The 53,530-nt window shown below is 65.3% G+C and carries 65 protein-coding genes (2 of these 65 only partly in view); 39 read left to right on the plus strand and 26 right to left on the minus strand.

The features are described from left to right. A protein-coding gene (locus EN804_RS18415; protein ID WP_189524536.1) for a Wzz/FepE/Etk N-terminal domain-containing protein crosses the window boundary here: on the minus strand, window positions 1–456 show its beginning. 1,629 nt of this gene lie to the left of the window's left edge; 456 of the gene's 2,085 nt are visible here — the first part of the coding sequence; it begins with the start codon at window positions 454–456; the stop codon falls past the left edge of the window. A gap of 333 nt (window positions 457–789) precedes the next feature. Between EN804_RS18415 and EN804_RS18420 the strand changes: the two genes are divergently transcribed. The 8 genes from EN804_RS18420 to EN804_RS18450 all read left to right on the plus strand — a co-directional run bounded on the left by EN804_RS18420 (window position 790) and on the right by EN804_RS18450 (window position 7,951). Next, entirely contained in the window at window positions 790–2,292 is a 1,503-nt protein-coding gene (locus EN804_RS18420; RefSeq protein ID WP_135920624.1) for a formyl transferase, read from the plus strand. A 99-nt stretch (window positions 2,293–2,391) separates the two neighbouring features. After that, window positions 2,392–3,600 carry an NAD(P)/FAD-dependent oxidoreductase gene (locus EN804_RS18425; protein ID WP_189521990.1) on the plus strand — a complete coding sequence of 403 codons (1,209 nt, stop codon included), beginning with the start codon at window positions 2,392–2,394 and terminating at the stop codon, window positions 3,598–3,600. A 218-nt stretch (window positions 3,601–3,818) separates the two neighbouring features. After that, on the plus strand, window positions 3,819–4,022 hold the full coding sequence (locus EN804_RS18430; protein WP_127278965.1) for a hypothetical protein: 204 nt from the start codon (window positions 3,819–3,821) through the stop codon (window positions 4,020–4,022). Window positions 4,023–4,088: 66 nt separating this feature from the next. Next, complete coding sequence (locus EN804_RS18435; protein ID WP_127870228.1) at window positions 4,089–4,283, plus strand: hypothetical protein; 195 nt, start codon at window positions 4,089–4,091, stop codon at window positions 4,281–4,283. 390 nt (window positions 4,284–4,673) lie between these two features. Then, entirely contained in the window at window positions 4,674–5,705 is a 1,032-nt protein-coding gene (locus EN804_RS18440) for a hydroxyacid dehydrogenase (protein WP_135920626.1), read from the plus strand. 318 nt (window positions 5,706–6,023) lie between these two features. After that, a complete protein-coding gene (locus tag EN804_RS37265; RefSeq protein ID WP_189343711.1) occupies window positions 6,024–6,113 on the plus strand; it encodes a putative RiPP precursor in 90 nt (29 codons plus the stop codon). Window positions 6,114–6,493: 380 nt separating this feature from the next. Further along, window positions 6,494–7,237: a helix-turn-helix transcriptional regulator gene (locus EN804_RS18445; RefSeq protein WP_135920628.1), complete on the plus strand. Its 744-nt coding sequence runs from the start codon at window positions 6,494–6,496 to the stop codon at window positions 7,235–7,237. A gap of 48 nt (window positions 7,238–7,285) precedes the next feature. Further along, on the plus strand, window positions 7,286–7,951 hold the full coding sequence (locus EN804_RS18450; RefSeq protein ID WP_135920630.1) for a GntR family transcriptional regulator: 666 nt from the start codon (window positions 7,286–7,288) through the stop codon (window positions 7,949–7,951). Window positions 7,952–7,997: 46 nt separating this feature from the next. Here the strand turns inward: EN804_RS18450 and EN804_RS18455 are convergent, their stop codons facing one another. Then, entirely contained in the window at window positions 7,998–8,999 is a 1,002-nt protein-coding gene (locus EN804_RS18455; RefSeq protein WP_135920632.1) for an NADP-dependent oxidoreductase, read from the minus strand. 152 nt (window positions 9,000–9,151) lie between these two features. Here EN804_RS18455 and EN804_RS18460 point away from each other — a divergent pair, with 152 nt between their 5' ends. The 4 genes from EN804_RS18460 to EN804_RS18475 all read left to right on the plus strand — a co-directional run bounded on the left by EN804_RS18460 (window position 9,152) and on the right by EN804_RS18475 (window position 12,931). After that, entirely contained in the window at window positions 9,152–9,739 is a 588-nt protein-coding gene (locus EN804_RS18460; protein WP_135920634.1) for a TetR/AcrR family transcriptional regulator, read from the plus strand. Window positions 9,740–9,800: 61 nt separating this feature from the next. Continuing rightward, window positions 9,801–10,166, plus strand: coding sequence for a hypothetical protein (locus EN804_RS18465; RefSeq protein WP_135920636.1), 366 nt, complete (start codon window positions 9,801–9,803; stop codon window positions 10,164–10,166). 84 nt (window positions 10,167–10,250) lie between these two features. After that, the gene (locus EN804_RS18470; RefSeq protein ID WP_127281324.1) at window positions 10,251–10,553 is read left to right on the plus strand and encodes a hypothetical protein; all 303 of its coding nucleotides are present in this window, start codon (window positions 10,251–10,253) and stop codon (window positions 10,551–10,553) included. 350 nt (window positions 10,554–10,903) lie between these two features. Continuing rightward, complete coding sequence (locus EN804_RS18475) at window positions 10,904–12,931, plus strand: acyltransferase family protein (protein WP_127870221.1); 2,028 nt, start codon at window positions 10,904–10,906, stop codon at window positions 12,929–12,931. 90 nt (window positions 12,932–13,021) lie between these two features. On the opposite strand, the gene EN804_RS18480 is transcribed toward EN804_RS18475, so the two are convergent. Next, a complete protein-coding gene (locus EN804_RS18480; protein ID WP_127870220.1) occupies window positions 13,022–13,882 on the minus strand; it encodes an NmrA family NAD(P)-binding protein in 861 nt (286 codons plus the stop codon). Window positions 13,883–14,095: 213 nt separating this feature from the next. On the opposite strand from EN804_RS18480, the gene EN804_RS18485 reads away from it, so the two are divergent. After that, entirely contained in the window at window positions 14,096–14,416 is a 321-nt protein-coding gene (locus EN804_RS18485; protein ID WP_127280328.1) for a hypothetical protein, read from the plus strand. 82 nt (window positions 14,417–14,498) lie between these two features. Here the strand turns inward: EN804_RS18485 and EN804_RS18490 are convergent, their stop codons facing one another. From EN804_RS18490 to EN804_RS18500, 3 genes are all read right to left on the minus strand, one after another. Further along, complete coding sequence (locus EN804_RS18490) at window positions 14,499–15,092, minus strand: DUF6456 domain-containing protein (RefSeq protein WP_135865909.1); 594 nt, start codon at window positions 15,090–15,092, stop codon at window positions 14,499–14,501. Between the two features lie 240 nt (window positions 15,093–15,332). Beyond that, on the minus strand, window positions 15,333–15,638 hold the full coding sequence (locus EN804_RS18495; protein ID WP_127280331.1) for a hypothetical protein: 306 nt from the start codon (window positions 15,636–15,638) through the stop codon (window positions 15,333–15,335). Continuing rightward, window positions 15,559–16,221 (minus strand): DUF1376 domain-containing protein, encoded by a 663-nt coding sequence (locus EN804_RS18500; RefSeq protein ID WP_135865907.1) that lies wholly within the window; start codon window positions 16,219–16,221, stop codon window positions 15,559–15,561. The genes EN804_RS18495 and EN804_RS18500 overlap by 80 nt, the downstream gene beginning before the upstream one ends. 92 nt (window positions 16,222–16,313) lie before the next feature. On the opposite strand from EN804_RS18500, the gene EN804_RS18505 reads away from it, so the two are divergent. Together EN804_RS18505 and EN804_RS18510 are read left to right on the plus strand one after the other, a co-directional pair. Continuing rightward, window positions 16,314–16,595 carry a DUF982 domain-containing protein gene (locus EN804_RS18505; RefSeq protein ID WP_135865905.1) on the plus strand — a complete coding sequence of 94 codons (282 nt, stop codon included), beginning with the start codon at window positions 16,314–16,316 and terminating at the stop codon, window positions 16,593–16,595. Window positions 16,596–16,631: 36 nt separating this feature from the next. Then, window positions 16,632–16,994 carry a DUF982 domain-containing protein gene (locus EN804_RS18510; RefSeq protein ID WP_127280334.1) on the plus strand — a complete coding sequence of 121 codons (363 nt, stop codon included), beginning with the start codon at window positions 16,632–16,634 and terminating at the stop codon, window positions 16,992–16,994. A 153-nt stretch (window positions 16,995–17,147) separates the two neighbouring features. On the opposite strand, the gene EN804_RS18515 is transcribed toward EN804_RS18510, so the two are convergent. Beyond that, on the minus strand, window positions 17,148–17,774 hold the full coding sequence (locus tag EN804_RS18515; protein WP_135865900.1) for a GcrA family cell cycle regulator: 627 nt from the start codon (window positions 17,772–17,774) through the stop codon (window positions 17,148–17,150). Window positions 17,775–18,361: 587 nt separating this feature from the next. Between EN804_RS18515 and EN804_RS18525 the strand changes: the two genes are divergently transcribed. Then, a complete protein-coding gene (locus EN804_RS18525) occupies window positions 18,362–19,057 on the plus strand; it encodes a helix-turn-helix transcriptional regulator (RefSeq protein ID WP_167531332.1) in 696 nt (231 codons plus the stop codon). A gap of 370 nt (window positions 19,058–19,427) precedes the next feature. Here EN804_RS18525 and EN804_RS18530 read toward each other — a convergent pair whose 3' ends face one another. Beyond that, window positions 19,428–19,727 carry a hypothetical protein gene (locus EN804_RS18530; protein WP_135867423.1) on the minus strand — a complete coding sequence of 100 codons (300 nt, stop codon included), beginning with the start codon at window positions 19,725–19,727 and terminating at the stop codon, window positions 19,428–19,430. A gap of 181 nt (window positions 19,728–19,908) precedes the next feature. Between EN804_RS18530 and EN804_RS18535 the strand changes: the two genes are divergently transcribed. The 4 genes from EN804_RS18535 (at window position 19,909) to EN804_RS18550 (ending at window position 22,166) form a co-directional block, all read left to right on the plus strand. Beyond that, a complete protein-coding gene (locus EN804_RS18535; protein ID WP_135920640.1) occupies window positions 19,909–20,271 on the plus strand; it encodes a hypothetical protein in 363 nt (120 codons plus the stop codon). A gap of 100 nt (window positions 20,272–20,371) precedes the next feature. Then, window positions 20,372–20,983 (plus strand): hypothetical protein, encoded by a 612-nt coding sequence (locus EN804_RS18540; RefSeq protein ID WP_135920642.1) that lies wholly within the window; start codon window positions 20,372–20,374, stop codon window positions 20,981–20,983. After that, a complete protein-coding gene (locus EN804_RS18545; protein ID WP_135867410.1) occupies window positions 20,980–21,600 on the plus strand; it encodes a hypothetical protein in 621 nt (206 codons plus the stop codon). Before EN804_RS18540 ends, EN804_RS18545 begins: the two co-directional genes overlap by 4 nt. After that, window positions 21,597–22,166, plus strand: coding sequence for a hypothetical protein (locus tag EN804_RS18550; protein WP_135920644.1), 570 nt, complete (start codon window positions 21,597–21,599; stop codon window positions 22,164–22,166). Before EN804_RS18545 ends, EN804_RS18550 begins: the two co-directional genes overlap by 4 nt. Before the next feature lie 40 nt (window positions 22,167–22,206). On the opposite strand, the gene EN804_RS18555 is transcribed toward EN804_RS18550, so the two are convergent. The 5 genes from EN804_RS18555 to EN804_RS18575 form a co-directional block, all read right to left on the minus strand. Beyond that, complete coding sequence (locus EN804_RS18555) at window positions 22,207–23,571, minus strand: hypothetical protein (RefSeq protein ID WP_135920646.1); 1,365 nt, start codon at window positions 23,569–23,571, stop codon at window positions 22,207–22,209. A 115-nt stretch (window positions 23,572–23,686) separates the two neighbouring features. Continuing rightward, window positions 23,687–24,703: an ABC transporter permease gene (locus tag EN804_RS18560; RefSeq protein ID WP_127278997.1), complete on the minus strand. Its 1,017-nt coding sequence runs from the start codon at window positions 24,701–24,703 to the stop codon at window positions 23,687–23,689. Continuing rightward, window positions 24,700–26,283: a sugar ABC transporter ATP-binding protein gene (locus EN804_RS18565; RefSeq protein WP_135867407.1), complete on the minus strand. Its 1,584-nt coding sequence runs from the start codon at window positions 26,281–26,283 to the stop codon at window positions 24,700–24,702. The genes EN804_RS18560 and EN804_RS18565 overlap by 4 nt, the downstream gene beginning before the upstream one ends. 219 nt (window positions 26,284–26,502) lie before the next feature. Then, entirely contained in the window at window positions 26,503–27,450 is a 948-nt protein-coding gene (locus EN804_RS18570) for a substrate-binding domain-containing protein (protein WP_127870206.1), read from the minus strand. 266 nt (window positions 27,451–27,716) lie between these two features. Then, window positions 27,717–28,277, minus strand: coding sequence for a dienelactone hydrolase family protein (locus tag EN804_RS18575; protein WP_135920648.1), 561 nt, complete (start codon window positions 28,275–28,277; stop codon window positions 27,717–27,719). 137 nt (window positions 28,278–28,414) lie between these two features. Between EN804_RS18575 and EN804_RS18580 the strand changes: the two genes are divergently transcribed. Continuing rightward, window positions 28,415–29,113 (plus strand): RibD family protein, encoded by a 699-nt coding sequence (locus EN804_RS18580; RefSeq protein WP_135920650.1) that lies wholly within the window; start codon window positions 28,415–28,417, stop codon window positions 29,111–29,113. Window positions 29,114–29,379: 266 nt separating this feature from the next. On the opposite strand, the gene EN804_RS18590 is transcribed toward EN804_RS18580, so the two are convergent. Beyond that, window positions 29,380–30,264 (minus strand): SDR family oxidoreductase, encoded by an 885-nt coding sequence (locus tag EN804_RS18590; protein WP_135920651.1) that lies wholly within the window; start codon window positions 30,262–30,264, stop codon window positions 29,380–29,382. An 86-nt stretch (window positions 30,265–30,350) separates the two neighbouring features. Here EN804_RS18590 and EN804_RS18595 point away from each other — a divergent pair, with 86 nt between their 5' ends. Beyond that, window positions 30,351–31,214, plus strand: coding sequence for a helix-turn-helix transcriptional regulator (locus EN804_RS18595; protein ID WP_210237370.1), 864 nt, complete (start codon window positions 30,351–30,353; stop codon window positions 31,212–31,214). Between the two features lie 98 nt (window positions 31,215–31,312). Here EN804_RS18595 and EN804_RS18605 read toward each other — a convergent pair whose 3' ends face one another. Beyond that, window positions 31,313–31,765, minus strand: coding sequence for an SRPBCC domain-containing protein (locus EN804_RS18605; RefSeq protein WP_135920653.1), 453 nt, complete (start codon window positions 31,763–31,765; stop codon window positions 31,313–31,315). A 121-nt stretch (window positions 31,766–31,886) separates the two neighbouring features. Continuing rightward, a complete protein-coding gene (locus EN804_RS18610; RefSeq protein WP_135920654.1) occupies window positions 31,887–32,429 on the minus strand; it encodes a phosphatase PAP2 family protein in 543 nt (180 codons plus the stop codon). 46 nt (window positions 32,430–32,475) lie between these two features. Between EN804_RS18610 and EN804_RS18615 the strand changes: the two genes are divergently transcribed. Further along, complete coding sequence (locus tag EN804_RS18615) at window positions 32,476–32,955, plus strand: DUF2127 domain-containing protein (protein ID WP_127278847.1); 480 nt, start codon at window positions 32,476–32,478, stop codon at window positions 32,953–32,955. Between the two features lie 105 nt (window positions 32,956–33,060). Here the strand turns inward: EN804_RS18615 and EN804_RS18620 are convergent, their stop codons facing one another. Then, entirely contained in the window at window positions 33,061–33,831 is a 771-nt protein-coding gene (locus EN804_RS18620; protein ID WP_127278848.1) for an IclR family transcriptional regulator, read from the minus strand. A 48-nt stretch (window positions 33,832–33,879) separates the two neighbouring features. Beyond that, window positions 33,880–35,079 (minus strand): adenosylhomocysteinase, encoded by a 1,200-nt coding sequence (locus EN804_RS18625; RefSeq protein ID WP_135920655.1) that lies wholly within the window; start codon window positions 35,077–35,079, stop codon window positions 33,880–33,882. Window positions 35,080–35,246: 167 nt separating this feature from the next. On the opposite strand from EN804_RS18625, the gene EN804_RS18630 reads away from it, so the two are divergent. Both EN804_RS18630 and EN804_RS18635 read left to right on the plus strand, forming a co-directional pair. Next, window positions 35,247–36,626, plus strand: a complete 1,380-nt coding sequence (locus EN804_RS18630; protein WP_135920656.1) for a sodium:solute symporter family protein — start codon at window positions 35,247–35,249, stop codon at window positions 36,624–36,626. Between the two features lie 81 nt (window positions 36,627–36,707). Next, the gene (locus EN804_RS18635; RefSeq protein WP_135920658.1) at window positions 36,708–37,151 is read left to right on the plus strand and encodes a cytidine deaminase; all 444 of its coding nucleotides are present in this window, start codon (window positions 36,708–36,710) and stop codon (window positions 37,149–37,151) included. 61 nt (window positions 37,152–37,212) lie between these two features. On the opposite strand, the gene EN804_RS18640 is transcribed toward EN804_RS18635, so the two are convergent. Beyond that, window positions 37,213–37,509 carry a DUF1236 domain-containing protein gene (locus tag EN804_RS18640; protein WP_135882563.1) on the minus strand — a complete coding sequence of 99 codons (297 nt, stop codon included), beginning with the start codon at window positions 37,507–37,509 and terminating at the stop codon, window positions 37,213–37,215. A gap of 561 nt (window positions 37,510–38,070) precedes the next feature. Here EN804_RS18640 and EN804_RS18645 point away from each other — a divergent pair. Then, window positions 38,071–38,298, plus strand: a complete 228-nt coding sequence (locus EN804_RS18645) for a polymerase (protein ID WP_127278833.1) — start codon at window positions 38,071–38,073, stop codon at window positions 38,296–38,298. A 113-nt stretch (window positions 38,299–38,411) separates the two neighbouring features. Further along, on the plus strand, window positions 38,412–38,633 hold the full coding sequence (locus EN804_RS18650) for a hypothetical protein (RefSeq protein ID WP_127278834.1): 222 nt from the start codon (window positions 38,412–38,414) through the stop codon (window positions 38,631–38,633). 98 nt (window positions 38,634–38,731) lie between these two features. Here the strand turns inward: EN804_RS18650 and EN804_RS18655 are convergent, their stop codons facing one another. Together EN804_RS18655 and EN804_RS18660 are read right to left on the minus strand one after the other, a co-directional pair. Then, on the minus strand, window positions 38,732–40,648 hold the full coding sequence (locus EN804_RS18655; protein ID WP_135920660.1) for a diguanylate cyclase: 1,917 nt from the start codon (window positions 40,646–40,648) through the stop codon (window positions 38,732–38,734). A gap of 159 nt (window positions 40,649–40,807) precedes the next feature. Beyond that, the gene (locus EN804_RS18660; RefSeq protein ID WP_135920661.1) at window positions 40,808–41,713 is read right to left on the minus strand and encodes a LysR family transcriptional regulator; all 906 of its coding nucleotides are present in this window, start codon (window positions 41,711–41,713) and stop codon (window positions 40,808–40,810) included. Window positions 41,714–41,806: 93 nt separating this feature from the next. On the opposite strand from EN804_RS18660, the gene EN804_RS18665 reads away from it, so the two are divergent. From EN804_RS18665 to EN804_RS18690, 6 genes are all read left to right on the plus strand, one after another. Beyond that, window positions 41,807–42,688, plus strand: coding sequence for an aldo/keto reductase family oxidoreductase (locus EN804_RS18665; RefSeq protein WP_135920663.1), 882 nt, complete (start codon window positions 41,807–41,809; stop codon window positions 42,686–42,688). A 133-nt stretch (window positions 42,689–42,821) separates the two neighbouring features. Next, window positions 42,822–43,157 (plus strand): metalloregulator ArsR/SmtB family transcription factor, encoded by a 336-nt coding sequence (locus EN804_RS18670; protein ID WP_135920665.1) that lies wholly within the window; start codon window positions 42,822–42,824, stop codon window positions 43,155–43,157. After that, the gene (locus EN804_RS18675) at window positions 43,154–43,654 is read left to right on the plus strand and encodes an SRPBCC domain-containing protein (protein ID WP_135920667.1); all 501 of its coding nucleotides are present in this window, start codon (window positions 43,154–43,156) and stop codon (window positions 43,652–43,654) included. Before EN804_RS18670 ends, EN804_RS18675 begins: the two co-directional genes overlap by 4 nt. After that, window positions 43,644–44,468: an alpha/beta hydrolase gene (locus EN804_RS18680; RefSeq protein WP_135920669.1), complete on the plus strand. Its 825-nt coding sequence runs from the start codon at window positions 43,644–43,646 to the stop codon at window positions 44,466–44,468. The genes EN804_RS18675 and EN804_RS18680 overlap by 11 nt, the downstream gene beginning before the upstream one ends. Window positions 44,469–44,508: 40 nt before the next feature. Further along, entirely contained in the window at window positions 44,509–44,895 is a 387-nt protein-coding gene (locus tag EN804_RS18685) for a VOC family protein (RefSeq protein WP_135867390.1), read from the plus strand. Between the two features lie 101 nt (window positions 44,896–44,996). Continuing rightward, window positions 44,997–45,767 (plus strand): pseudouridine synthase, encoded by a 771-nt coding sequence (locus EN804_RS18690; protein ID WP_135920671.1) that lies wholly within the window; start codon window positions 44,997–44,999, stop codon window positions 45,765–45,767. Window positions 45,768–45,851: 84 nt separating this feature from the next. Here the strand turns inward: EN804_RS18690 and EN804_RS18695 are convergent, their stop codons facing one another. After that, complete coding sequence (locus EN804_RS18695; protein WP_127870192.1) at window positions 45,852–46,121, minus strand: cyclase; 270 nt, start codon at window positions 46,119–46,121, stop codon at window positions 45,852–45,854. A 206-nt stretch (window positions 46,122–46,327) separates the two neighbouring features. Between EN804_RS18695 and EN804_RS18700 the strand changes: the two genes are divergently transcribed. From EN804_RS18700 to EN804_RS18710, 3 genes are all read left to right on the plus strand, one after another. Continuing rightward, window positions 46,328–47,074 carry an SDR family oxidoreductase gene (locus EN804_RS18700; RefSeq protein WP_135882555.1) on the plus strand — a complete coding sequence of 249 codons (747 nt, stop codon included), beginning with the start codon at window positions 46,328–46,330 and terminating at the stop codon, window positions 47,072–47,074. Window positions 47,075–47,114: 40 nt separating this feature from the next. After that, the gene (locus EN804_RS18705; RefSeq protein WP_135920674.1) at window positions 47,115–48,158 is read left to right on the plus strand and encodes an RNA polymerase subunit sigma-70; all 1,044 of its coding nucleotides are present in this window, start codon (window positions 47,115–47,117) and stop codon (window positions 48,156–48,158) included. A 99-nt stretch (window positions 48,159–48,257) separates the two neighbouring features. Beyond that, window positions 48,258–48,659 (plus strand): VOC family protein, encoded by a 402-nt coding sequence (locus EN804_RS18710; protein ID WP_127280128.1) that lies wholly within the window; start codon window positions 48,258–48,260, stop codon window positions 48,657–48,659. Window positions 48,660–48,968: 309 nt separating this feature from the next. Here the strand turns inward: EN804_RS18710 and EN804_RS18715 are convergent, their stop codons facing one another. Next, the gene (locus EN804_RS18715) at window positions 48,969–49,550 is read right to left on the minus strand and encodes a histidine phosphatase family protein (protein ID WP_135920676.1); all 582 of its coding nucleotides are present in this window, start codon (window positions 49,548–49,550) and stop codon (window positions 48,969–48,971) included. Between the two features lie 488 nt (window positions 49,551–50,038). Here EN804_RS18715 and EN804_RS18720 point away from each other — a divergent pair, with 488 nt between their 5' ends. Further along, window positions 50,039–50,488 (plus strand): universal stress protein, encoded by a 450-nt coding sequence (locus EN804_RS18720; RefSeq protein ID WP_135920678.1) that lies wholly within the window; start codon window positions 50,039–50,041, stop codon window positions 50,486–50,488. 37 nt (window positions 50,489–50,525) lie between these two features. Here EN804_RS18720 and EN804_RS18725 read toward each other — a convergent pair whose 3' ends face one another. Beyond that, window positions 50,526–51,431, minus strand: coding sequence for an AraC family transcriptional regulator (locus tag EN804_RS18725; protein ID WP_135920680.1), 906 nt, complete (start codon window positions 51,429–51,431; stop codon window positions 50,526–50,528). 207 nt (window positions 51,432–51,638) lie between these two features. On the opposite strand from EN804_RS18725, the gene EN804_RS18730 reads away from it, so the two are divergent. Beyond that, window positions 51,639–52,214, plus strand: coding sequence for a DUF308 domain-containing protein (locus tag EN804_RS18730; RefSeq protein ID WP_135920682.1), 576 nt, complete (start codon window positions 51,639–51,641; stop codon window positions 52,212–52,214). A gap of 64 nt (window positions 52,215–52,278) precedes the next feature. On the opposite strand, the gene EN804_RS18735 is transcribed toward EN804_RS18730, so the two are convergent. Both EN804_RS18735 and EN804_RS18740 read right to left on the minus strand, forming a co-directional pair. Further along, a complete protein-coding gene (locus EN804_RS18735) occupies window positions 52,279–53,034 on the minus strand; it encodes a sulfite exporter TauE/SafE family protein (protein WP_135920684.1) in 756 nt (251 codons plus the stop codon). 44 nt (window positions 53,035–53,078) lie between these two features. Then, window positions 53,079–53,282 carry a hypothetical protein gene (locus EN804_RS18740; protein WP_135920685.1) on the minus strand — a complete coding sequence of 68 codons (204 nt, stop codon included), beginning with the start codon at window positions 53,280–53,282 and terminating at the stop codon, window positions 53,079–53,081. A gap of 124 nt (window positions 53,283–53,406) precedes the next feature. Between EN804_RS18740 and EN804_RS18745 the strand changes: the two genes are divergently transcribed. Beyond that, window positions 53,407–53,530, plus strand: partial view of a LysR substrate-binding domain-containing protein gene (locus tag EN804_RS18745; RefSeq protein ID WP_135920687.1) — the 5' portion only. The gene runs 749 nt beyond the window's last position; the window shows 124 of its 873 coding nt (coding positions 1–124); its start codon is at window positions 53,407–53,409; its stop codon lies off the right edge, out of view.

A 53,530-nucleotide genomic window follows, 5' to 3' on the forward strand; every position in this document is an offset into this window, starting at 1 on the left:
GCGGCGCAGCGCATCGAGCGTCTTGCCCGTCTTGTCGGTCTCGGCCGACCCCGAACCCAGCACGCCGCCGAGCAAATGGCTCAACAATCCGCCCTGCCCGTTGAATTCGGGATCCTCGGTCAGGTTGGTTGCCGCGATCGCCCTGAGCAGCACGCCGCTCGACTGGACGACGGCAACCTGGCTTTCCACCATGGTGATGCCGCCATCGGGCGGAACCCGGCTCGGATTGACGTCGTTGGTGACCACCTGCAGGTCTTGCGGATCGACGATGATTTCCGCCACCGAGCTGTAGAGCGCCGGCGTGAACAGTCCGTAGAGCAGCGCCCCAAGGGTCAGCAGCGCGGCGGTGGCGAGGATCAGGAAGCGGCGGCGCACCAATATGCGCTTCAGGTCACCCAGCTCGACGCTCGAGGATGGATAGGACGCGGCCGGTGGTGGCTCCGGCGCATATTGCATCACCTCCGGAGCGTGTTGTTGCGGCAACGAGAGCAGGGATGATTGCAAAGGTCGCTCCGACAACACTCCGTGTGCCCCAAAAGATTAAATTGCGGCTTCAGCCTAGCTATTACTCCAACTGTTAAAACACTGTTAATTATGTTGGGAGCTCTTCTGATTTCTGGCACGGAGTTTGCGTAGCAAAGACACGGGCCGTGTTGACAGGGCGCAAGCGAGCGGGAAACGAATGGAAATGGAGCGCCACCTGTCTCCAGTCCGACCGTTGCCCATCTCTCGTGCCCGAAAATCGAACACCGGCCAGTTTACCGACCATCAGAACTCTAGGGGTGCGACATGCAGGTGAGCCTGCGCCTGGACAGCGACTGCCTCCGTGCTTTTCACCTGCTGCTGCTGCAGCGCCTGGCGGCGCTCGCCAATGTCGAGGTCAGCGTCGACGCACGCCCGCGCGGAAGCGGCGTCCCAGGCGGCATAGCCGCGCTGTTCCAGCTCGAAACGGTCATCCATGGCTTGCCCGCCGACGGGTTGGCCAAGCGCCTGCCGCTGTCGGCGCTGGCACCATACCGCACCCAGCCTCGCGCCGCGCCGGACCTCGTGCTCGACCTGTGCGGCGACACGCGGCAGGAGGCAACGCGCGTCTGGCGTGTGACCTATGACGGCGTCGCCGGCGAAGCCGCCCTTTTGGCGTCGATCCTCAATGGCCGGACGCCGCTGGCCCGCATCGAGGAGAACGGCGCCGTCGTCGCCGAAGGGCGGCTCGGAACCGAATATGGCGGCATCGCGCTTGCCACCTTCCAGGACATGCTGGCGCGCACCGCGAGCCTGATCCTGGCGGCGGTGACGGGGGCTGCACGCGGCGCCCTGCCCGTCCTGCCCGAGCCGGCGGACGGCAGGCCCGCGCCGTCGCTGCCCTCGGCCGGCAAGCTCGGCGTCAGGGCGGGCAAGGCGCTGGCGCGGCGTATCGTCCAGAAGATCTACCATCTCTGCTACAACGCCCCGCACTGGAAGGTCGGCTGGCGCGAGACGGGCGGGCGGGATCTGTTCGATCTGCGCGCCCATCCGGCGTCGGGCTGGCAAGAGCTGCCCGACGACGGCAGCCGCTTCTACGCCGATCCGTTCCCGATCCTTTACCGGGGACAGGTGACCCTGTTCGTCGAGGATTATATCCACCGTCTGGGCCGCGCCATCATCTCGGCGGTGCCGTTCGGCCCGTCGGGGCCGATCGGCCGCCCGGAGCCGGTGCTCGACCTGCCCTACCACCTGTCCTACCCCTTCGTCTTCGAGCGTAACGGCGAGGTCTGGATGGTGCCCGAAAGCTGCGCCAACCGCACGGTCGATCTCTACCGCGCCACCGCCTTCCCCGGTGGATGGGTGAAGGAGGCGACGCTGCTGTCCGATATCGTCGCCAGCGACGCCACCCTGGTCGAGCATGGCGGCTCGTGGTGGCTGTTCGCCACCGTCCGGGACGGTGGCGGCGCTTTCTCCGATGAACTGCATCTGTGGTCGGCGCCGGACTTTCGCGGCCCCTGGACCCCGCATCCCAAAAATCCGGTGCTGATCGACATCGCCTCGGCGCGGCCGGCCGGACGCATGGTGGAACGCGATGGCCAGTTGCTGCGCCCGGTGCAGGACTGCCGCAGGAGCTACGGCGGCGCCCTTGGCATCGCACGCCTCACTCACCTTGATTTGAACGGCATGGACCAGCTTGTCGAGACCATCTTAACTCCTGGCGCGCTATGGAGTGGACGCAAGCTGCACACGCTCAACGAGGCGGGCGGCCTGGAATTCATCGATGGCTCGGCGATCGCGCCGCGCTGGAAACAGAAGAGGCGGCCGTAGTTAACCTAAACGTTTGTTGCTACCAGCCACCCGCGCTGGTTGCTTGAGGTTGATCAGGGTCCGGAAGATATATTCCACCACAGATTGTGGAGACAGAAGATGACGAGCATGAAGGGCAGCGAGATGACCACCGTCGAGGCTGTCCCGGCCGAAGTCGACGTGGCGATCGTTGGCGCCGGAATGGCGGGCACGACCCTGGCAATGGTTCTGGGAAAGTCCGGGCGCAAGGTAGCGCTGATCGACCCGCACCGCGTCCATCACGACGAGTTCAGGGCCGAGAAGATCGGCATGGATCAGATGCGGCTCTTCGCGAGGCTCGATCTCGAAGAGACGGTCATGCGCAACGTCACCTCGGTGACCGACGTCCACGTCTTTCGCCTGGGCCAGCTGTTCGCCCGCGAGCAGAAGTGGGAATACACATTTTCCTACGGCTCGATGATCAACGGCCTGCGCGACGCGCTGCCGCGCGAAGTGCCGATCACGGTCGGCAAGGTCGCCGAGGTCTCGACCGGGCCGGACCGGCAGCGCCTGGTGCTGGCCGACGGCAGGGTCATCAATTCCCGCCTGCTGGTGGTGGCCACCGGTTACAGCGAAGCGGTGCGGCGCGCCATCGGCGTCGAGCGCGTCGAGCTGTCGAAGGCGCATTCGCTCTCGATGGGCTTCGACCTCGCCATTCCGCGGGACGAATGCGCCTTCCCGGCCGTCACCTGCTACGGCAAGCGGGCGGCGGACCGCGTTGCCTATCTCACCGTTTTTCCGCTCGGCGACAAGATGCGGGCCAACATGTTCGTCTATCACACCGTGGCCGATCAATGGACGAGGGATTTCCGGTCCGATCCGCAGAAGATGCTTTGTGAGTTGATGCCCGAAATATCGGCGCAATGCGGCAACTTCGCTGTCGCGAGTCCCGTCGAGGTCCGGCAGGTCAATCTGACCACGACGCAGGGCCATCGCCGCGATGGGGTCGTCTTCATTGGCGACGCGTTCTGTACGACATGCCCGACACCCGGCGTCGGCATCGGGCGGGTCATGGTCGACGTCGAGCGCCTCTCCTCGGTCCACATCCCCGCCTGGCTCGAAACACCAGGCATGGCGGCCGACAAGATCGCCACCTTCTATGACGACCCGGTCAAGGTGGCCTCCGACGAGGCCGGCATGCGTGTGAGCGTCTACGCCAAGCAGATCACCACCGAAACCGGACTGGAATGGCGCGCGCGGCGCCTGCGCAACAACACGGCACGCCGGCTGATGATCATTGGCCGCAAGGTGCGCCATTTGGGATTGCGGCGCGAGCCGGGGCTGGCCTGAGGGGCTTCCCACCCTTCATCGCCATCGAAGGCACTTCCCTGATGCTATCCGGGGGACAGCGCCTCTTCCGTCCTCCCTCCCCGCGAGAGGAGGAAGCAGAAGGAAAGCGCCGGAGCGCTTCTCCAGCACAACGACATAGCGCTGAAAAAAGCAGATCCAACGCCGTTCAGTCGGAACCAGCGGCGCGCCGACAGGTTATGCCCGCAGGAGATCCTGTCATGGTCAAGAATATCGACCGCGCGTTGCAGGATGCTATTCTGGCGATGCGCATTCTTCGCAAATCCATCATTGATCATGGGCACATGGAAGCCATGGCCGAATTCGACGGCTTGATGAGCGTGACCATATCCGAGGCCGAGCGCGAACTGACCCGCTGGCAGGCCGGTCATCGCGCCGAGCGGTCAGGCCAGGCAAAATCCTGACGCGATCGCGCGCGGCCGGCATCCGCTGGAACCTTGCCGCACACGGTTGGTTTCAGGGAATGTGACATGCCGGCGGAGAACGAAGTGGCCCGATTGGTCGACAAGCAAAAGCTTGAGAGAGCGGATCGCGAGTCGCGGATTATCCTCGACGCCGAGCGGCAGGCCCGCGACGCAAAGACCGCCCGCCTTCGCAAGCAGCGGCTGTCCGCCGAGCCAAGCGAGGAGCAACAGAAGCCCGCACCGCCAAAGCGGCGCAGGTGACGGCGTGTTCTTGCCGCAAAAGCAAAAGGCGCGATCGACCGATCGCGCCTTTGTTTCGGCAGGCGAATGCCTTCAGGCTCGCCCGGCGGTTTCAGTCATTGCGGCGGCGGCAAATTTGAAGATCCCGCGAGCGCGGTGACGGCCGAAAGCCGTTCGCGCTTTTGCCAGGTTGGCTTCTCGTATTTCTTCATTTGCTATTGCCCCCTTTGTTGAATAGCGCAGAGAAGACCGGCTTCGCCGCGAATGTCAATTGCGTCAGGACGGCTGTCGCGATTTTGAGCGAAACGTTCCTGCACCGAGTAAATCGGTCTGCCGTGCTTTTAAATCCGCTGGTCCGGGATAGATTTAGGACCGAGAAAGCGCCACAAGCCGCTTCGGGAGGATCTTGCCATGTCAGACACCGCCTTGCCGCTGGTCATCAGCGCGCCCGAGCCGCGCACGCTCGAGCTGATCTTCACGCCGCCGCAGCTGGCGCGGCTCAGGGCGCATTACCGCATCGTCGAGACGACGCCGGACGGCGTGGCGCGACTGCCGGCCGGGGTGCTGGCCGAGGCCCGCTACATCGTCGGCCAGCCGCCGATCTCGCCGCAGACGCTTGAAGCGATGCGGGCGCTGCGCTGTGTCTTCAATGTCGAGAGCAATCTCCTCGACAACATGCCCTATGAAACGCTGTTTTCGCGCGGCATCCATGTCGTCACGACGGGCCTGGTTTTCGCCGAGCCGGTGGCGGAGCTGGGCCTGGCCATGGCGCTCAACCTTGCCCGCGGCATCGTCGACGCCGACCTCGCTTTCCGCCAGGGGCAGGAGCTGTGGGGCGGCGACGGCAACCGGACCGCGCGGCTGCTTTCGGGCGCCGATGTCGGCATCATCGGCTTCGGCGACCTCGGCCGCGCGCTCAACCGCCTGCTGTCGGGCTTCCGCACCCGCACCAAGGTGTTCGACCCCTGGCTGCCGCCATCGATCCTGAGGGAAAATGGCGTCGAGCCGGCTGCGCTGGACGAGGTGCTGTCGCAAAGCGACTTCGTCTTCGTCGTTGCCTCGGTGACCTCCGAAAACCAGGGATTTCTCGGCGCCGATGCTTTCGCCAGGATGCGCAAGGGCGCCGCCTTCATCCTGCTCAGCCGTGCCGGCGTCGTCGATTTCCCCGCCTTGATGGCTGCGGTGAAGAGCGGCCACATCCTTGCCGCCAGCGACGTCTTTCCCGAAGAGCCGCTGGCGGGCGACCATCCCGTGCGCACGCTCCCTGGCTTCCTGCGCTCCGCCCACCGCGCCGGCGCCCTCGACATCGCCTTCAAGCGCATGGGCGACATGGTGCTGGAAGACATGGACCTGATCGACCGCGGCCTGCCGCCGCTGCGCTCCAAACGCGCCGAGCGCGAGACGGTGTCGAGGATGCGCTCGAAGCCGTCCGACAGGAACTAGGCCCGGCCCTATCCCCATGCCGGGACCGGCAGCCAGGCACGAGATAATCGCTGGGATTGTCGGCTTTCGCGTCTCTTATGCGTGATTTTGGCATCAGCAAGAGCTAAAACATCGACGATGCATGCTCCCTGGAGGTGAAACGTTTTGACTTCGCCCTTCCTTTTGCGTCAGATTCGACGGGCAAGCCTAGGCAAAGGGAACGAAAATGAAGAAAAGCTATGCCAAGCCGACACTTCTGAAGCGCCAGAAACTGTCCACGGTCACGGCGGTTTCCTGTCTTTCACCGTGCAAGGCCGCTTGAATCGAGGGGATAGGGCCATGAAGAAAACCTACGCCAAGCCGACGCTCTTGAAGCGCGAGAAACTGTCGGCGGTTACTGCGGGTATCTGCACCTCGATTTGTATCTGAATCGAAGGCCTTGAGGGATATGCGAGGCCTCGCGTCCTGGCGCGAGACGACTTCGACGATCCGCAAGGCCCGAGAGCCGTTTCCCCTGAGTTGCCAGGCTGAGTTGCCAGGCTGAGTTGCCGGGCCTCCTGTTGTGATGGAACGATCGCGCCGCCGGCAGGTTTTGCAAATGGCCGGGCGGTAAGAAGCCCGGCCTACTCCAGAAGGCCCGTCACGAGTCGCGTCGGTGGCGGGCCTTTCCATGTCGGCCCGCAAGCAGCGATTTTTGCAGCGACATTGGCCGAAGGTCCCCTTTCGCGCCCGAGCGATGTTGTGCGAGATTGGCGCAATATCAGCAATTGCTTGAATAATGGTCCGGACGTCTTCGGGGGGACGGTGTCGTGCCAATTCGCAGGAATCTTGCCGCGAATCTCAAACGGCTGGTCAGCGGCCACGCGTCGGTGAGTGCCGTCTGCCGCGGATTGAACATGAATCGCTCGCAGTTCGAGCGCTACCTGCAAGGCAAGAGCTTGCCCAACAGGGCCACGGCAAGGCTGATCTGCGATTATTTCCGCGTCGACGAGGATGAATTGTACCGCGCGCCGGAAGCCGCGGCGCAGCGACATGTCCTTCTGGCGCCGATACATGAAACGCTTTACGCCAACATGGTGCGGGGCCCCTGCCCCGCCATCGCCGGCGGCACCTATTTCACCTACTTCGCGGTTCCCGAGCGCCCGGATCTGTTGATGCGGTCGGTCACCTTCGTGCGGCGCGAGGCGGAGTTGGTGACGTTCCGGCGCGTGACCCGGTGGGCCGAGGGCAATCGCCAAGGCGGCGCGCGCGCGCTCGGCTGGCACTATGGCGTGGCGATCTCACGCCTGAACTGGATCTATTTCGCCGCCATCAACCGCCGCCAGACCGGCGAGCCGTCGATCATGGCCGTGCAATGGGCGCCCTTCTCCGAACCGGTCCTGGTCGGCCGGGCCTTCGTCCTGACGGGAGCGGGGCCGGCCTGTTTGCCGGTCATCATGCGCCAGGAAGTTGGCAGGATCAGCCTGCGGCAGGCGATGCGGATGTCCGGCGTCGTCAGCCTCGACGACCCGCGCCTCGACCCGCTTGTGGCCAGCCTCGCGCGCGAAGGCTAGAGTGGTCACGGCCAATGATGATTTGGCCGGGCCAACGAGAGAGTCGCGATGCTCAACACGGTCGACTATGGCGGCAAGGAAGCCGATATCGTCCACGCGCTGGAGGAAGACATCATCTTCGGCCGGCTGGCGCCCGGCACGCGCCTGGTCGAGGACGTGCTGCTCGCCCGTTTCCCGGTCTCGCGCCACACCATCCGCCAAGCCCTCTACCAGCTGGAAAGGCTCGGCGTCGCCACGCGCGAGCGCAACAAGGGCGCCATGGTGCGCCGGCTCGCGCCCGAAGAGGTCCGCCAGATCTACGAGGTACGCGAGATGCTGCAGCGCCACGCCGCGCTGATGATCCGCCTGCCGGCGAGCGACGCGCTGATCGCGGAATTGACCGAGATCCACCACGTCTACAGCGGCCATGTCGACGCGGGCTACCTCAGGGGCATCCACGAGGCCAATGACCGTTTCCATCTCACCATGTTCTCGGCCTGCGGCAATGCCTATCTGGTGTCGTCGATCGAGCACTATATGCGCCTCAGCCTGCCGGTGCGGGCCAATTCGCTGGCCGACCGGGACAAGCTCGACATCTCGCGCCAGCACCATCTGATGATGATCGAGGCGCTGAAACGCAGCGACAATTGGGTCTTGGCGCAGCTCTGCGTCGACCACCTGCAGCCGAGCAAGGCGTTCTATCTCCAGGAGATCGAGACAGGGCCGGCGGGCTAGCCAACCGGGCATCGCCGCGAATTGGGTCGTGCGGCTCCCGACCGTCCTACCGGACCTTCACGACCACCTTGCCCTTGGCACGTCCCGTTTCGACATAGGCCAAGGCCTCGTTGGTCTGTTCGAACGCAAAGGTCCGGTCCATGACCGGGTGTATGATGCCGGCTTCGATGAGCGACGTGATCCGGCTCAGCTGGTCGCCCTGCGCCCACATGAATAGGAAGGAATAGTCGACACCGGCGCGTTTGGCCCTGCGGCGTATGCCGAGGCTGAGCAACCACACCACCAGCTTCAGCACGATGTTCAGGCCTTGCTTGCTGGCGAACCCGGGATCCGGCGGACCGGAGATGGAAATCAGCTTCCCGCCCGGCTTCAGCACGCGCAGCGATTTCTCGAGCGTCTTGGCATCCTGGCTGTTCACGACGACGTCATAGCCCTGCAGGACCTTCTCGAAATCGTCCTTGCGGTAGTCGACGACGACATCGGCGCCGAGACTTTTCACCATGTCCGTGCTCGCGGCGCCCGCCGTTGTCGCAACCGTCGCGCCGAGGTGCTTCGCCAGCTGAATGGCAAACGTGCCGACCCCGCCGGAGCCAGCCTGGATGAAGACCTTCTGGCCTTTCCTCAGCCCTGCCCTTTCGACCAGCACCTGCCAGGCGGTCAGGCCGACCAGCGGAATGGAGGCCGCCTCCTCCATGCTGAGGTTTTTTGGCTTCAGGGCCACGTCGGCCTCATCCAAGGCGATGAGTTCGGCGAATGTCCCGATCCGGCCGTCGCGCGGCCGTGCATAGACTTCGTCGCCGGCTTTGAACTTGCGGACCTTCGATCCGGCCCGCACGACGATGCCGGCCACGTCGTGGCCCAGGATGAAGGGCGGCCGATAAGGCACTATGAGTTTGAACTCCCCGTCCCGGAGCTTGGAATCCAGAAGGTTCACGCCGGCGGCGTGGACCTCGACCAGCACATCATTGTCCCGCAGTTCGGGTTCCGGCATGTCGGCGAGCCGCAGCGCGCCCTTCTTCTGATATTTGTCGACGACAAAGGCTTTCATCGTACTGGCTCTCTCGCGATTGCGGTCTTGCCGGAATGCGTTTTCATTTTGATGCTCCAGAACCCGTCGGGGCTAGCTTTCTTCCGTCGATTGAATTATGTTCGTAATATCAGATTATGGTCATAATGCAATAGAGCATGGAAAGGAAAGACATGCGTTACGAAAAGGGCCGCAAGGACGCATCGCGCGGCCGGATCATGGAGGTTGCCACGCAACGGTTCCGGAGCGACGGCATCGCCGCCTCCGGACTGGCAAGCATCATGAGCGACGCCGGACTGACCAACGGCGCCTTCTATCCGCACTTTCCCTCCAAGGCGGCACTTGTTCGCGAATGCGTGGCGGCGGCGCTGGAGGGCCAGTCAGGCCAGATCGCCGGGGTGTTGGCCTCCGGCGGCCTGGAGACGGCCATAGATGCCTATCTGTCGGCGCAGCACCGCGACAATCCGGGCACGGGCTGCGCTTCCGCCGCCCTGTTGCCGGAAATCGCGCGGGAGCAGCCGGAAACGCGACAGCTCTACACCGAACGCCTGATGACTTTGGTGCGGCAGGTGTCGGCCGCTCTCCCGCCGCATGCAAGCGATCCGGAGGCTGTGGCATTCGGCATCTTCGCGACGCTCATCGGCGCGCTTCAACTGGCCCGCGCGGTGGAGGGCGCGGAGTTGTCGGATCGCATCCTGGCGGCCGGGGCGGATGCGGCCCGTTCGCTGGCGCAGCCGCGCGGAGGCGACGCCGCGCCGTAGAGGATTGGACGGCAGACCCCCCGCTGGGCCAGGGCTGCCGGGCCGGAGCCGGCCGAGGCCAATGCAACCATGGCTGCAAAAACAGGCATGGAACGCTGAAACTTTCCGGCGGCCGTCCTCGTTGCTGCGCGATCGCCTCGCGGGCGATGACAAGACCCTCCACTCAATGCCCCGCCGGCTCGCCGGCGGGGTTTTTTTGCGCCGCCGAACGGCCATGTCCGGGGCCTCCGGAACCATCCACCAATCGCGAAGTTTGTCCAAGCGACGGCAGGCCTGGCCAACTCCAGAGGCACGCCGCGATGGCGGCGGGAGAAATTTGGCCGATTCAAGCAAATTTCCGGAGCTGCGCTGGATTACCTTGGAATTTCGCAAGGCGTTCAAGATGCTCCTGAATATATTTTTACCAGTTTGGGGAATTTTTGCCTGAAAATCCGGAACTTCCAGGCAAAGTTTTTCGTTGAAAGCTTGATCGTTGCTTCGACGGTCACAAAGCAACAGGAAGGACCCAATCATGAACATCAAGATGATCTGTCTTGGCGTAATGGCGCTTTCAATGGCCACCGGTTCGGCTCTCGCAGGATCCAACAAGGGAACGTCCGCTCTCGATGATCCTGCCAAGATGAAGCCGTTCTACACGGATTCCGGCATGAAGACGATGGTTGGCAAGGACGCCTTCGTCACAGCCTGGAAGGCGCTGACGCCCGAAGACCAGATGGCTATGAAGACCGCCTGCGCCGACGAGGTCAAGAACGCCAGCCCGACCAACACGCATCCGGAATTCTGCAGCAGCGTGAAATTGAACGGCGGCAGCTGACAACGTGCCGCGGCCCTGGAGACAGCCCCGCTCGCGGGGCTGTTTTTTGTGAATGCCGCCGCTTTGCCTTGCCGCCCCTGCGCGCCCTCGCCGGGCTCGCCCCACCGAATGATGCTAACGTCGTCGAAGGCGAGCCGTTGCGATCGGTTCCGCCTGCGTTCAGTCTTACGCCGCGAGTTTGTTCCCGTCGATCGACACGGTCGCCCTGCTTCCATGAAGCGGCAAAATCGCCTTTCCTTGTTCTGGCCATGTTGCACTGCGAAAGATTTGTTGCATTGCGATAGCGGCCCGTCCGGCCGAGATTGGCAAGAGCTGGACCTTGGGGGGCTGGGCTGCACCAAGGAGGCCTCGTGGCGGCATCGTTTCGGCCTGATATACAGGGCTTGCGCGCGCTGGCGGTCGGCGGCGTCGTCGCCTATCATTTCGGCCTCACGGCGCTGCCCGGCGGCTTCGCCGGCGTCGACATCTTCTTCGTCATTTCCGGCTGGCTGATTTCAACGCATCTGATGCAGGAGATCACCGAGACCGGCCGGCTCGACCTGTGGCGCTTTTATGCCAGGCGCGCCCGGCGCCTGCTGCCGGCCGCCATCTTCGTCATCCTGGCCACGCTCGCCGCCGGCGCCTTCATCCTGGCGCCGCAGGAACAGGCGCTCTATTCGCGCGGCGCCATGTATGCGGCGGCCTACACCATCAATCTGTGGCTGCTGCGCTGGTCGTTCGACTATTTCGCCGCCGATGCCTTGAGCAACCCCTTCATCCACTTCTGGTCGCTGTCGGTGGAGGAGCAGTTCTACCTTGTCTGGCCGGCACTGCTAGTCTTCGCCGCCTGGCTGCATCCGGGCCGGCGCATGGTGGTGGCCGTGATCGGCATCGTCGGCGTCGCCTCCTTCACCGCCTGCCTATGGCTCACCAGCCTCTCGCCGGCCTGGGCCTTCTACTTCTCGCCGCTGCGCGCCTGGGAATTCGCCGCCGGCGGCCTGGCGACGTTCGCCTCACCCGCTTTGTGGCGGCATCAGTCCTGGCTGCGGGCGGCACAGGGGTGGCTCGGCCTGGCACTGATCGCCGTCGCCTATCTCGCCTTGAGCGAAGACCTGCCCTTCCCCGGCTGGTACGCGCTGCTGCCGGTGGCCGGCACCGTGCTGGTGCTCCTGAGCGGTGCCGGCGAGCAGGGCGACGCTCCGGGCATCACCCGCTGGCAGGCCCTGGCGCCCGCCGCCATGCTCTCGCTGGCGCCCCTGCAATGGGTCGGCACACTCTCCTATTCGCTCTATCTCTGGCACTGGCCCATCATCGTCTATGCCGGCATGCTGGAGCCGGACCTCGGCGTGGCGCAGCGCCTCGGCTGCGCCGTGCTGGCGCTGGCGCTGTCGGCGGCTACCTACCGGCTGATCGAGAACCCGGCGCGGCGCGGCGACTGGCTGGCGGCCGCCGCACGCGCCTTTCGGTTCAACGCCGGCGCGGGCGCAAAACCGCTTCGGCTTTTTCCAGGGCTTGCCCTCGCCCCGGCCCTTGTGCTGACCGCCGCCGGCGTGGCGGCGGCCTACGCCAACGCGCATCTGGCGACGCGCAACATCGACCCCACCCAGCGCGGCATCGAGGAGGCGGCCGAACAGCCTTCCATCGCGCGCGCCGTCGACAAGAACTGCCTGCTCGACTTCCACACGGTGAAACCGAAACCTTGCACCTTCGGCTCGGCCGACGCCGCCCACACCATCGTGCTGTTCGGCGATTCGCATGCCGACCACTGGTCGACGCCGCTGGTCGCGGCGGCAAAACGCAACGACACCAAAGTCGTCACCTACCTCAAATCCTCGTGCCGCGCCTCGCGGCTGTCGACCTTCAACGCCGTGCTCAAGCGCGACTACACCGAATGCGACGCCTGGCGCGAACAGGCGATCTCAGACATCATCCGCCGCAAGCCGCGCCTGGTGGTGATCTCGGAATTCTCGATCGGCAATCTGACGCGCGACATGTCCGCCGCCAGCCGCCAGGCCGAGACCGCGCGCTGGCAGGCTGGCCTGCGCTCCACGCTGCAGGCCTTCAGCAAGGCTGGTGTCGAAACCGCCGTCATCCGCGACACGCCGATCGGCGGCAGCTTCGCGGACGCCTGCGTTGCCCGCGCGCTGTGGTGGCGCGAGGCGCCGTCGCTGTGCGACACGCCGAGGGCGCAGGCCGCCAATGACGGCGTCGCGGCGCAAGAGCGCGCCGTGGTGAAAAGCGTGCCCGGCACGCTCTATGTCGACCTGACCGACCGCTTCTGCGGCCCGACCGAATGCCACGTGTTCATCGGCGGCAAGCTCGCCTTCCGCGACCGCCATCATCTGGCGACGGCGTTTGCCGAGACGCTGGAAGGACCGCTGGAAAAGGCCCTGTTTTGATGGACTTGGCTCCCTTCTCCCCGTTCACGGGGAGGAGGTGCCGGCAGGCGCGGCGTTTGTCCTTTGCTCATTCAACCGGCCCGTGCCAAATCAGCCAGCCCCCACCAAATCAGCCACATATCGCTCCAGCGTCACCTTCCCGCGCTCCGGCCTGGTCGGCGGATCATAGGTGTCGTCGACCGTTACCTCCGTCATGCGCGCATAGGATTGCGCGGCTTCAGGCGAAAACCCCATGTCCTCGAACGCGTCCACCCAACGCTCGCGTGGCGCCGAGACCACGCTGACCTGCCTGCCGAGCGCCTCGCCAAAGGCCGCGGCGACATCCCTGGCCGTGTAACGCGACGGTCCTTCGACATGATGCAGGCCGTTCTTATCCGGCGGCTCCATCAACAAGCGCGCCGCCGCTTCGCCGAGGTCGCGTGGCGCCACCATCGGCAGTTCGAAATCCGCCGGGAGAAGCGTGTTGACCACGCCGTCACGCCTGGCGGTCTCCAGCGAGGCATCCCAGTTGCTCATGTAATAGGCGGCGCGGATAATGCTGGCCGCGATGGGCTGACGATGCAGCTTTTCTTCCAGCCCATGCAGGATGGTCAGGTCGCCGGTGCGTTCGCCGGCCCGTGCGCCATAGGTCGATTCCGCCACGACCTTCTCCAGCCCCGAACCGTCCAGCGCCGCGGCGATCGCAGCCACCGTCCTGCGCTCCTGGGCATCCGTGTCGGTCGAAGGATCGGCAGGCGGATTGAGCAGGAATGCCCTTGTGCCGCGCCTGAACACGCCACGCAGCGCCTCGACATCAAGCACGTCGGCCACTGCCACCTCGGCGCCGTGCGCGGCCAAAGCCGCCGCCTTGGCCTCGTCGCGCGTCACCACCGTGACCGGTTCGCCCAGCCGCAGGAGCGTCGCTGCCGTCGCCGAGCCGACACGCCCGGTACCGCCAAGAATGATATTCATGGTCCAATCTCCCTTCCTGGTTGCATATAGGGGAAATGGATAGTGGCGGCCGAGGTTCAAAATGTGCCTCACCATGCTGACAGGTGCGGCCAAGCTCCGCGAGAGGTGCTTCCGCCGCCACGACATAGGGTGCGAACCCATCGATCCACCGATTTATGGGAACAGGGTCGCGTCCCCGGCGTTTATTAGACACACCTTACAGAGGAGGTTGTCATGAAAAAACTCTTGCTTGCATCGGTGATAGCAGTCGCTTCGGCGGTGGCGGTAATCGCTCCCGCCAATGCCTCCAGCATCACGCTCGGCATCGGGAACGGCTATGATGACGATTACTACGTTCCCAGACATCGCTACTATCGCGACTACTCCGACTATGGCCCGTATTACGGCCGCAACCACTACCGTTACAGCATGTATAACGACGGCTATCGGCCGCGTTACTACGGCATGTACCATCATCGTTGCCAAACCGAGTTGGTGAAGCATTGGCGGCATCACCACCGCGTGATTGAGCGAGTGCGCGTCTGCCGCTATTGACCGTTCAAACTGATCCGGCCGGCATCTGACCGGCCGGATAAACATTGCGAATTTGCCGGTACGCATCGCTGGCCGGGCGGTGCTAGCGCCCCATCATCATTCCATAGTGCACGGCCAGCAGATCCAGCCCCACCTTCAAGAGCTTCGTCACCACATCGCGTCCGTCGCCATCCTGCTCGGCCACGGTCTTCACTGGCTGCTCCAGGCACACGACCTTTTGCACGATTGCCGCGACGTCCCAATGCCCGAGCGCCCGTGTCGCGGCGGCGTGCGCACGGCCGGCGTTGAGCACGCTGTCGGCGATGCCGCCGCCAGCGCGGCCGCCGTCAACCCGCTCCGTCCAGCGCATCGGCTTGATATCGGCCTGCTGGCTGCACCGGAAATGCTCGCGGTAGCGCAGGCCGGCCTCGCGCTGCTGGCGCGACAGCGAGGTGATGCCGAGAAGCGGATCGACATTGCGCACCCGCACGATGCCGCCGGTGGACGTGTGGCCGTCATTCGACACCTCGTAGACGCGACGCGCCTCCGCCGTGCCTGACGTCAGCCGCTTGCGACCGAAGGCATCGTCCCTCAGCGCGAAATCATGACCGACCTCGCGGCGGATGCGCACCTGCTCGGCCTCGCCCTTCGGCAGCTTCGGCGCCTGCGGTTTGGCGGCTTTGGTTTTCTTGGGCATGCGGTGGCTCCTTTTTGGGGGTCGGGGTGTGTTTTCCAAGAGAGGTCGCGATCCTTCGCGCCCCCCTCTGCCCTGCCGGGCATCTCCCTCTTGGGGGGAGATTGGCTGCGTCGTCGGTACCGCTTTTCCTGCTACGCCGGAGATCGGCGAAAGCAGTAGCGACATCCGATCTCCCCCCAAGAGGGGGAGATGGCCGGCAGGCCAGAGGGGGGCGCTGTCCCTCGGACCTGTCGGATATGATCATCCCGTCAACTGTTTTGCCGGCGCTTGCCCACCCCGCCGCGCCAGCAGCTCCCGCATCACCTTGCGCTCGCGCACTTCGATGCAGAGCTGCGCGCTCGAAGGACAGAACTGCGCGTTTCCGCTCCTCACCTCGCCGCGCACGAAGCGCTGGATGGCGGCCTGCAGATCGGCCAGCTCGGCATCCCTGACGGCGCCGAGATAGCCGCGCAGCTGCATCTCGACATCAGTCAGGGCGGATTGCGGGAAGCAGGAGAACAGTGCCGCCAGCGCCTTCGTCGCCTGCTGCAGTTCGGCCGTGGTCATATCCGCGGATCTCCTCGATGATGGCGTTGGCGGCGTCGCTGTGGGTTTTCGGCCTGATCCAGCCCCGCGGTTTTTTGCGCTGGCCCGGGCCGCGCGATCCCGAAGCCGCCTCACGGCCCCCGATCGAAATCCCCGGTCCTTCGCGCGCCCCGCGCGCTGAAAAAGCGGAAGCTTTTTCCATCTGGTTTCTGGACTCTGGAGAATGCCGCGCCAAAACATCGGCATTTGCCCTGGCATGCGCCTTTGCTTTCAAGGCGGTGGCGGCTCCGCCGCGCGCGCCGGCGGCCGCCCTCGCCTCGCTCTTCAGCCGCGCCTTGCGCAGCTCCTTCGTCAGCCTCCCGTGGCCGATCTCCCCACCCTCGCGCTCGAAGAAGGCCAGCAGCTCGGCGCTGATCGCCCGCCATCGTTTCAAAGGCAGGCGCGCCACGCGCGCCAGCCTGGCGTCATCGTCGGGCAAGCTCCCGCCGGCATTCCACATTGCCATGAGAAGCAGCATGTAGGCGCCGATCTGCTCGGTCGAGAGCTGCAACGTGTCGCCGACGAAATCGGAGACGTAGAGCTGCATGAAAGGCCGTTCGCTCATGCCGCGCTCCATGCCGTGCTTCCAGCCGCGCCAATGGAACCAGCCCCCGGTCCGGACGTTGTGACGCGTCCAAACCAAGGAGAGGACTGCCGATGACGGCCTTCATGCCGGTGACCCTGCGTTTCTGCGACAACAAGACCATGCTGGTCGGCTCGGTGGCCGACGCGGCGACCGCGCTTCGTCACCAATGGCCCGACAAGACCGCGCCGGCCTATCTCGAGGCGGCACGGCTTGTCAGGCTCGCTGTCGAGGGCACTTGCTGTCCGCGCCCCGCCTTCGAAGCCTTCCGCGAGGCGGCCAGGCAACAGGGCATATTGGTGGCCAAGCCAAGAAGCCGCGCGCATGAATGGCTCGACGCCGCTGCGAGCCCCTGAGACGGCGATGCAACCGCCTGCCAGCCTTGTGCGTTTATGAGCGTCGGCTTGAAAGCCGCGCCTGGACCGAAGGTGAACGCCGTGGGTACGATGAAAACCGGAGTGCCGCTCAAAGTGTCCCTGGACGGACATGTCGAGGAGATCGAGACCGTCAGCGACGCCGCCGATTTCCTGCAGCGCTGGCCGATCGAGCGGCGGGGCCATGTCTACCGCAGCGCGCTCAACGCCTGCAGCGCGGCCATCGCGGCGCAGATCTCGCAATCCGACGCGATCAAAGTGTTCACCGGCTTTGCCCGCGTTACCGGCATACTGGTTGCCGGAGGCGGCCCAGGGATGGTGCTGGAGCCGCGCACCGTACAGAGCCGCCAGCCCAAACAGGGCCGCCAGGTGCCGAAATAGCGGTGCCGCGCGATAGTTGTTCAAGGCAATTCTCCCAATATTTCGCGGAGCGTCCTTTTGGCGCCCGCTGAAGCTCCAATTACATTATGTCGGCGCCGCCCTCATCCGCCTGCCGGCACCTCCTCCCCGTGACCGGGAGAAGGGATCAACCCTTCAGCCGGCCTCGCAAACACGACGCTGGAAGCGTGCCTGATGGTAGGTGCAGTAGCTTTTCATCGCCCTGGTGCGCATGCCGCAGCACAGCATCTCCTGGCCAGGCCGCCCGCCGGGCGCATCATTTCGAGGATCGTCCTCCAGCGTCAGGTCGAGCGGCGCGCGGCAGCGGTTGAACAGGCAGTCGATGAAGCGCATGGCCACGCCATGCGGCTGCCGGCCGATGGCACCGCGTGGCGGCGCGGGTACCTTGAAACGGTAGGTTTGCCCATCGGCGATCAGCACGCCCGCCTCGCGCTGGAAAAGCCTCGGCCGGACGGGCGAAGGAGCCCGCTTCGGCCGCATGGCGGGTTTGGCCGGCTGCGGGGTGGCACCGGCACGGCTGGTTTCCGCCTTGGCGGCGCGGCTCGCCGCCTTGGCCATCGCCGTGCGCGCCGCCAGGCCCTTGCCATTAGCAAAGCCGATCGCGCCAAGCATGGCGTTGCGGTGGACGATGCCGATAATGGCGTTGCGCGATACGCGCGCGCCGCGCTGTACGCTGAACGCCGCCGCAATCCTCGAGGCCGAAAGCCCGTCCCTCAGCCAGCCGGCAATCGCCTGCAATTCGCTGTCGCTATAGCTTGCCATGTCCGTCTCCATTGCGCGGCCAGCGGCCGCCGCGCACGGCGCCGTCAGGCAAGCGTCGGGGGTTGCCCACAGCCGCCATGGGCGGTGCCGGCCGTGGTCCGGCCTGTCGGCCGTTGGGATTGCTGTGGAAGGGCTGCTTTCAGCCCGGCCGGCCGACGGGCGCGGCAAGGCGCGCAAGGCGCGCCCGCGCAGTGTCCCTGTCGGGTGCGGAAACCGCCCTGCCCGTTGTCGGCTCGTCAGGGATGACGGTGCGGTCCTGCGTGCGAATCAGGGAACAAGCCGCGGGCGGGTCGAATGGGGGGCCGGAGCCGCGGGGAGCGGCGGCTCCGGCCGTTCCGGCCGCCGCTGAAGGGCGGACCGGACGCGAGGCCGATGCGTCAAGGCAATCGGCTTCGCGCTTCGCCCCGGCCGGGGAGAAGGACAGCCGGGACGGAAGGGAAAGGGCGGCGCCCGGCAAGGCCGGGCCGGAGGCGTTGTCGACTCTGAGGGGGTTGAGCTTTTGCATGAGGTGATATAAGCATAACTCAAAAATTGATGCAAGCCAATCTTTCATGGACGAAAGCAGGACTTGTCGGTCACATGAGGCCATGGTGAAAACGCAACTGTCGATCAGGGTCGGAGCCGCGATCCGCCAGGCACGCAAGCAGCGCGGCCTGGTCATGCGCCACATCGCCGAGCACAACGACACCGATGTCGCCGCCGTCGGCAACTGGGAAACCGGGCGCAACCTGCCCAAGACCGAGAACCTGTTGAAGACCGCCGCCTTCCTGCGTGTCGACCCCGTGGCGCTGGGCCAAGGGCAGGTCGTCTTCCTCGACGATGCCGGCCCGGTGGCGGACGCCGAGATCGTCACCGATGCCGGCCCCCTGCCGGCCGGAGCGATGGATATTCCGGTGCTGGGCGCCGCCGTCGGCGGTGATGACGGCGACTTCACCTTCAACGGCGAACCGGCAGGATACGTCCAGCGTCCGCCGGGAGTCCGCAACCTGCCGAAAGTGTTCGCGCTGCACGTGCTCTCGGATTCCATGGTGCCGCGTTATGAACCCGGCGACATGATCTATTGCGGCGGCCGCGACGCGGTGCCGGGCGACCATGTCGTGATCGAGACCTTCCCGGAAGAGAACGAGAAGAACGGCAAGGCCTTCATCAAGAAACTGGTCCGGCGCACGGCGGGCGAGCTGGTGGTCGAGCAGTACAATCCGCCCAAGACGCTGACCTTCAACCGCTACGCCATCAAGCAGGTCTGGCGCGTCATCCCGCTGAAGGAACTGCTGGGGTATTAGGAGCGCCTGCCTTTCCGGATCCAGGCCGCCCTCACCGGCACGCCGGCGTTCTTAACCGTTGATATTTGGCGAAACCATCCGCAACAGCTTACTTTCTCCCCGTCTCTATACGGGGAGAAATGTCCGGCAGGACAATGAGGGGCAGCACCAAGATTTCGGCAAGTGGCGTCTCGAATGCCACCTCAAAGAAAACGACCAAGCTTGCAAACTCCCTCGCACCATCAGAATAGAAGTTCAATTCCGCCAAATCAGCGCCGCCCCTCATCCGCCTGCCGGCACCTTCTCCCCGTATAGTGACGGGGAGAAGGTGCTGGGTTGCCGCATCGCGTCACAATGTTGGCGAAATCGTCCATGACGGCACGTCCTTTGCTCAAGCCCGCCTCGCCTCCACCAGCACCTCACGATCGCCCAGCATCCGTGCCTCGCTGCGCACGCGCTGGCGCTCGTCGATGAACGCTGCCTGGATCGAGACCGCCGTGCCTGGCAGCCCGTCGGCACGGCAGGCCGAGCAGACGATGCGGCCCGACAACGCGGCCAGCGGCGTGTTCCCGTTGACCCCGAAGCGCTTCAACTGATCGGGCCGCCACCACCTGTTGCGGCCGCAATCGGCGCACTCGACCGACAGCGAGGCGACCTGCGCGATCACTGCTTCCCTGCCCGGCAACGCCATCATCCCCTGTCCTTTTGTTTCTGATTTGTTCCTATCTTCCCGTGTTTTGAAGCGGGAGTCGAGTCGCAGTTTCCAAACTCCTCCAAAAGTCTTTCTTCTATGCCTGTTTGAGTTATGCTTATATATGACTTGCATATGTGAGTCGGCGTGGAATGACCCGCGCCTGGATGCGGGAGCAAGAATGGATGCCGCCGATTTCGCCCGCGCCTGCGGTTACACCGACGACAGTCCCGCTTTGCTCGAAGCCTTCGAGGCGATCCGCCGCAACGGCATCGCGCAAGCCCGTCTCGATCATTTCAGGCGCAAGGCCGTCATCGACGAAATGAAGCAGTCGGAGCCTCTGTTCCTGGCCGCGATCGGCCCGGCGCTGTCGGCGCATGAAGCCATCGAGGATGCTGCCCGTTTCATCGCCGGCTGGCGCAACATGCCGCGCTGGCGCCAGGAACGGCGCTTGCCTGATCTCGCCAGGGCGAAAGAGCAGCGTCTCGTCGCGCGCTTCTTCCGTCGCTACGGCCATCATCTCTGGGCGCTCGAAGCAGCCTGAGGCTCGGCACGGCTGGACCAGCCATTTGCGGGTTCCAATCCCTGCCTTTTCTTCCTAGATTGCGGGTGGGTGGCTGTTCGTTCGACGTGCATGGTTTGGAATGTTCAAGACCGCCCGCTCAAAAATTCAGACCTGGATAACGGCCGGCGCGGGAACCATCGCCGCCTTGTTTGTCGCCGGCGTGATGGGGGCGTTTGGCGCCCTGCCCGCCCATGGTCCACCGCAATTGCCGCCAGACGCCGTCATCGACGCCGGACGCTGGCGCCTGCAGCCGGTGCGTGCCTATGTCAGCCATGCCGGGGTCCATGGCGTGCCGCTGAAGCCAGGCCAGAAGGCGCTGGTGCTGGAAGTCGACATGACCAACCGCACCGCGCAATCCGACAAGGGCTATTTCAACGTCTTCACGCCGGACGGCATTGTCCTGCCCGACTCCTCGCCGATGATCGTGTTGACACGCGATTCCACGATGACGCCGGAACTGCATCCGGGGATGACCGAGCGTATGGCCTATGTCTGGCCGCTTGCCGGCGACGCCGCCGTGCCGGCAAATCTCGCCTTCGGCGTCACCGCCGAGATCTTCAAGCCGCGCGACAATCTCCATGGCACGCCCGGCTGGTACAATCCCTACCGGCTCGGCACCGTCACCTTGCCGGTCACCGACCTGCCGGCGACTGGGCAGCCGGCGATCGGGCAGCCGGGGAGCGGCTCATGAGGATACGCGTGCTTGGCAATCTGGCGGTCCTTTGCGCGACCGTGGCGCTGAGCTACGGCATGCAGGTGACGAAGCCGCATTATGCCGACCTCACCGCACCAATTCCCATCGATGGCGCGATGAACGACACGGTGCGCGCGCGCAGCTTCGCTGTCAGGCTCGACAAGGTGATCTTCGCGCGCCAGCTCAAGGCCAGCCAGTTCGGCCAGGAAAAGCTTTTGACGACCAGCGGCCTGTGGGTGGTGGCGACGACAAGCCTCACCGCGACCGGCGCTTCCACGGCGGTGGCCGACGGCACCTGGCAAGGCCCTACCGGGTTGCGCTATCACCAGACGGAGCGGCTGGGCTACCGCCAGGACATGCCGCCGCACGGCGTCGATCCGGGCCTGGACAAACGCGGCCTGTTCGTCTTCGAAGTGCCATCGGACCAGATCCGCGGCGCCAGGCTGCTGATCGCCGCGCGCCAGTTCGGCCCGCTCGACGCGCAGGCCCGTATCAGCCTCGATGCGCTGCCGACCGGCGCTGACGGCCAGCCGTCCGACATCCTGCCGGAATTCGACCTCGATGCCGCGCCGGGCCAGACATCGCAGGGCCAGACACCGCAGGGCAAGACATGAGCGCCGTTTCGACGGAACCGGCCGTCGACCCGCAAGCCGAGCGAAAATGGCGCCGGGGCGGCTTGTTGGCGCTCGCCATCTTGCTGCCGCTGACACTGGCCGAGACCAGTTATGACAGCGTGCGCGAATGGCTGCATGGCGAGGACCTCATCGCCAGGGATGTCGAGTTCGGCCAGTCCGTGCCGTTCGGCGGCAGCGGCTGGAAGCTGGCCGATTTGCGCGGCGGCAAGGCCGGCCGCCTGCCCGACCACGCCTTCGCCGACATCGCCACCTTCACCGTGACCATCGGCGACCCGGACCTGCGTAAACAATGGCTGGGCTGCAAGCTGATGCTGACCGACGCCGCCGGCCGTCGCTGGCTGCCCGATTTCATCTCCGGCGTCAGCCTGCCGGAGGGCGCGATGAACTGCGCCCAGGCGATCTTCTCCGGCGCCAGAAAAGGCGACGTCATCACCGTCGGCGACACTTTCATCGTGCCCGAGGACGCGGTGAAAACCATCCGCCCGGCCGTCGGCCTGGGCAGCGAGCGGCCGTGGTACCTGCGTTTTCAAAGGCCGCCGAAATAGCTACTTTCTCCCGTCACTATACGGGGAGAGGAAAGCACGCCTACGCCGCGGCTTCACTAACTCCATTCCCCGCCCCCTTCGACAGCGAGAACGCCGTCTCCAGCACGGCGGCGAGAAAACAGATCCTGATCGGCTCGATCAGGATGCCCGTCGAGGAATCCTGGAACGGGCTGCCGAACAGCAGCGTCACGCCGTGCGAAAAGATCTGCCAGACGTCGAGCTCGTGCGGGCCGATCAGCCTTGTCGCGCCAAGCCACAGCCAGGCAGCGCCCCAATCGAGCAGGCGGTAGCCGACGATCAGCGTGCACAGCAGCACCAGGCTGGAACTCACCGTCAGCCGCACGCCATTGGCGATCGGCAGGTAGCGAGAACGGTAGCCGGCGATGAAATGCTCGATGAAGTCGCGCAGGAATTTCGGCAGTCCGGCATAGCGCTGGCCGAACCGCTCGACGCGGCTGTTGACCCGCATCAGCGCCGCCTCGTCGCGCACCTCATAGCCGTAGATCAGCGCCGCCATGACCAGCCAGATCAGCGGCAAAAGCATGTAGAAGAACAGACTGACCGCCACCATCGAGGCCGTGATCGAGGTGATCTCGACCGGCACCACTGGTGCGGCGCTCGCCGCCGTCACCACTGGTGCGGCGCTCGCCGCCGTCACCACTGGTGCGGCCGTCGCGACCGGTACCGGGCTCGCCAGCCCATCGATGGACGCCTGCAGCACGGACCAGAAATTGCGGCTCATCAGCCATTGCAGCGCACTGTCCTTCCAGCGGCTGATGACGTAGAGGCCGACGAAGATCCAGTTGGTCTCGCAGATCACCACGACGATCTGCCAGAACGACGTTGCTGTCGTCTTCGTCTGCATGAATTTGGCCAGCCGGCGGATCAGCCAGGAAACGGCGACCGAAATCAGCAGCCAGCGCGAATCGAGCACGTCGAGCACATTGCCGCTCTGGCCGAAACCGGCCTGGTCGAGCGAGGCGCGCGAATACTGCCGCACGATGTCGCCAAGAAATCCCCAGGCGGCGTAGTAGGCGAAGAACGGCAGCAGCGCGATGGTGATCATGCGCACCAGCCGCGAGCCGCGCCGGTCGGCATCGCTCGCCTCGTTGCCAGCGACTTTGCTCTCGGCGGCCTTGTCCGCGCCGCGCTGCGCGGCCAGCACATTAGGCAGGCCCGGCCGCAGCACATGGAACATCGCCACCGTCACCACCAGTTGCGCCAGCGCCACCAGGGTGAGCATGGCAAGCCCGGCGAAATGGTTGGCGAGCGCCACCTTGGCCGCCACTTGCATGAGGAGATCGCCGGCCAGCACCCCGGCCAGCACCAGTGCCACGAGCTGCGGCCAGAACCGCCGCAGCAGCGAAAAACTCAAGCTGATCGGTCTGATGATGTCGGCAACCATGAGCATTCCTCATGACGCCACCCGCCCAAGCCTTTCTAGCAAGGCGCCGATGTTTTGCAACTGGGCCGGGAACTGGCCGCGCATCCGCTGCACGCGGCCATGGTGCCGCGCACCCTTACCGCCTCACCCGCGACTTCAGCCAGCGATCGAACGCCACCGCCAGGATCAGGATCAGGCCGATGACGATGCTTTGCGTGTAGGACGACACGTTGTTGAACTGCAGCCCGTTCTGCAGCACGCCGATCAGGGCAGCCCCCACCACCGTGCCGCCGACCGAGCCGATGCCGCCGAACAGCGAGGTGCCGCCGATGACGACGGCCGAGATCACCGTCAGCTCGTAGCCGATGCCGGCGACCGCTTCGGAAGAATTCAGCCTGGCCGACAGCACGAAGGCGGCGAGCCCGGCGAAGAAGCCGACGATGACATAGACCGAAACCAGGATGCGGTCGACGCGCAGGCCCGACAGCCGTGCCGCCTCGGCATTGCCGCCGACGGCGTAGACGGCACGGCCATAGCGGGTGTAGCGCAGCACGATGTGGCACAATATGGCGGCGATGGCGAAGATCAGCGCCGGCACCGGCACCGGGCCGATCAGCCCTGTGCCGAACCAGCGCATGGAGGCATCGAAGCCGGAGATCGGGCCGCCATTGGAGATGGTCAGCGTCAGCCCGCGAAACACCGTCAGCCCGCCCAGCGTGACGACGAAGGGCGGTACTTTCAGCCTCGTGATGGCGAACCCCTGCACGCCGCCGGCGAGAGCGCCGACCACGACGGCGGCCAGCAGCGCCGCGAACCAGCCATAGCCCTGCGTGCCTGATGTCGACAGCGACAGCGTATTAGCGGTGCCGCCCTTGGCGACCACGGCCGCCACCATGCCGCAGAAGGCGAGCAGCGAGCCGACCGAAAGATCGATGCCGGCGGTGAGGATGACGAAGGTCATGCCGAGCGCGATCAGCCCGGTGATCGAGATCTGGCGCGTGATGTTGAACAGGTTGATCGGGTCGATGAAGCTCGGCTTCAGCACGGTGAAGACGACGACGAGGGCGGCCAGGAACAGCAGCGGCCCGAAGCTCATCAAAAGCCGCGCGATCGTCACGCCGCCGCGCTGGTTCTGTTCCTCGGCGATGCTCATCGTGCCTGTCCCCCCGCGTCCTGTGCCGGCGTATCCTGCCTGTCGAGCGCCATCAATTCCATCAGTCTTTCCTCGTTTGCCTCGACGCCTGGCATCTGCCCGGTGATGCGCCCCTTGCGCATGGTGACGATGCGGTCCGACACCGCCAGCACCTCGGGCAGTTCGGACGAGATCATCATCACCGCGATGCCCCGCGCTGCCAGTTGCACCAGGATCTGGTGCACCTCCGCCTTGGCGCCGACATCGACGCCGCGCGTCGGCTCGTCGACAACAAGCACTTTCGGGTCGCGCGCCAGCCAGCGCGCCAGGATCACCTTCTGCTGGTTGCCGCCCGACAGGCCCTCGATCGCCTGCTCGGCCGAAGCCATGCGGATCGACAGCATTTTGCGGAAACCCGACAGCGCGTCGCGCTCGCGCCGCTCGGCCATGAAGCCGAAGCCGTTGCTGAAGCGCCCAAGCGAGGCGACGGAGAAATTCGGCAGGATGCCGAGCGCGGCGAAGATCGCCTGGTGCTTGCGGTCCTCCGGCACCAGGCCGATGCCGAGCTTGATGGCGTCGGCCGGCGATGCGGGTGCTATTTCCTTGCCGTCGAGCGTGATCGTGCCCGCCGCGATGCGGTCGGCGCCGAAAATGGCGCGGGCGAGCTCCGTGCGGCCCGAGCCGACGAGCCCGGCAACGCCGAGTATCTCGCCGGCCTTGAGGTCGATGTCGACGCCGTCGAGCACGATGGCATGCGGCGCCTCGGGGTCGCGCACGGTGCGCAAGCCCCGGACGGACAGCACCACATCGCCGGCCACCGCGCGTTGGGCGGGCCGCGCGTAAAGTTCGGAAGCGGCGCGGCCGACCATCTTCTCGATGATGGCGGGCAGCTTGATCGGCCCGCCCTGACGCTCGAGATGCCCCGCCAGCCTGCCGTCGCGCAGCACCGTCATGCGGTCGCAGATGGCGGATGCCTCCTCCAGCCGGTGGGTGACGAACATGATCGCGACCTTGTCCTTGCGCAGCCGGTCCATGATCGACAGCAGCCGCTGCACCTCGGTCTCGGTCAGCGCCGAGGTCGGTTCGTCCATGATGATCAGCCGGCTTTTCAGCGACAGTGCGCGGGCGATCTCGACCAGTTGCTGTTCGGCCACCGACAGCGCCGACACCGGCGTCATCGGGTCGATGGAGAGACCGACGCGGGCAATGATGGCGCGGGAATCCTGCTCCATCCTGCGCCAGCTCACCAGGCCAAGCGGCCCGGTCGGCGCGCGGCCGATGAAGATGTTCTCCGCCACGGTCAGCGTCGGGATCAGGCTGAGCTCCTGGTATATGGTGACGATGCCCAGCCGCTTGGCGTCCTGCGGGCTCGCCGGCTGATAGTCGGCGCCGTCGAAGGTGATGCGGCCGCTGGACGGCGGCATGACGCCGGACAGGATTTTCAACAGCGTCGATTTTCCGGCGCCGTTTTCGCCAAGCAGGCCGAGGATTTCGCCGGGATGGATGTCGAGCGAAACCTCGTTCAGCGCGGTGACGCCGGCGAAATGCTTGGTGACGCCTTCGACGGCAAGCAGGACGGGGGATGCGGCTTCAGCTGGCAAGGATGGCTCCCGGATTACGGCAGGCAGCGGGGCACGCCCCCCTCTGTCCTACCGGACATCTCCCCCACGAGGGGGGAGATTGGATGTCGTGAAGGCTTTCGCCAATCTCAAACGTTGCAAGAGAGGCGCGGTCGAAAGAAGCTGCTGATCTCCCCCCTCGTGGGGGAGATGGCCGGCAGGCCAGAGGGGGGCGTGCCCCACCGGCCTGACCAATCCAGCCTACTTCGTCTCGTTCAGCCGCTCCGCCTTATCCAAATTGTCCTTGCCGATGACGATGGGCGTCAAAAGCACCAGCTTCTCCTTCGGCTCGGTCTTGTCCTTGGCGTAGGCGACCGCGATCTGCACGGCGGTGCGCGACTGCTTGCCGGGGAACTGTTCGACCGTGCCGGCGAGCTTGCCGTCGCGCACGGCGACCAGCGCTTCGGGCAGCGCGTCGAAGCCGTAGATCTTGACGTCGCTGAAGTTGCGCGCGGCGCACGCTTCGAGCGCGCCCAGCGCCATGTCGTCATTGGCGCAGATGATGGCGTCCGGCTTGCCGTTGGCGGCAAGGCCGGCTTCCGTCACCGTCAGCGCCTCGGCGCGGGCGAAGTTGGCGGTCTGCTCATAGATGATCTGGTACTTGTCCTTCAGCGGATCGAGCACATTGTGCACGCCCTTGTTGCGGTCGATCGCGGGACCCGCGCCCGGCTGGCCCTGCAGGTGGAACAGCTTGGCGCCATTGGGGAATGCCGCCACCACGGCGCTTGCTTCCGCCTCGCCGCCCTTCACATTGTCGGCGCCGACATGGGCAAGGATGCCCTGGACACCGTCGACGCGGCGATCGATCGTCACCACGGGAACGCCGGCCTTGACCGCTTCCTCGATGGCTGGCGCCAGCGCGTTGACGTCGAGCGGCGAGATGACGATGGCGTTGACCTTCTGCACCAGGGCCGCCTCGATGTCGGCGGTCTGCTTGGTGGCCGAGTTCTGGCCGTCGCTCTCGGTCAGGTTGACGCCTTGCGCCTGCGCTTCGGCCTTGATCTCGTTCAGCATGTGCACGAAGAACGGAAAGCCGAGACTGGGCACCGAGCCGAGAATGGTGAGTTTGTCCTCGGCGAAAGCCGAGCGTGCGGCCAGCATCATGGCGCCCGCGGCCACGGACGTCATCAGGAATTCGCGTCTGTTCATGGGTTCCTCCTCCACAGAAGCGCACTGTCCCTAAAAACCGGGACCGGTTTCAGGAAGGATCATGCGCCGGTTAAAGTGTTGGAGCATCCTCCTTGCGCCAAGAACGCATGCCGCTCCAGCTGACCGCCGCCAAAACTCCTCCGATCGGCGTCAACAAGAGGATGCTAACCCAGGGTCAACCGTTTGTGCAACATCGATATAACAGAGCCGGACAGCGACTTGTCGGAATTGTCTGAATTTTGGATTCTTGGGGCCTGAAGGCTCTTCTATGTCAGGAACGTCAAAGTGCGGCTCCAAAGTTGCGCGGCCGCTGCAGCATTATAGTCGGGCAGTGCCGGGTCGGAAAAATAATGTCCCGAGTTTGGATAGCGGAAGACCTGCACATCCGCTCTCGCTGCCTCCGCGCTTTCCTGCCAGGCGCGGACATCCGGCTCGGGGAAAAGTGGATCGGTGTCCGCGACATGTAGTTGAACCGGCAGGCCCGGGCGCGTGTTCGCTGGCACGGTCGCCAAACCATGCAACAGCAGGACACCAGCGGCCAGCGGACGCGACGCCCAGAATTCCGCCACCACGCCGGCGCCCATCGAGATGCCGGCCAGCACCGCATCGCCTGGCGTCGAGGCCAAAGCCTCCCGCGCCTTTAGGCAGATGGCATCCCAACCGATCCGTGCCTTGATCGCGAAACCTTCATCGAGATCGTCCGTCGCCGCACCCTGATAAAGATCTGGCAGCGTGACGGCATGGCCGCTGGCGCGGAAGCGCTCGGCAAGATCACGTTCGTTCCGGCGCAGGCCAAGAACCGAGTGAAACAGGATCATGTTCGCCATGCTCTGGTCCGGGTCGCTGAAATCCCGTCATGCTACCTGCCGGGGCTTGGAGCCTCAAGGCACGCCACGTCGGCTTCCATTTTTCCGACCCGGCATTACCTTTGGACTGGCCAACGCCGACAAACGGAGACACCCATATGAAGCCGCACATCATCTGCCATATGCTTGCCTCGCTCGACGGCGGCCTTCATCCGAGCCGCTATACCGAAAGCCCCGACGGCAGCCGGGCCGAATGGTCGGGCCTCTATGAACAGATCCACAACGACCTCGAAGGCGACGCCTGGATCGTCGGCCGCGTCACCATGGCCGAGATGAGCAAGGCCGGCGCGCACCCGCCTGCGCATGCTGGCAAGGTCGAGCGGCCGCATCATTTCGCGCGGCGCGACGCGGGCAGCTATGCCTTGGCGCTCGATGCCTCCGGCAAGCTGCATTTTGCCAAGCCCGACATCGGCGGCGATCATGTCGTCGTGCTGCTCGGGCGTGATGTCCAGGACAGCCACCTGGCCGAACTGGCAGCCGACGACGTGTCCTATATCGTTTCGGAAACGGCCGACATCGATCTCGCCGCGATGCTCGACGTGCTCGGGCGCGAACTCGGCATAAGCCGGCTGCTGCTCGAAGGCGGCGCCGGCATCAACGGCTCCTTCTTCGCGGCCGGGCTTGTCGATGAGCTCAGCCTTCTCATTGCCCCCGCGCTCGATGCGCGGGCGGCGAACCAGGGCTTTGTCGAGTTCGGCGAGGCCGGCCTGGCGGGCAAGATGCAACTGTCTCTGACGAGTTGCGAAGCACTGGCGCACGGGCTTGTTCACTTGCGCTATGCTGTCAGCGCTGGCTGATCTCGTGCTTGCGTTTTTGGACTGCATGCCTCCATCGTTTCGTCATCCACGGGCGGAGCAAGGAGCGTAGCGACGCAGCGCAGACCCGAGGATCCATGCCGGGACTCCTGAGCCCCGCCACAGTGAAGAATTCTGCTCCGCTGCGCTCTTCGGCCCAGGTCACGGAATGGATCCCAGGGTCTCCGCGACGGAGCTTCGCTCCTGCTGCGCCCTGGGATGACGAAGTTTAGAAGCCTCGGCCACTTCCGAACGTTGCTACCGGCCCATCAGTATCGCATGGCGTCGAGATCCGCGATCAGCGTCGGGCCGGTCGGATGCCAGCCGAGCCGCGCCTGGGTCAGCGCGCTGGAGGCCGGCAGGTCCATGGGGGCGAACATCGCCATCCAGCCGAAATGCTCCGCCGCCTTTTCCGGCGCGATCGAAACGACCGGCAGGTTCAGGCCCCGGCCAAGCGCCTCGGCGATCGCGCGCACCTCGACGCCTTCCTCGCCGACGGCGTGATAGCGCGCGCCGGGTTGCCGCTTTTCCACCGCCAGCCGGTAGAGGCGCGCGGCATCGAGCACATGGCCCGCCGAAAAGCGATTGCGGCCTTCGCCGACATAGGCCGAAACGCCCTTCTGCCGCGCGATCTCGATGAGCGGCGAGATGAGGCCTTGCTTCCTCGTGTCATGCACCTGCGGCAGGCGCAGTACCGAAAGATTGATGCCGGCCTCCAACAAGGCATTGCCGGCGAGTTCCGAGGCGATGCGGGGGTTGGCGTGACCGGCGTTGAAGACGTCCTCGACCGCCAGTTGGCCATGGCCGTGGCTGCCCATGCCGACGCCCGACGTGATCACCAGCGGCCGGTCGGATCCGGCCAGCGCCTCGCCAAGCGCGGCGATGACATGGCTGTCCTTTTCGCAGTTCTCGACAAACCGCGAAAAATCATGGTCGAACGCGGTGTGGATGACCGCTTCCGCCTTGGCCGCGCCGTCGCGCAAGCCTTTCGGATCCTCGAGGGTTCCGCGGTACACCTCGGCGCCCGCGGCGGCCAACGCCTGCGCTCCCGCATCGGAGCGAGTGACGCCGACCACCTGATGGCCGGCCTGCAGAAGTTCGGTAACGAGCGCCGAACCGATGAAGCCGGTGGCGCCGGTGAGAAAGATACGCATGCAAATCTCCTGGGTTGCCTGCCTAATATCGCTGCTCTATTATTCCATTAAAGTAGTGATCTTATCATGGTATAATGGCTAACAGGATGCCCAACACGTCCAGCGGCTCGCTCGCTGCGTTCCTGAAAGACCGGCGCACCCGGCTCGATCCCTCGTCGTTCGGCTTCTCCGGGCGCAGGCGCACGCCTGGGCTGCGCCGCGAAGAGGTCGCCCAGCGCGCCAACATCAGCCCGACCTGGTACACATGGCTGGAACAGGGCCGCGGCGGCGCCCCCTCGGCCGACGTGCTGAACCGCATCGCCAAGGGCCTGCTGCTGACCGAGGCCGAGCGCGAACATCTTTTCATGCTGGGACTGGGGCGCCCGCCCGAGGTCCGCTACCTCCGCGCCGACGGCGTCAGCCCCAGGCTGCAGCGCCTGATCGACACGCTCGAGGCAAGCCCTGCCCTGATCAAGACGGCGACCTGGGATGTCGTCGCCTGGAATAGCGCCGCGCAAGTCGTAATGACCGACAGCACCTTGCCCCACGGCCAACGCAATATCCTGCGCTTCATGTTCCTGAGCCCCACCATCCGTGCCAAGCAGCACGATTGGGAGAACCTTGCCCGTTTCGTGGTCGGCGCGTTCCGGGCCGATGCGGCACGCGCCGGCGCGGTGTCCGAGGTCGCCCAGTTGGTGGACGAACTGTGCGGCGCCAGCCCCGAATTCGCCACCCTGTGGCGGGAGAACGACGTGCTTGCCCATGGTGACGGGACCAAGCGCCTGAAGCACCCCGAGCTCGGCGACATCGAGCTCGAATATTCGGCCTTCGCGGTCGATGGCCGGCCGGACCTCAGCCTGACCGTCTACAACCCGGTGGACGCCGCCGTCGCCGACCGCATCCGCGACCTCGCCCGGCGCCGCAAGGAGCGGGACGCGACGGACCCGTCGACAAAGCCCACCACGCCTTAGAGCAATTCCAGGAAAAGTGTGAAACGGTTTTCCGTTCGGAATTGCGTAAAAACAAAGAGTTAGGGCCGTTCGGCGATTCCGTGAAATGCGGAACGGCTCTAGGAGCGTTCGCACATCGCCTTCAGGATCCGCAAGGTCGGCCCCCAGTAAAGATTGGCATGCGGACGGATCGACGGTTCGGCGAAGCCGCTAAGCGCCAAGGTCAGCAGCGTTCCACCATCGGCCGGCGCGAGCGCGAAGCCGACGACCGTGTGATTCTCGGGCATATCAGCCAGGCGCGATGCCGACAGCGTGCTCCAATAGCTGTAGGCGAAGCTCTTGTCCGGCTCGAACGCCCGGACGGTGCCGTGGCTCTCGAACGGCAGGCCATGCAGCAGGCCCCGTATCACGATCGCGCCGCCGGCTTGAGCATCGAGGCTGACATCCAGTTCTTCGTCGGACATCCATTGCGCGATCAGTGCCGGCGTCGTGAGCACCCGCCAGACCTTGGCCGGGTCGGCATCGATGGCGATGGCCTTGAAGATCGGCGTGGTGTCGAGGGAACCGGTCACGAATGCAGCGACATTGCGCCAGCGACGCGACCGGAACCACGCCGGGCAACATTATGGACCGGTCTTGCCGAACTTGCCCCGGCAGAATTGCACGCAAGGCCTGTTCGACGACCGATTTCCATCACAGGATACTTGTCGCCAGCCGGTCGAGGCGCGAATCCTCACGGTAGAGGACGCGGACGAGCACCGCAGCGGCAATGCCGGTCAAGGCACCGCCAAGCACATCCGTGACGTAATGGGTGCCCACAAACAGCCTCGACCAGCAGATCAGCACCGCCACGGCTCCGAAAATCATCGCGCGTCCGGGAAGCGCCTGCAGGGCGAATGCGGCAACGATGGCGAAAGCCGCCGTCGCGTGATCCGAGGGGAACGACCAGTCGGCGCTGGCGGGAATGATGAGATGGGTCACACCGGCGTCGTAGGGACGCACGCGATGCACGAAAAGCAGGCTGATCTGGTTGGCGCCAAGTCCGATCAGGAAAGACAACCCCGCCGCGATCGCGGCATGGCGGACGTGGGTCCGGTCCGTCCTGCTCCACCATTGCAGGACCACGCAGGCGATCAGGAGCGGGACACCGAATTTCGTCACCGAGATCATGATCAGATCCAGCGCCGGGCTTATTCCCGCCGCCGAATTGATCCAATGTGTAGCCGTCACGTCCATCAATTCACCTTATCGTCGAGCCGCCACACCAAATGGCAGGAGAGCCATGAACGAGCAGCGTGTCCACCAGATTTTCGAAGTCAGCCTGCTGCTAAAGGGCGCACATGCGCTCATCGAATGCGTCGGCGGCTTGCTCCTCGCCTTTGTCAGCACCAGCACCATCGTGTCGCTGGTGAACAGGCTGACGCAGGAAGAACTGGTCGAGGACCCGCATGATTTCATCGCCGGCCATCTGATGGACGCGGCGAACCATTTCTCCGTCGGCACGCAGCATTTCTACGCATTTTACCTTCTCAGCCATGGCCTCATCAAGATTGCCCTGGTGGCGGGGCTGCTGAGGGGGAAGCTGTGGGCCTATCCGGCCTCGCTGGTCGCCTTGCTGCTGTTCATCGTCTACCAGCTCTACCGCTTCAGCTATACCCGCTCCGCGGGGCTGATCGTGCTCACCATATTCGACCTCGTCGTCATCTGGCTGATCTGGCACGAATACCGCCTCGTTCTGCGCCACAAGGTGGCAAGCCGTTAGGGGGGCGTCGTTGGCGACACCACGCTTGCAAGATCCTCCGTGGAGGACAGCGAGGCATCATCACACACCACGGCGGCGGCCTGCCCGTCCCTGCGGTTGCCGTCGTTATTGCGAGGGCTCGGGCGCCAGCACGAGGGCGATCTCGTGCGCCGCTTGCGCGGCATGGCGGCGCACGGTGGCAAGGTCGAGCATGCTGTAGGTGGTCGCCACATAGGGCACGGTGAGTGCCGCGACCGAATGGCCGAACGGCCCGATGACCGGGAAGGCAAGATCGATGACGCCCGGCTGCAGCCCGTCCGCCACCTCTTCGTGGCCGGCGGCGCGAATGCCGGCAAGCGCCTCACGCACATCGCCCTTTTCGTCAGCAATGCCGGAGGCTTGCAGCCATTGATTGACTCTGTCCTGCGGCTGGAACGCCATCAGCGTGCGCCCGGTCGCGGTGCCGAACAGCGGAAACTCGGCGCCGACGCGCACGCGGAAGCCGAACGCCGCCGGACTTTCCACCTGCGCCAGGATCAGCACCCTGCCGGCATTGTGGACGCCGAGGTTGCAGGATTGCTGGATGGCGTCGGACAGCCGCCGCATCGAAGGCAGCGCCGCCTGGACGAGGCCGCGCAGCGGCTCGTGCCGGTGCGCCAGTTCGAACAGGCGCGGCGACAGGAAATACGGCCCGGCCGGGCGGTCGCGGAAGATGTAGCCGCGCCGCTCCAGCGCCTGCAGCACGCGGTAGATCTGATGGATCGAGCGTCCGACCGCTTCGGAAATCTGGCCCTGGTTCAGCCCGTCCTTCTGCTCGGCCAGCAGTTCGATGATGTCGAATGCCTTTTCCAGGGCCGGAACCGAATAGTCCGGCGCTTCCGCGGTCTTGCCAGCCATGCCCCATAATCCTTCTCGGACCAGCCTAGAATCATGGGCCTACCATAGCTACAAGGCGGCTCCCATCGAAGCCGTCATCAACCGGGCGATGCGCCGGTTGATGTCGTCGGGCACCGGCTGCGCGCCCGCCGCCAACCCTGCGCCCTTGGCTACACGCTCAAGCGACAGCGCCTGCAGCATGAAGCCGATATCCATGGACTCGATCGAATTGCCCTTCGGCTCGATTCCGGCAAGGTTGAACATGCGTCCCTCGGCGACGAGGATGACATGCCGCCCATTGGCGAGATCGAGACGCCGTAGAGCGCCGTCCAGATCGGTGACGACGCTGGTCATGGCAGCGAGACCCTCAGTGTCGATCTCCCACGGAAAATGCCCGGAATTGGCCAGCACCGCGCCATCCCGCATTTGCGAAATCGCCGCCGCCGGCAGCACGCCGGCGCGGCCGGTGGCGGTGATGAACACTTCCGCCCATGGCGCCAGGTCGGCGAGCGGCGCCACGCGGTAGCCGTCGAGCGCCGCCTCCAGCGCCTTGATCTCGTCGATCTCGACGATGGCGACGCGTCCGCCCAGCGCTCGCAGATATTGCGCGATGCCGCGCCCGCACCAGCCATAGCCGATGACGCAGAAGCGGCGGCCGGGGATCATCAGATTGGTGATGCGCATGAAACTTTCCACCACCGATTGGCCGACCGCGTGCTTGTTCTCGCCGATCGCCTTCAGTGGGCTGTCATTGATGACGATGGAGGGGAACGGCACCTTGCCGGCCAGCTCGCCACGCAGCCGGTCGCCGCCCGATGTCGTCTCCTCGGTACCGCCCAGGATCGATGCCGCCCTGCCCCGCTCGACGATGCCGGCGGCAAGATCGGCGCCATTGTCGAGCAGCATGTCGGGCTTGGCGTCCAGCACCCGCGCCAGATTGGCGTGATGATCGGCCAGCGTATCGGCACGGCGGCCGAACATGCCGATGCCCCGGCTTTGCAGGAAGGCGACGACATCGTCCTGCGTCGAGCCGTGATTGCCGGTGCCGACGATCCCGGCGCCACCGTCGGCCAGCACTTCGAGCAGCACAGCGGTCTTGGGTTCTACATGCAGTGAGACCCCGATGCGCCGGCCGGCGAAAGGCCGCGTCCGCCGGAATTCCTCGCGCAGGCCGGCCAGCAGCGCCATCCGCGAACGGATCCAGGCAATCCGGGCGCGGCCGCGCTCGACCAGTTCGGTGTCAGCCGGATTGGTATGGGCTTGGGTCATTCGAAGTCTCCGATCGCGATCCAGATTCAGCACTTGCGAAAAAGTTTTTTGCATGTGACAAATATTGTAGAGGGTCGTCAAGCCCCGCGAAGAGGGCAACCGACAGGACAGTGCGGCGCTCCAGAAACTGGCGCGCGTCATCGGCTTTGCATGGGAAGGGGTACAGAATGGGAAATCTGGATATAGCGATCGTCGCCGTCTATCTCGTGGCGGTCACGGGCATCGGGCTGTATTTCGCCCGCTCGATCAAGACCGAAGAAGATTACATCGTCGCCGGCCGGCGCATGGGGCCGCTCTGGCTGACCATCTCGGCCTTCGCCTCATGGACCGGGCTTGCTGGCCTGTTCGGCACACCCGAAATGGTGGTGCGCTATGGCATAGCGGGCGCATGGTGGTGGTACACCTTCCCGATCGGCCTTTTGCTGATGGGCATCTTCCTGGCGAAAATCGTGCGCCAGCGCATGCATGTGACGACACCGGACATCGTCGCGCAGGATTATCCGGCTTCCGTGCGCGTCGCCGCCTCGCTGGTCACCAGCTGGAACTACCTTGCCTGGGCGGCGGCGCAGGTCTTCGGCATCTCCATGGTGTTCACCCTGTTCTCGGGCATGGACCCGAAGACCGGCGCCATCGTCGCCTTCCTGGTCGTCATCGTCTACACCATGCTCGGCGGCTTCCTCGCCGTGGTGGCGACCGACGTGCTGCAGGCCGTCATCTTCCTCATCGTCATCGGCGTGGTGGCGCCGCTGTTCGTCATCTTCGGGCCCGGCGTGCAGCATATCTATGAGGCGACGAAGGACATTCCCGGCTTCTACGATCTGTTCGCCAACGTGCCGCCGGCGACGCTGTTCGTCTGGTTCCTGCTGCTGCCCGCCGGCTTCATCGACACGATCGGCTTCCAGCGCGTCTTCTCGGCCAATTCGCCGGACACCGCGCGCAAGGGCCTGATCAACGGCTTCGTCATCATGGCGGTGTTCGGCGTCATCCTCACCTTCCTCGGCGTCGCCGCCAAGGCGCTGCTGCCGGCCGATGCCAACCCGGTCAACGCCATGCCCGACCTGATGGTGCAGCTTCTGCCGCACGGCGTCATCGGGATCCTGGTCGCCGCCTTCCTGGCGGTGGCGATGTCGACGGCGAGCACCACGCTGCTGATCACCGCCACCACCTTGCAGCGCGACGTGATCTCGCGGTTGCGGCCCGGCGCCAGCGACAAGGAAAGGCTGTGGACCAGCCGCATCCTGCTGCTCGTGCTCGGCCTGGCGGCGCTGGTCGTGGCGCTGTCGGTACCCGGCATCGTCACCATCCTGATGCTCGGATTCTCGGTCTATGTGCCGGGCCTGCTGTTGCCGGTGCTGTCGGCCACTTTCGGCTGGCGCATTCCGTCGTGGTCGATGCTCGCGACCATCGTCGTCGGCGCCGGCTCGACCGCGATCCTGGTGCTGATGGGCGAACCCGGCGGCATTCCAGCCTCGCTGATCGGCTTCATCCTCTCGGTCGTCCCCTTCGTCGCGGGGCTCTTGATGCGATCGGAACGGCAACCCGCGTGAGCACGGAAGATCAAGAAGAAGCAACGAGTTAGAATTCCATCCTGAATCAATGCGGGATGGAGCCCCGATGCGGAGAGACCAATGCTGAAGACCAGCTTCGACAGACTTTCGAGCACCGATCAGGCGCTCGTCACGGCCGCCGCGCAGGCCCGCGACAAGGCTTACACGCCCTATTCCAACCACAAGGTCGGCTCGGCCGTGCGCACCGCGTCGGGCCGGCTTTTTTCCGCCTGCAACGTCGAGGTCGTCACCTTGCAGCAATCGGTGCATGCCGAACGTAACGCTGTGATGCAGATGGCCGCCGCCGGCGAGCGCCAGATCGAGGCAATCGTCTGCCACGGCCCCTATTCCGGCGTGCCATGCGCCGAATGCCGGCAGGTGATCTGGGAGTTCTCCTGCGATGATCCCGGGGTCAGGATCATCGGCTCGACGCTCGACGGCGGGATCGAACTGATGACCATCGGCGAGATTTATCCAAGCCCTTATGGGCCGGGCACCAAGGGTATCGACCCGCGCAAGTTCTGATTGCGCGGGCAACCCGCCTTGCAGCCGGCCCGCCACCGCTCCGGTGGCGGGCCGGGCGTTGTTACTGGATGATCTTGATGATCTTGTGGGTGCCCGGATCCACGATCACCGTCTGGTTGTCGATCACGGTGTAGCGATATTTGACATTGGGGACTTCGTGAAGCTCGACCGTGTCGGGCAGAGCCGTGCCGAGGCTGAGTTCGACGCCGGGAACCTTCACCGAAGCCAGCGGCTGCTTCTTCACATATTCCTTGATCACCGTTTCCTGCTCGGGCTGGATGATGACGTCTTCGGCGGCGGCTGCGCCGACACCCGCGAGCAACAGAACCGCGGCCACGGCGGCAAGATTCTTGTTCATGAATTCCTCCATTTGAAATCGGCACAGCACAGGATTGTCGCCGCGCTGAGGATCGAACTTCAGGCACGGATGAACGTTCCCCGGTCGGGCTTCGGTCGGGCCAACCTCGGACTTAGGTCCCATTCAAGAACGCAATGGTCCTGCCGCCGCTCCCGCCGGGAACGGTCGCCTTTCGCACTCGTTGTCGCTCCGTGATGGCAGGCAGCTGACTGATATCAGTAAGCAGCCCCATGTTTTTAGCGAATTGGCGCAGCTACGTCCCTTCCTGCGCCAATAGGGTTCGCTCACTGCGTCCAGTTGGTGAGCGAACCCTGAATTCCCCGGCATCGGGCCGAGACGGGAGGAGGTTGTGATGTTCGGCGACAAGGAAACCCGTCTTATCGAGATGGTGCTGCTGATGGCGGTCCCGTTATCGGCGTTGATCCCCGCATTGCTCGTCACCTTCACGTCGAGCTGGTAGCAGCCCGCTTCGAGAAGGACAGCCCCGCCTGCTTTGGGAGGGCTCGGCATCCGCTGATGCCCGTTCACGATTGTCGATGCGTGATTTGGAGGAGAGGGCAAATGCAACTTGGTGACATCATCGCCAACACCTTGGCCATCCTCTTGCTGGTTTGTTTTCTCGCCAGCACCTTCTTCCTTTTCGGAAAGCCATTATGGCCGGAGCAGCACGCTCGCATGGTCATCATTGTGCCGGTTGACACGATGACGACATCGTCGACCGGCCGCGGTGGCGCCCCTGTCCTCCCAGGCACTTTCGACACCAGCATTGCCCGTCCGAGGCCGTCCTGACGGGCATCATGGGCATGCGCGCCAGCGAATGCAGCCGCGCCCGAACAGCCCGGAACCAAACCAATCGGCGAGGGTTTCCCAGTGGAAGGGACCGCAACCACGGAAGCGGAGTAATGGAACTTCTGACCTTGGAACTGGCCCGGGCGAGGCAGCGCCTCAACCGAGCGGAACTTGCCCTGGAACGTGCAAACGCGATGCTGGACGAGGACTGTGGCGTCGGTATCAATCTGAGGCTTTGCGACAGGATACGATCCGCGCAACAACGCGTCGGCGAGGCGAAAGCTCGGCTTGTGAAGCTCGATCCCGTAAGCATGGATTCAGGCCACAACGGTTGAAGCAACTGAGAGAGAGGCGCCCGCCGAATCCTCATTCAGGCAATCGCCAGTTCACCCTCGGATTCTGCCCGGCAGCCCGGCCCTAGGCCTAGGAAGACTCAAGTCTTGCGCCGCGAACCGGTCGCGCGTTGGTCGCTGAGGTGAGGACGCCATCCATGCACCCGGTCCCGCCCCGCGGCCTTGGCGCCGTAGAGCGCCTCGTCCGCACGATTCAAAAGATCGGCGATCTCCATGGCGGCGCCGCCGGCATCGAAGGTGCCGACACCGATGCTGACGGTAACGATGCCTTTTTCGCTGCCGGCATGCCCAAGAGCGAGGTCGCGCACCTTGCTCCTGAGGTTTTCGGCGATGACGAAGGCGCCCCGCGCATCGGTCTCCGGCAGGATGATCGCGAACTCCTCGCCGCCATAGCGGGCGGCGGCGTCCGCCGGCCGGCGGGCTGCCGCCTCGATGCAGCGGCTGACGACGCGCAGGCATTCATCGCCCGCCGGATGGCCGTAATAGTCGTTGAACCGCTTGAACCAATCGACGTCGATGATGAGCAGGCTGAGCGGCATTGCGTTGCGGCTGGCGCGGGCGAATTCGCGCGCCAGCGCTTCGTCGAAGGCGCGCCGCGTCAACAGTTCGGTCAGGCCGTCACGGTGCGCCAGAAGGTTCAGCTTCTCATTGGCGGCCATCAGTTCGGCCTCGACCTGCTTGGCCTCGGTGATGTCGGAAAACACGCTGAGGCTGCCGCCATCGCCGGTCGGCCGGGTGCGCACATCGAGCCAGCGCCCGTCGGCAAGCTGGACCTGGCGGTGACTGACGAGCTTCTGCGCGGCCATGATGCCGGCGATCCAGTCTTCGACCGCGTCCGGCGGCGTGGTCCCTTCGCCGCGCTCCGCCGAGGCGCGCAGGATGTCGCGGTAATCGGCACCCGGGACCCTCATGTCCGCCGTCTTCGGAAACATGGCGCGGTACCGGGCGTTGCACAGCACCAGCCTGCCGTCCGGATCGAACATCACCAGGCCGTCGGCCATGTGCGTCAGGGCGTCTCCGAGCCTTGCCTGGCTTTCCGCCAGCTCGTTCTCAAGCTGCTTGCGAACGGTGATGTCGCGATTGTGCGTGATCAGGCCGATGATGGCTCCGCTCCGATCCCGAAAGGGCGCCTTCAAGGTCGCCAGCCAGCCATCGGTGCCGTCCTCGTGGTGAAGGCGCTGTTCGATGGTGGACGAGGCGCCCGAGGCCAGCACGGCAAGCTCGTCCTGGCGGAAGCCCTGCGCCGTTTCACGCGGAAAGAAGTCGAAATCCGTCTTGCCGATCAGCGCCTTGGCATCGGCCGCATGCATCAGTTCCGCCGTCGCCGGATTGGCCGCGATGAACCGCCCGTCGAGATCCTTGACGTTGAGGCAATCGGGCAGCGTCTCCACCACGGCCTTGTAGATGCGCCGGGACTGCAGCGCTTCGAGGCGACGCCGCTCCTGGTAGAGCGTCAGCCCCGACAGCACCACCGAGACGAAGATGAGCAGGGAGGACGGCAGCGCCACCTTCGGCAGCACCATCTGCAGGACATCCCGCGGCAGCACGCTGAGGCCAAGCAGTGACGCCGCCGCGGCGGCCGCGCCAAGGATCATGATGTCGATCATGGTGGCGCGGCGGCCCTTCAGGGCAAGGTTGCCGGCAACGCCAACCAGCATGGCGGCCGCGATGCCCACGGCGCCGGCGAAGGCGCCGATGCCGCCCTCGAAAGTCCGGAAGGCACCGGCCATGACCCCGGCGACGATGCCGGCGACAGGGCCGCCGAAGAAGCCGGCAACGGCTATCATCGTCGCCCTGAGATCGGCGAGCACGCCCGGCTGCAACTGCATGGGTGTCAGCATCAGGACGATGGCGCCGGCGCCCATCAGCAGGCCGAAGGCCGCTGCCTTCGCGGCGGCCGGCCAGCGATCCAGCCACACATGGGTGTGGATCCAGACCGAAACGAACATCGCGACGACCGCGAGATTGGCCAGCAATTCGGACCAGGGCGAACCCATCGCGCGCCTTTCCTTTTACCGGGCTTTCGCCGTATCGCCTCCTCGATAGGCCCTCAATGACAACAAAGTGTTACATCGGGGATTTGCCCTTTGGTCGAAAGCAACCGCGGCTACACGCCGAAAAGGCCGGCGCAAACCTGCAGCGATTTCGGTACGGGATCACCCCCACCGCATCCCACCGACAAAATCGATGAACGCGCGCAGCGGTGCCGGCGTCAGGCGGCGGCCGGGATAGTAGAGGTACGGACCTGAAAATTCCTGCCACCAGGGCTCCAGCACCGGCTCCAGCCTGCCATCGTCGAAATAGGGATGCAGCCAGTCCTCGAACAGCGAGACGATGCCGCCGCCGGCGACCGCCACATCGAGCGCGAGCGCCATTGCCGTGCCGGTGCTGACCAGCAGCGGGCCGGTCGGCTCGACGCTCACCTCCTCGCCGTCGCGTTCGAACTCCCAGGGCGGCGTGAAGCCGCTGGCGAAGCGTCCGCGCAGGCAGGCGTGATCAAGCAGGTCGCGCGGGTGCTCGGGCCGGCCGCGCCGGTCGAGATAGGCCGTCGCGGCGGCGGTGGCGAAGCGCTGGCGGCGCGGGCCGATCGGCACGGCGATCATGTCCTGCTCCAGCCGCTCGTCATAGCGGATGCCGGCGTCGCAGCCGCTCGCCAGTATGTCGACGAAACTGTCCTCGGCGGTCACTTCCAGGCGAATGTCGGGATAGGCGGCGAGGAAGGGCGGCAACAGGCGCGGCAGCACCAGTTTCGCCGCCACGACAGGCACGTTGAGCCGCAGCGTGCCGGCCGGCCGGCCGCGAAAGCCATTGACCACGTCGAGCGCCGCCTCGACCTCGCCGAGCGCGGGACCGAGCCGTTCGAGCAGGCGCGCGCCGGCCTCGGTCGGCGCCACGCTGCGCGTGGTGCGGTTGAGAAGCCGCACGCCGAGTTCGCTCTCCAGCCGCCGCACCGTCTCTGAGAGGCTGGAGGCGCTGACGCCGCCCACCCGGGCCGCCTCGCGAAAACCGCCGGCGCGCGCCACCGCCATGAATGCCTGGAGGTCGCCCAGATTCGCCGCCATTGTTCGCCTTTCCGCACAGGCTGTGCCGATTGCACCATATTATCGCGCAGGCGCGCCTTGTCTATATCTGGCTGATCCAATGGAGACGACACCATGACCGACATCAGCAAGGCCGGAAGCTTCAAGCTCGGCGACCGCACCGTGAAGCGCCTCGGCTACGGCGCCATGCAACTGGCTGGACCGGGCGTCTTCGGCCCGCCGAAGGACCGCGAGGCAGCCCTTGCCGTGCTGCGCGAGGCGATTGCCAGCAGCGTCGACCACATCGACACATCGGATTTCTACGGTCCCCACGTCACCAACCAGATCATCCGCGAGGCGCTGCACCCCTACCCCGCCAACCTCACCATCGTCACCAAGATCAGTGCCCGGCGCGGCGCGGATGCATCGTGGATCCCCGCAATGTCGCCTCAGGAGTTGACGCAGGCCGTGCACGACAATCTGCGTAATCTCGGACTGGATGTGATCGAGGTCGTGAACCTGCGCTCCATGCATGGCATCCACGGACCCGCCGAAGGGTCGCTCGAGCCGCAGCTCGACACGCTCGCCGAACTGCAGCGCCAGGGGCTTGTGCGCCATATCGGCCTGAGCAACGTCACCCGCAAACAGATCGCGCAGGGGCGCCGCATGGTCGACATCGTCTGCGTGCAGAACCAATACAACATCGCGCACCGCCAGGATGATGCGCTGATCGACGAGCTTGCCGCCGACGGCATCGCTTATGTGCCGTTCTTCCCGCTCGGCGGTTTCACACCGCTGCAGTCGAGCACGCTTGCCGACGTCGCGCAAAAGCTCGGCGCGACTCCCATGCAGGTGGCGCTCGCCTGGCTGTTGCAGCGCGCGCCCAACATCCTGCTCATCCCCGGCACCTCGTCGGTCGGGCATCTCAGGGAGAACCTGGCGGCGGCCGAACTGGACCTGCCGGCGGATGCGATCCAGATCCTGAACGGCATCGCGGCCGAGAAGGCAGCCGCCTGAGCTTCCAACGCCAGGCTTGCCGGGGTGGAAACTCCTTCCCGGCGAGCGCCCCAGCTCTCTCCGGAACCTTGTTGACGAGGTAAGGCAAGCTCTATATAGAACCAATTAGTTCCAGAACTGATTGGTTCCGTAAATGGCTGCTGAATTCTCCCTCGACCAGACATTCGCCGCGCTCGCCGATCCGACGCGGCGCGCGATCCTTGCCCGGCTGCTCGATGGCGAGGCCTCGGTCGCCGAACTCGCGCAACCTTTCGCGCTCACCGTGCGGGCCGTCTCCAAACATGTCGGTGTGCTGGAGCAGGCCGGCCTCGTCATCCGCAGCCGGGCGGCGCAGAAACATCTGAGCCGCATCGAACTCAAGCCGCTGCGCGACATCGACCGCTGGCTCGACGACTACCGGAAGCTGTGGGAAGGCCGCTTCGACCGCATGGAGGATCTGCTGCGGCGCGGCGCGGACAAGCCGAAATGAGCGAGCGCGTCCAAGATGCAGCCGAGCGCAGCTTCGCCATCGAACGGTTGTTCCAGGCTTCGGTGGCGCGCGTCTTTCGGCTGTGGACCGACCCCAGACTGGTGGCGCAATGGTGGGGCATCAGGGACTGCACCATTCCTCACTGCGTGCTCGACGTGCGCGTCGGCGGCCGCTGGCGCATCGATATGCTGACCGCCAGCGGCGCGCTCTATCGCAATCAGGGCCGCTATCTCGAAGTCGTCGAGAACGTCAGGCTGAGCTATTGCGACGAACCGGATCCGGAAATCCGCGAATGGGCCGGCAATCCGCCGGGCCGGAGCCGCCACACCGTGACCTTTACGCCCGACGGCATGCGGACCCATGTCCATTTCGAGGTGACGCTGGCGAGCGCCGCCGACCGCGAGCGCCTGCTGGCGCTGGGCATGCGCGGCGGCTGGATGCAGAGCTTCGACCGGCTGGAGCAGGTGATAGAGCGGGGGACCGACCGTGCTGGCTGAGAACGTCAAGCCGACCACGCAAGCCGTGCTGTCGCGGGATGGGACGCCGATCGCCTGCGAGCGCCGCGGCCAGGGCCATCCGCTCATCCTCGTCGACGGCGCGCTGTGCTCGCGCACGATGGGGCCGAGCGGTCCGCTGGCCAAGGCGCTCGCGGACAACTTCACCGTATTCCGCTACGACCGTCGTGGCCGTGGCGGCAGCGGCGACACCGCGCCCTACGCGGTCGAACGCGAGGTCGACGACATCGAGGCCGTGCTGCGGGCGGCCGGCGGCGAGGCCTATGTCTGGGGCATGTCGTCGGGCGCCGTGCTTGCGCTTATGGCGGCAACCCGCCTGCCCGGCATCAAAAAGCTCGCGCTCTACGAAGCGCCGCTGATCGTCGACGACAGCCGCACCACCACGCAGGCCGACTGGGCGACGATCGAGACCGCCGTGGCCGAAGGCCGGAGCGGCGACGGCGTGACCGCCTTCCTCAAATCGGTGGGCATGCCCCGCCTGCTCATCGTCTTCATGAAGCTCATGCCGATCTGGCGACGGCTCAAGGCGGTGGCGCATACCTTGCCGCATGATGGCGCCATCGTCGGCGGCGATCAGCTTGGCAGGCCGCTCGATCCCAGCCGCTGGGCTTCGCTGCGCGTGCCGGTATTGGTGAGCGACGGCGGCAAGAGCCCGCCATGGATGCGGCATGGCAACAAGGCCCTGGCCAAGGCATTGCCCAATGCAAGCTATCAGACGCTGCCCGGCCAGAACCACATGCTGAAGCCGGCCGCGCACGCCCCGGTGCTGACGGCGTTCTTCAACAGCCTGGATTAGGTACGGACGTCAACCCCATGCGAATAAAAGGAAATCGACCATGCGGCTTCGCCATATCCTCATCAAGGTCGACGACCAGGACAAGGCGCTGGCCTTCTACACCTCGGTCATGGGTTTTGTGAAAAAGCATGATCACGACAGCGGTCCGATCCGCTGGCTGACGGTGGTGGCACCCGACGATGGCGGCACGGAACTGGTGCTCGAACCCAACAGCGCCCCGCCGGCGCGCGCCGCGCAGCAAGCGCTTTACGACGCCCGTTTCCCGGCGGCGCTCATCACCGTCGGCGACATCCACGCCGAGTTCGACCGGCTCACCGGGCGCGGCGTGAAATTTCTCGGGCCTCCGGAACGCACGGGCCCGGTGACATCGGCCTTCTTCGACGACACCTGCGGCAATTTCATCGTGATGGCCGAGCCATCCGCCTGAAGCGCTTGTTGCTGGGACAGGAAACAGACCGGCCGCGCCCGGCTTGCGGTGCCCGCCTCGCCCGTGGCATCTGTCCGCTGGAACGGATCACCGGCAACAGCATGGCAGCACGACCACCTCCGCCCGGCCGGCCGCCAGCCGGCAAGCCCCGCAGCGCCGGACCTCCCGGCGTCAGCCTGAACCGCGCGCTGTCAAAACTCGGCCTGTGCTCGCGCACGCAGGCCGAAGTCCTGATCGCGGCGGGCCGCGTGCACGTCGGCGGCAAGGTGGTGCGCGATGCAGCGCTGCGCGTCGACATGAACCGCGATCGCATCGTCGTCGATGGCGATGCGGTCGTTGCCGAGCGCAAGGTCTATCTGATGCTGAACAAGCCGCGCGGAGTGGTCACCACGCGTGACGATCCGCAACAGCGCGACACCGTCTATGCCTGTCTCGAAGGGCTCGATTTGCCCTATGTCTCTCCGGTCGGCCGTCTCGACAAGGCCAGCGAAGGCCTGCTGCTGATGACCAACGACACCCGCTTCGCCAACCGGCTGATGGATCCGGCCTCGCATCTGCCCAAGACCTATCACGTGCAGGTCGCCACGGTGCCGGATGAAACGCTGCTGGACAGGTTGCGCGCCGGCGTCACCCTCGACGACGAGATCCTGACCGCCAACGCGATCGAACTTTTGCGCAGCGGCGGCCGCACCGCCTGGCTGGAGATCGTGCTCGACGAAGGCAAGAACCGCCACATCCGCCGCCTGCTCGCCGCCCACGGCATCGAGGTCAAGCGCCTCATCCGCATCGCCATCGGCAGCCTGCCGCTCGGCAACCTCGCCAAGGGCACGGCGCGGCATTTGACGGCGCAGGAACTGGCGTTGCTGGGCTGACAAAACATCCCGCCCGCCAGGCCGAAAGCGACCTGGCCATTCATTGCGGCAGTGGCGACCGGATCGAACGGTTAGAGCAGTCGATCAGGCCTTGTTGGTGATCCACATGGTTGGCGCGCCGACCACGCCGGCGCTCGCCATCGCCTCTTTCAATTTTGGGTTTTTGATGAAGGCCTGCGCTTCGGCGGCACTGGCGAAATCATGCGTCACGGTGACGTCGTTGGGGTTGTCCGCCGCCTGGTAGACGGCCTCCGCCTTCACGCCGTTGGCCTTTTGAACCGGGGCGAACCCGTCATAGACTTTGCGCCAGGCCTTGTAGTCGGACACGGTATGTCTCACGAACAGCGTCGTCATCGTACACTCCTCCCAAGGGCTGTTGTTATTGGTGCGCCCAAGAGATCGGCGATGGGCCGTCCAGTTTATCGCCCCAATCATGTCCTTGGCAAACCGGCGAACGAATGAGAGCCGCATTTTACCGACGTACCGATGAATTCAACCCGCCTCGGCTGTCCTGATCATCAGGCGCCGGAATCCTCCGGGCCGGAACAGCGAGGTGAACCATGGGATCGTTGCAAGGTCAAAATGTCGTCGTCGTCGGAGGCAGCCGGGGCGTCGGCCGCTCCATCGTGGAGGCGGCGCTGAGCGAGGGAGCAACCGTGCTCGCCGTCGCCCGGGGCGCGGACGCTTTGAAGGAACTCTCCTGGGAGGCGTCAGGCGTAAAGACGCTCGTGGCGGATGCCACGCAGGAGGTGGCCCCCGATGCGGTCTTCGCCGCTCTCGAACCGGACGTGCTGGTGATCTGCGCCGGTGCCTTCGCCCCATCGGCACCGATTCAGGACCAGGGCTGGGACGAATTCTCGGCCAATTGGGAAATGGACGTCAAGGCGTCCTTCCTGTTCTGCCAGGCAGCGCTGCGCGGCCGGCTGAAGCCCGGCAGCCGCGTGGTGCTGATCTCCAGCGGCGCTGCATTCAGCGGCGGCCCGCCCAATTCCGGCGGCTACTCCGGCGCCAAGCGCATGCAGTTGTTCCTCGCCGCCCACAGCCAGAAGGAAGCCGACCGGCTTGGCCTCGGCCTGCGTTTCATGGCGCTGGCGCCGATGCGCATCATGGCCGGCACCGGCGTCGGCCAGCGCGGCATATCGGGCGTTTCGGCCTATCTCGGCATCAGCCCGGCGGATTTCCTGGCCAGCATGACCGATACGCAGACGCCCGCCGATGTCGCCGGCGCCGTGGTCGCGCTCGCTGCCGGCAAGATGCAGGGCACCGCCTTCACGGTGAGCGGCAGCGGCCTTGCGGCGGCGGCATGAGGCGCGCAGGATGGCCCGAAATCGTCACAACGGACTTGAAATGACGGATGCTCCTGGCGCTTCCGGGCCATCGGGCCGGCCGGTCCTCGACCGGCCGGCCTTCGAGCGCCTGACCACCACCCACCGCCGCGAACTCAAGCTGCATTGCTACCGGATGATGGGCTCGCTGCACGAGGCCGACGACCTCGTCCAGGACACGTTCCTGAAAGCATGGCGCGGCCGCGCGCAATTCGGCGGCCACGGCTCGCCGCGCGGCTGGCTCTACGCCATTGCCACCAACAATTGCCTCAACGCGATCAAGGCAAGGTCGTCGGCGCGCCGCATTCTCGAAGAGCCCGCACGGCCGTCGACAGAAGGCCGCGCCGCCGCCGGTCCGGCCGCCGAACTCGCCTGGCTGGAACCTTACCCGGACGCCGAGCTGCCGGATCTCGCCGATGGCGCACCCGGGCCGGAAGCGCGCTACGAAACCCGTGAGGCCGTCCGGCTGGCCTTCGTCGCGGCGATCCAGCTTCTGCCGCCCAGGCAGCGCGCCGTGCTGCTGCTGTGCGACGTGCTCGGCTGGTCGGCGCTGGAGGCGGCTCAATTGCTGGGCGGCTCGACGGCGTCGGTCAACAGTGCCTTGCAGCGGGCGCGCGCCACACTTGGCGAACGCTTTCCGAAGGGGCGGCCACTGCAGCGCGCGCGGCCAAGTCCCGACGAGGACCTGCTGCTCGAACGCTATATCAGGACCTGGGAGGCCGCCAATCTCGATGGCTTCGTCGAACTGCTGCGCGAAGACGCCACCTACCACATGCCGCCATGGCATGACTGGTATCAGGGGCGCCAGGCGATCCACGACTTCTTCAAGACCGTGTGGAACAATTACGCCGGCTATCGCGCGGTGGCGACAAGGGCCAACAGCCAACCAGCGGTCGCGATCTACGCGCAACGGTTTCACGACCCGGAATGGCGCGCGCAATCGCTGCACGTCATCGAGCCGGCCGAAGGCCGGATCACCGCGCTGACGGTCTATGTCGGCCCGGTCGGCCCCGATTTGTTCGCGGCTTTCGGCCTGCCGCCGGTCTGGACCGAACCCGAAGCGTAACCGTCACAACTCCTCTCCTGACAGAAAGCTGTCAGGAGGCCTGGTCTATGCATCGGCTGGGAAGCCCGCTCGCGGCTTCGAGATCAAGGAGCCAATGCGATGAATTTCGTCTCTGTCCGCATCATCACGTCAGATGTCCAGCGCCTCGTGCGCTTCTACGGTGAGATCACCGGCATGCCGGTGACCGTATACACGGAAGACTTCGCCGAACTGGCGACCCCGGCCTGCACGCTGGCGATCGGCAGCACGCGCACCCTGATGCTGTTCGGCGGCGACATCGCCCGCCCCGCCGACAACCACACCGCCATCCTCGAATTCCGCGTCGGCGACGTCGATGCCGAATTCGCCCGGCTGTCGGACCTTATCAAGAAGACAACCGTGCAGGAGCCGACCACCATGCCCTGGGGCAACCGCTCGCTGCTGTTCCGCGACCCCGACGGCAATTTGGTGAATTTCTTCCAGCCCATCACCGCCGAGGCGATCAGGAAGTTCGAGAGGTAGGAGGCGGCGCGCGGTTTGAGTTGATTAGCGTCCAGCATCGGAATTAGCCTAAGCCACCCAACACGTCGTCATCCTAGGGCGAAGCAGGAGCGCAGCTCCGTCGCGGAGACCCTAGGATCCATGCCGGGACCTTTGCCGTGAAGCGCAGCGGAGCAGAATTCCGCACCGTGGCTGCGCCCCGAAGTCGCGGCATGGATCCCTTGGGCTGCGAAGCAGCTCCAGGGGTCTGCGCCGCGTCGCTTCGCTCCTTGCTTCGCCCGTGGATGACGAAGACGATAGGCGTCACCACATCTGGTTGATGTGGCCTGCCTACTTCAGGTTCCACTTGCGCACGACCGGCTCGGTCAGATCATGCTCGTAACCCAGCACGCTGATGCTGGCCGTGTCGAGCACGAACAGCGCCCCGCTTTCGGGCGCCAGGCCGAGCCAGCGGGCGGCGAGCACGCGCAGGAAATGCGCGCTGGAAAAAATCAGTATGTCGGCATTGGCCTTGCGCAGGCGGTCGATAATCCTGTCGGCGCGGGCGCCGACATCGGCCGCCGTCTCGCCTTGCGGGCAACCGTCGCGAAACACGTTCCAGCCCGGCCGCTCGGCCAGGATTTCCTTGGTCGTACGCCCTTCATAGGCGCCGTAATCCCACTCCTGCAGATCGTCCATCTTCACGCTCCGTGCGCCAAAGCCGGCGAGCACGCTGGTGTTGTATGCGCGCTGCGAGGGGCTCGACCAAACCTGCGAAAACGACAGGCCTTTCAGGCGGTCCGCCACACCGCGCGCCGCCGCTTCGCCGGGCGGCGTCAGCGGCATATCGGTGCGGCCTGTATGCTGCCCCGAAAGGCTCCACGCGGTCTCGCCATGCCGGACCAGATGGATCTGCGGATACGCGCTGCTCATGGAATGCCTTTCAAAGTTGTCGGCACCTTAGAGGACGATTCCGCGAAGGGGAATCCGGCCCGCGAAATTCACGCCTCATCTCGATGCGTTGGCGCTGCCCCTCATCCGCCTGCCGGCACCTTCTCCCCGTATAGTGACGGGGAGAAGGACGCTTTGTCCGAACCGGATCGATAGGTAACAGAATAGACCGATAGCATGGGTGACAGTTTTGTCCGCCGGAGGACAGGCGATGATTTCGCGACTCTCCGGCGTTGCGGGAAGAGCACTGTGGCCGCAACTGCCCTTTCTCCCCGTCACTATACGGGGAGAAAGGCCCGGCAGGGCAATGACGGGCGGCGCCGGCGCCAACGATTGACCGCCCGAGACACCAAGCACTGGATATCGACTCCTTCGCTGGCCCTGATCCCCGCCGCATTGGCTCAATGAATGAGCGCGGAGGCATAACTATCTCTGTTGGATAGTAATCAGGCACAACAGGTCGGATCATCATGTACAAACATCTGCTCATCGCCACCGACGGCTCGGAACTGGCCGACAAGGGCGTCGCCCATGGCCTCACTCTGGCCAAGGGCCTCGGCGCCGCCGTCACCTTCGTCACCGTTTCGGAACAGTTCCCGATCTTCGCCTGGGGCGGCGCCATGGCCGGCTACGCAGCGGGCGATGAACTGGCCGTCTACCAGGAGGAATCGCGCCGCTACGGCAAGGAAGTGCTCGACAAATGCAAGGCATCCGCCGAGGCCGCCGGCGTGTCCGCCAAGCTGGTCCATGTCGAGGACAAACGGCCCGCCGAAGCGATCCTGGAATTGTCCAAGGCGCAAGACTGCGATCTGATCGTCATGGCCTCGCATGGCCGCCGCGGGCTGGGCAGGCTGCTTCTGGGCAGCCAGACGGCGGAAGTGCTGTCCTACACCGAGATCCCGGTGCTGGTGGTGCGGTAGGTCCCGCACCTCACTTTTTACAAAATGGCGCCGCCGGTCAGGGCTGCTTGCCGGGTTCATTGGTCAGCGCATATTCAACCCGTGGCGGGTGCCCGAAGAGCTGTTTGTAGGCCCGGCTGAAGGCGGCTTCGGACTCGTAGCCGATGCGCAAGCCGATCTCGCCCACGCGCGCGTCCCGCCTGGCCAGCAGATCGCGGGCCAGGCCCAGGCGCCATTCATTCTGGTAGCGCAGCGGTGAACGCCCGACGAGCGCGGCGAAGCGCTCGCAGAAGCTCGAACGTGACATGCCGGCCTTGTCGGCCAGTTCATTGATGCTCCACCGCTGCAGCGGCCTTTCGTGGATGGCCTTCAGGGAACGGGCGATGCGGGCATCGGAAAGCCCGCCGAGCCAGCCCGTGGCGTGCCCTTCATGGACCCAGTTGCGCAAGGTGCGGATGACCATGAGATCGATGATGCGGGAAATCATCAAGGCAGCACCCGGCTGGGCGCCGCTGGTTTCGACCATCAGGAAAGGCAGCATTCCATCGACCCACCCTGCCCCCTGGGCACGCTGGATGTGAATGCATTGCGGCAAGGCGAAGATCATCCCCCGCAGGCTGTCCGGATCGAACCAGAAGCGGCAGACGACGATCGTGACGCGTGGATGCGATGCCACCAGCCGCGACGCGCCGGGACCACGAGGCAGCAGCACGAGGTCGCCGGCCTCGATGACGGCGGCAGCCTGGTCCTCGCTCTCCATGCGCAGTGCGCCGGCCGTCACCACGACGATATGAGCCTGCCCCTCGTCGAGATCGAGTTGCTCCGCCTCCGCCAGCGTGCGTGAAAAAACCTCGTCGCCGGTAAGCCTGATCTGCGCCAGCACATGCGAGAGAAGGTCGCCGGAGACACCCGCACGCGGCCCTCCATCCGGAAGAATGGTCAAGTTTTCAGGCGATTCAATCATGGATATGGCCGACCGGTTCTCATACATTCCTTGGCAAGGATAGCGCATTCCCATTGATTATGCGCTGTTTTCGCCTTGGCGCAAAGCCATTCCCGCGCCGAGGGCGCGAGAATGGGCTGTTCCAATCATCCAACCCTGAGGGCGTGATCAAGCGGGTCAACCCGCCGCCTCTCAGCCTCGGGCCATCCAACAAGACAGGACGTTCCAATGAGCACTCAAACCATCCAGGCGCCCAGCGGCGTTGCCGCATCGCAGTGGCTGAAGTCATATTATTTCCTCCGCGCCGGCTTTTCGGTCGCGTGGGTGGCGGCGGCCTTCACCCTTGGCAAAAGCGCGCCGCCGGTCGCGGCGATACTGCTGGTCGCCTACCCGGCCTGGGACGCGATCGCCAATATTCTGGACGCGCAGCGCAGCGGCGGCCTGAAGGCCAATCCCAGCCAGGCGCTCAACGCGGCGGTCAGCACGATCACGGCCATCGCGGTCTTCATCGCCCTTGGACAGGGCCCGCACGCGGTCCTGGCGGTGTTCGGGGCATGGGCCATTCTCTCCGGCCTGTTCCAGCTCGCCACCGGCGTGCGCCGTTGGCGGGCAGGCGCGCAATGGGCGATGGTGCTGAGCGGTGCGCAGTCGGCGCTTGCCGGCGGCTTCTTCATCAAACAGGCGATCGGCGCCGCCACGCCCGGCATCACCGATATCGCGCCCTATGCCGCGTTCGGCGCCTTCTATTTTCTCGTCTCGGCCATATGGCTGAGCGTCATGCAGGCACGCAAGCGCACCGCTTGATCCTCCAAAATGCCGGGCCCCGCCGAAACACTCGAAAGAGGTTTTGGGGCCTGGCTTTTTTAGACTAGCCCTGCAGCGCAGCCTCCAACGCGAGATAGGCCCCGAGCGCCAGCAAGCCGGCGAAGAACACCGTGCGAAAAGTCTCGACGCTCATCCTTTGGCGCAGCGCCTGGCCGACGACCATGCCGGCCAGCGCCGGCGCCAGGGCCAGCACCGACCCAGCCAGTTGCGCCGTCGGCGAGGCAAGCGCGCCGGCCCTGAACAGTCCGAAGCCGAGGGCCAAGGTCGATACGGTGAAGGAGAGGCCAAGCGCCTGGATCAGGTCTTCCCGGCCCAGCCGCAACGATTGCAGATAGGGCACCGCCGGAATGACGAAAACGCCGGTGGCGCCGGTGACCAGCCCGGTCGCCACGCCGACCAGCGGCGATATCCAGGCCTCGTGGCGCGCCGGCGTGGTGAAGCCGGCCTTGGCCAGGCCGACAAGCGCGTAGAGCATCAGCGCGGCGCCAAGCCCGGCCGAGGCGATCATCGTGTGTGCGCCGGTCAGCAGGCCGGCGCCAGTCACGGTGCCGACGACGACACCGGCCATCATCGTCCACAGCCGTTTGCACAAGCCGCCGAAGGACGGACCGGTGAACAACTGCCAGAGATTGGTGACCAGCGACGGAATCAACAGCAAGGCGGCGGCCTCAGCCGGCGGCATGGCCGCCGCCAGTAGGCCCATCGCCACGGTCGGCAGCCCCATGCCGACGACGCCCTTGACGAGGCCGGCGGCGAGAAAAACGGCGCCGATGAAGGCGACGGCCCCGGCGCTTAGCATGGATGGACGTTCATTATGGATGGAACTCGAGCATGCCAATCCGGTCAATCATGCAACAACATGTCCGTCGCCTCGGCATCCGGGCTTGCCGGCACGGCATCGCGGCTGACGGAAGCCGCCGCCGCGGCGCATCCCGGCAAGCCAGGCTGCGCTTGCGCCATGGCAAGCGAGGCCACCGCGATCGCCAGCACGATCGCCGCGCTTTCAAGAATGCCGAGTCCTTGCCGGCCTGATGTTTTTTCACGCATAGCTTATCTCCGTCGCAAATGATTTGACTGACATGCGGGCCGCCCACAATGTGGAAGTTGCGCTGCCAGCCTTCGGCGTGAACGAAGGCTGAGCCTGGCACGACACGATTTGCGGGAGCGAGAAATGCGCTTCGACCTCACCGATCTCAGGCTGTTCCTGCTGGTGGCCGAACGCGGCAGCATCACGCACGGCGCCGAACTCGCCGGCCTGGCTCTCGCCTCGGCCAGCGCGCGCATCAAGGGCATGG

The sequence above is a fragment of the Mesorhizobium sp. M8A.F.Ca.ET.161.01.1.1 genome (genome assembly GCF_004792105.1).
Lineage (GTDB): Bacteria > Pseudomonadota > Alphaproteobacteria > Rhizobiales > Rhizobiaceae > Mesorhizobium.

Coding starts and splice junctions, on each gene's coding strand:
- EN804_RS18425 (WP_189521990.1), top strand. CDS start 2,392: ATGACGAGCATGAAGGGCAGCGAGATGACCACCGTCGAGGCTGTCCCG.
- EN804_RS18490 (WP_135865909.1), bottom strand. CDS start 15,092: ATGCCCAAGAAAACCAAAGCCGCCAAACCGCAGGCGCCGAAGCTGCCG.
- EN804_RS18460 (WP_135920634.1), top strand. CDS start 9,152: ATGCGTTACGAAAAGGGCCGCAAGGACGCATCGCGCGGCCGGATCATG.
- EN804_RS18500 (WP_135865907.1), bottom strand. CDS start 16,221: ATGAGCGAACGGCCTTTCATGCAGCTCTACGTCTCCGATTTCGTCGGC.
- EN804_RS18715 (WP_135920676.1), bottom strand. CDS start 49,550: ATGAGCAGCGCGTATCCGCAGATCCATCTGGTCCGGCATGGCGAGACC.
- EN804_RS18555 (WP_135920646.1), bottom strand. CDS start 23,571: ATGGTTGCCGACATCATCAGACCGATCAGCTTGAGTTTTTCGCTGCTG.
- EN804_RS18740 (WP_135920685.1), bottom strand. CDS start 53,282: ATGCGTGAAAAAACATCAGGCCGGCAAGGACTCGGCATTCTTGAAAGC.
- EN804_RS18690 (WP_135920671.1), top strand. CDS start 44,997: ATGGCAGCACGACCACCTCCGCCCGGCCGGCCGCCAGCCGGCAAGCCC.
- EN804_RS18640 (WP_135882563.1), bottom strand. CDS start 37,509: ATGAACAAGAATCTTGCCGCCGTGGCCGCGGTTCTGTTGCTCGCGGGT.
- EN804_RS18525 (WP_167531332.1), top strand. CDS start 18,362: ATGGTGAAAACGCAACTGTCGATCAGGGTCGGAGCCGCGATCCGCCAG.
- EN804_RS18735 (WP_135920684.1), bottom strand. CDS start 53,034: ATGCTAAGCGCCGGGGCCGTCGCCTTCATCGGCGCCGTTTTTCTCGCC.
- EN804_RS18725 (WP_135920680.1), bottom strand. CDS start 51,431: ATGATTGAATCGCCTGAAAACTTGACCATTCTTCCGGATGGAGGGCCG.
- EN804_RS18710 (WP_127280128.1), top strand. CDS start 48,258: ATGAATTTCGTCTCTGTCCGCATCATCACGTCAGATGTCCAGCGCCTC.
- EN804_RS18470 (WP_127281324.1), top strand. CDS start 10,251: ATGAACATCAAGATGATCTGTCTTGGCGTAATGGCGCTTTCAATGGCC.
- EN804_RS18455 (WP_135920632.1), bottom strand. CDS start 8,999: ATGAAAGCCTTTGTCGTCGACAAATATCAGAAGAAGGGCGCGCTGCGG.
- EN804_RS18465 (WP_135920636.1), top strand. CDS start 9,801: ATGCAACCATGGCTGCAAAAACAGGCATGGAACGCTGAAACTTTCCGG.
- EN804_RS37265 (WP_189343711.1), top strand. CDS start 6,024: ATGAAGAAAACCTACGCCAAGCCGACGCTCTTGAAGCGCGAGAAACTG.
- EN804_RS18545 (WP_135867410.1), top strand. CDS start 20,980: ATGAGGATACGCGTGCTTGGCAATCTGGCGGTCCTTTGCGCGACCGTG.
- EN804_RS18485 (WP_127280328.1), top strand. CDS start 14,096: ATGAAAAAACTCTTGCTTGCATCGGTGATAGCAGTCGCTTCGGCGGTG.
- EN804_RS18430 (WP_127278965.1), top strand. CDS start 3,819: ATGGTCAAGAATATCGACCGCGCGTTGCAGGATGCTATTCTGGCGATG.
- EN804_RS18720 (WP_135920678.1), top strand. CDS start 50,039: ATGTACAAACATCTGCTCATCGCCACCGACGGCTCGGAACTGGCCGAC.
- EN804_RS18560 (WP_127278997.1), bottom strand. CDS start 24,703: ATGAGCATCGCCGAGGAACAGAACCAGCGCGGCGGCGTGACGATCGCG.
- EN804_RS18700 (WP_135882555.1), top strand. CDS start 46,328: ATGGGATCGTTGCAAGGTCAAAATGTCGTCGTCGTCGGAGGCAGCCGG.
- EN804_RS18595 (WP_210237370.1), top strand. CDS start 30,351: ATGCCCAACACGTCCAGCGGCTCGCTCGCTGCGTTCCTGAAAGACCGG.
- EN804_RS18550 (WP_135920644.1), top strand. CDS start 21,597: ATGAGCGCCGTTTCGACGGAACCGGCCGTCGACCCGCAAGCCGAGCGA.
- EN804_RS18670 (WP_135920665.1), top strand. CDS start 42,822: ATGGCTGCTGAATTCTCCCTCGACCAGACATTCGCCGCGCTCGCCGAT.
- EN804_RS18675 (WP_135920667.1), top strand. CDS start 43,154: ATGAGCGAGCGCGTCCAAGATGCAGCCGAGCGCAGCTTCGCCATCGAA.
- EN804_RS18615 (WP_127278847.1), top strand. CDS start 32,476: ATGAACGAGCAGCGTGTCCACCAGATTTTCGAAGTCAGCCTGCTGCTA.
- EN804_RS18660 (WP_135920661.1), bottom strand. CDS start 41,713: ATGGCGGCGAATCTGGGCGACCTCCAGGCATTCATGGCGGTGGCGCGC.
- EN804_RS18420 (WP_135920624.1), top strand. CDS start 790: ATGCAGGTGAGCCTGCGCCTGGACAGCGACTGCCTCCGTGCTTTTCAC.
- EN804_RS18620 (WP_127278848.1), bottom strand. CDS start 33,831: ATGGCTGGCAAGACCGCGGAAGCGCCGGACTATTCGGTTCCGGCCCTG.
- EN804_RS18645 (WP_127278833.1), top strand. CDS start 38,071: ATGCAACTTGGTGACATCATCGCCAACACCTTGGCCATCCTCTTGCTG.
- EN804_RS18450 (WP_135920630.1), top strand. CDS start 7,286: ATGCTCAACACGGTCGACTATGGCGGCAAGGAAGCCGATATCGTCCAC.
- EN804_RS18505 (WP_135865905.1), top strand. CDS start 16,314: ATGACGGCCTTCATGCCGGTGACCCTGCGTTTCTGCGACAACAAGACC.
- EN804_RS18530 (WP_135867423.1), bottom strand. CDS start 19,727: ATGGCGTTGCCGGGCAGGGAAGCAGTGATCGCGCAGGTCGCCTCGCTG.
- EN804_RS18435 (WP_127870228.1), top strand. CDS start 4,089: ATGCCGGCGGAGAACGAAGTGGCCCGATTGGTCGACAAGCAAAAGCTT.
- EN804_RS18635 (WP_135920658.1), top strand. CDS start 36,708: ATGCTGAAGACCAGCTTCGACAGACTTTCGAGCACCGATCAGGCGCTC.
- EN804_RS18625 (WP_135920655.1), bottom strand. CDS start 35,079: ATGACCCAAGCCCATACCAATCCGGCTGACACCGAACTGGTCGAGCGC.
- EN804_RS18685 (WP_135867390.1), top strand. CDS start 44,509: ATGCGGCTTCGCCATATCCTCATCAAGGTCGACGACCAGGACAAGGCG.
- EN804_RS18575 (WP_135920648.1), bottom strand. CDS start 28,277: ATGGCGAACATGATCCTGTTTCACTCGGTTCTTGGCCTGCGCCGGAAC.
- EN804_RS18535 (WP_135920640.1), top strand. CDS start 19,909: ATGGATGCCGCCGATTTCGCCCGCGCCTGCGGTTACACCGACGACAGT.
- EN804_RS18510 (WP_127280334.1), top strand. CDS start 16,632: ATGAGCGTCGGCTTGAAAGCCGCGCCTGGACCGAAGGTGAACGCCGTG.
- EN804_RS18570 (WP_127870206.1), bottom strand. CDS start 27,450: ATGAACAGACGCGAATTCCTGATGACGTCCGTGGCCGCGGGCGCCATG.
- EN804_RS18480 (WP_127870220.1), bottom strand. CDS start 13,882: ATGAATATCATTCTTGGCGGTACCGGGCGTGTCGGCTCGGCGACGGCA.
- EN804_RS18730 (WP_135920682.1), top strand. CDS start 51,639: ATGAGCACTCAAACCATCCAGGCGCCCAGCGGCGTTGCCGCATCGCAG.
- EN804_RS18590 (WP_135920651.1), bottom strand. CDS start 30,264: ATGCGTATCTTTCTCACCGGCGCCACCGGCTTCATCGGTTCGGCGCTC.
- EN804_RS18650 (WP_127278834.1), top strand. CDS start 38,412: ATGGAACTTCTGACCTTGGAACTGGCCCGGGCGAGGCAGCGCCTCAAC.
- EN804_RS18705 (WP_135920674.1), top strand. CDS start 47,115: ATGACGGATGCTCCTGGCGCTTCCGGGCCATCGGGCCGGCCGGTCCTC.
- EN804_RS18665 (WP_135920663.1), top strand. CDS start 41,807: ATGACCGACATCAGCAAGGCCGGAAGCTTCAAGCTCGGCGACCGCACC.
- EN804_RS18610 (WP_135920654.1), bottom strand. CDS start 32,429: ATGGACGTGACGGCTACACATTGGATCAATTCGGCGGCGGGAATAAGC.
- EN804_RS18515 (WP_135865900.1), bottom strand. CDS start 17,774: ATGGCAAGCTATAGCGACAGCGAATTGCAGGCGATTGCCGGCTGGCTG.
- EN804_RS18695 (WP_127870192.1), bottom strand. CDS start 46,121: ATGACGACGCTGTTCGTGAGACATACCGTGTCCGACTACAAGGCCTGG.
- EN804_RS18580 (WP_135920650.1), top strand. CDS start 28,415: ATGAAGCCGCACATCATCTGCCATATGCTTGCCTCGCTCGACGGCGGC.
- EN804_RS18630 (WP_135920656.1), top strand. CDS start 35,247: ATGGGAAATCTGGATATAGCGATCGTCGCCGTCTATCTCGTGGCGGTC.
- EN804_RS18440 (WP_135920626.1), top strand. CDS start 4,674: ATGTCAGACACCGCCTTGCCGCTGGTCATCAGCGCGCCCGAGCCGCGC.
- EN804_RS18655 (WP_135920660.1), bottom strand. CDS start 40,648: ATGGGTTCGCCCTGGTCCGAATTGCTGGCCAATCTCGCGGTCGTCGCG.
- EN804_RS18495 (WP_127280331.1), bottom strand. CDS start 15,638: ATGACCACGGCCGAACTGCAGCAGGCGACGAAGGCGCTGGCGGCACTG.
- EN804_RS18540 (WP_135920642.1), top strand. CDS start 20,372: ATGTTCAAGACCGCCCGCTCAAAAATTCAGACCTGGATAACGGCCGGC.